Source organism: Klebsiella sp. BIGb0407 (assembly GCF_024807845.1).
In the GTDB taxonomy this organism is placed as follows: domain Bacteria; phylum Pseudomonadota; class Gammaproteobacteria; order Enterobacterales; family Enterobacteriaceae; genus JGM124.
This window is the reverse complement of the sequence record NZ_JANUEQ010000009.1, coordinates 115,344-172,787: the sequence shown is the minus strand read 5'-3', so window position 1 is coordinate 172,787 and position 57,444 is coordinate 115,344. Positions and strand designations below refer to the sequence as shown.

Here is a 57,444-nt window from a genome sequence, read left to right as displayed (position 1 = left end):
GTACACAAAGCGATGATAATGAACGCGCCTGGCGCCATATTGAATCCATTTGTGCCGGGTTTAAGCAGATTGATGGTTCGGTTGCACATAAAAGCCTTTCTTCGCTTAAAGATCCCGGCCGTCGTACCTTACTGAAGCTGGTGGCAACATTGTGTCTGACAGGAGGTGGGCTGGAATGGGGGCGTCAGAACGGTGGCTGGCAAACACTGGCTGCAGATTACCGGACGGGAACGGGTGAGCAGCGGCAGGTCACACTCAGTGAAGGTAGTCAGTTATTACTCGATACCCAGACCGCTTTAAATGTGCAGTACGATGAACACCAGCGACAAATTGAGTTATTAAGCGGTGATTTACTGATAACGACTGGTCAGCAAGAGCGTCATCAGGCGAATCCTCGCCCCTTTAGCATTATCACTCCCCATGGTCGAATTTTAGCATTGGGGACCCGTTTTCGGGTGCAGTTGCTGGAAGAGCAAACCCGTGTTGCAGTGTATCAGGGAGCGGTTTGTCTTAGCCCGCAAGATGGTCGCCAGATAAGCCCACGGATTGAACCAGGGCAGGGGGGCTGGCTGAATGAGGAACATTATGGGGAAATTCATCAGGGAGAGGTGGAGCCGGGTTGGGTGCAGGGGAAATTGCTGGCCGACGATATGTCACTGGGTGATTTTTTACGGGCTCTGAATCGTTATCGCTCCGGTGCTATTCGTTGCGATGAAGATATTGCATCACTACGTTTGTCCGGTGTTTTCCTGCTGGCTGATACCGATAAAATCCTTGATATACTTCCAACAATTCTTCCCGTGAAGATAAATCGTCTGTCTAAGTACTGGGTTAGCTTATCCGCTAAGTGAAATACCCCTGGTTTTTATATAATCACAATATAATGTCATGATTTTATTTTTTTTATGCCCGTTTCACCTTGATGGGTGACCTCCCTTATATTCCTACCGATAAACCACACAAACTGAATGTGACAGTACATTAGCCAGTGGAGCTATTTTGCAATGTCTTTTGCCTCATCAATAAAACCATCTGCCCTGTTCTGGCCAGAGCCCCGTAATCCCATTCCATGGGGAAGTGGGCTATTACTGGCTCTTTTGTTACATGGTGGATTACTTTTTTGGCTGACCTATCAGCCGGTTTTAATCCAGCCGGCGGCTTCATTCACGCCGATGGCGTTTATGTTACTGCCAAGTATTCAGCCAGAATCCACGGCTGTCGTTGAAGATAAGCCAGATGAAGTCCGACAGAAACAAGCCGTCGCTCCGCCCGTCACGGCAGTAAAAACCCAGGAAGATGTCCCGGTTAAACCCACGGTTGCACCCGATCCGGAAATTGTTGTCGCTAAAAAAGTTCAGCCAAAGCCTAAGCCGAAAGTACAATCGCAACCCGTGAAAGCCCCCGTCGAAACGAAGGCTGACAAACCGGCTGCGCCAGCATCCGTGACCAGTACCGCTATGGGTAATCCACAGCCCAACCAGATTGCACCCGGTGCAAATACGGTGAATATGCCGACGCATCAACAAAGTAACTGGACAAGCCTGCTATTACAGCGACTTGAGCGCTATAAGCGTTATCCCGCCCAGGCTCTTCGTCAGCAGGCAAGGGGGATAGTGCTGCTTAATCTGACGCTGGATCGTGCTGGACAGGTATTAAATGTCAGCCTGGCCAGAAGCAGTGGTGTGCCGTCTCTCGATAAAGAAGCTTTGGCACTGCCTGAGCGGGCATCTCCTTTACCCGCACTTCCAAACGACATGGCAGAGGGAAAATCTCAAATCACTATTACCTTGCCCATTCGTTTTGATTTACGTCAGTAACGGCGGCAGTGGCTAATTCCCCTGACTCTCTCTATGATGGATTTTTTCCCGTATTGTTACCGGGAGTCAGTCAATAAGTCGGGGAAAAACGTGCGATGGTAATCTTAAATGACCTGGATTTACGGCAGCTGGAGGCTTTTTCGGCGGTCATTTCTGCCGGCAGTGTGACGGCGGCAGCAAAAGCACTGAGTCGTTCACAACCTGTGGTTTCACGGCAAATTCAGGAATTAGAACAGTCACTAGGCTATCCACTATTTATCCGTAATGGCCCGCGAATTCACCCATCAGAAAAAGCGCTCCAGCTTTATCAATATGTTCAGAAAGCGTTGTTATCATTACAGCAAGTCCGTTTGCGCGCGACTGAAATTTCTCACCAGCAACACCCGCCGTTAAATATTGCCGCGACTCCTGCGCTGGCCGCAGGCTTACTTCCGCAGGCTTTAGCGGCGCTGAATTTACAGAATAAAGTACAAATCCTTAGTGATTCGGCGGAACAAACCGCTCATGCGGTGATTACGGGAAGTGCCGATCTGGGATTATGTAGCCTGCCTCTGGAGCACCATGCTCTGGAGTTGCACTGGATAGGGCAGTCGAGCTGTGTGGTGGCTTTGCCAGAGAGCGATCCTCTGGCCGTAGAACCTGAGATACAACTGAGCCAGCTGGCAGGGCGGCGTTTTATCGTGCCCTGGAGCCCACAGCGATTGCGTGGTCGCTATGAAAAGGCACTGAAAAAGGTCAAAGCGCCTTTATCTGAAACCATTGAAACTAACTCCTCAGCGAATATTCTCGGTTGTGTACGGGCGGGGCTGGGAGTGGCTATTCTTGAACCGGTGACGGGCTGGGGTGTCCCTATGCCGGGTGTTGTTATTCGTCCTTTAGTCGAAAAAATTCCGTACTTCTTTGGTGTGACTACGCCACAGGGACGACAAATTTCAGCACCAGTACAAGCACTTATTGAAGCGCTGGCGGCAGCGGCGACAAGGCTGCTACCTGAATTTGAATGCCTGCCTCCGGGCGAGCATCAGCGCATAATGCGCTTAATTAATCAGGATTAATTCCTTGAGCCTCCGGGTTTCTCCCACACCTTATATCTTTTAATGCATAAGATATAATAAATCGATTGGTTAAAATGTGAGCCTCCTTCTTGACTCTATTTCGGGTCAAGAGGAACATGCGAAGCCTTAGTTCTTATTATGTGTTTTTGAAATTATTAACGGTTTATTATGCGTTATGCATATAGTGAAAATGCATAGTCATTATTGTGATATAGCCGTTTTCACAAGCCTACGCTGCCGTTTACTCCAGGGAATATTTATATGACACATACTGCCGATGGTCTGGTCGCGCTGGAAGCTCAGCTAAGACAAGATCTGGAATATCTTGAACTACCCGCTAAGTCCTGGGTACCTGAACATCTGCACGACGGTAAGCCGGTGCGTGATGTGGTGGTGATTGGCGCAGGAATGTGCGGCTTGGCTGCGGTAGCAAAATTACAGCTGTCCGGCGTGAGCAATGTGGTGGCTTATGATGCGGCAGCCGCGGGTTTAGAAGGTCCGTGGGTGACTTTTGCACGTATGGAAACCTTGCGCTCACCAAAGAGTCTGCATGGCCCGGCTTTAGGTCTGGCTCAGCTCACCTTTCGGGCATGGTTTACTGCCCAGTGGGGCCGTGAATCCTGGCAGGCGCTGGATAAAATCGCTAAAGACCAGTGGATGGACTACCTGATCTGGTATCGCAACGTTTTGAATCTGCCTGTGCATAACAATGTACGTGTTACTCGCATAACGCCGGTTGACGATTTACTGGCGCTTGAACTGAGTGGTGAAGAGACCGGTCTGGTTTACACCCGCCGTCTGGTACTCGCGACCGGGCGTTCAGGGCTCGGCGGTTTTGCAGTACCTGAGTTCCTCGCAGGTATAGACCGTAAATTCTGGGCGCACTCTGCCGATGAAATAGACTTCAATGCCTTACAAGGTAAGCGTATTGCTGTTCTCGGAGCGGGCGCTTCGGCGATGGATAACGCAGCCACTGCGCTGGAAAATGGCGCTGCGGCTGTGGATTTAATTATCCGCCGTAAAGCCATGCCGCGTATTAACAAAATGACCGGTATCGGTAGTCAGGGCGTGGTGCATGGTATGCATTTGCTGGCCGACGACTGGAAATGGAAATTTGTTGATTACACTTCATCGACTCAGACTCCGCCGCCACGCTCTTCCACGCTGCGGGTGTCCAGGCATGAAAATGCACGATTCTTCCTTGATTGTGGCGTGAATAGCGTCAAACAGCAGGAAGATGGTTTGTTATTAGAAACCACCCAGGGCGCATTGCATTACGACTATCTGATAGCCGCAACGGGCTTTACCAATAACTTCCACGGTCGTCCGGAATTTGCGGCTATTGCACCTTATATCCGCAGCTGGGCTGATGGTCGTTATAACAGCGCCATGGGCAATGCCCGCCAAAGCATGCTGGAAGCCCCCGACCTGGGGCCCTCATTTGAATTCCGTGAGCGGACAGCGGGTGAGTGCCCAATTCTGGCACATATCTATTGTTTCAACGATGCCGCCATGCTGACTCACGGCAAAGTCTCAGGGGATATTCCGGCTGTCAGTGCCGGGGCCGATCGCCTGGCACGCGGCATTATCGCCTCGCTATTTGCTGAAGATATTGAACAGCATTATGCCAGTTTGCAGGCGTTTGATGTTCCTGAATTGCAGGGCGATGAATGGGTGGATTCAACCCCCTTACTCAAACAGGAGAATGCGTTGTGAGTGACGCTATTGATAGAGTCGTCGGGCTATTACCAGAGGATGCGTTAGCGCTTACTCGCCGCCAGCGCCCTGAGTTTGTTAACGGTGCAGAGCAATGCCTGGAATCCGTTCTGGCACCCCGGGATGACCAGGGGCTGGCGATTGATTTACGTTTAGCCCTGGCGCTTCGTATCGCAACGCTGAATAACGACAGTGCATTGCAGCAGGATTACCGGACTCAACTGGCGCAGTATCAGCCCGCAGAGCAGTTGCAAGTCCTGGCGCGTGGTGAGCATAACCTTGCAGAACCCTTGGCGACTCTGGCACGTCATTCTGACATGGTCACACAGTCTCCGGCCGAAGCGACAGAGGCGAATATTCGTTTACTGGAGCAGGCCGGTTTCAACAACGCGCAGATAGTTGCCCTTTCTGAGCTGATTGCATTTGTTAATTTCCAGACTCGTGTAATTGCGGGTTTACGTCTGCTGAGGTCATTATGATCCCATCCGTAACGCTGAAGCCCCTACACTGGCATCCGTATATTACGCCAGTCGAAGTCGCACAGGCGACACCTGCTCAGTTGGAGGCGATGGCGGTAACGCCATCCAATAAAAAGGTTTCCGAGTATGTGCGCACCTTGGTTCATGACCCGGAAAGCTATGTAGCACGCACCGTATTATTTAACGCCATCATGTATGTTGAGGGCGGGTTAGATCGCGCTGACAGAGAACTGGGGGCACTGGGTGCTTCTATTGTGAATGGCTGTAAATATTGTGCCGTGGTGCATGCCCGTCGCCATGCCCAGCTATCAGAAAATGACGCGGTAGTGAGTGCTATCTACTTTGAGCGTGATGACCTGCTTAATGCCCGGAACCTGGCTATCTATCGCTTCGCACAACGTCTGTCAGTGACGCCAGCCGAAGCGAGCCCGGAAGACATTGCCGCACTGCGTGCGGTGGGAATGGATGACGGTGAAATTATCGACCTGATCCACGCGATTGCTATTTTTGGCTGGGCCAACCGTCTGATGCATGTGCTTGGCCATGCTGATATGAATAAATAGAGGCAGAACAGAATGTTAGATCTCAAAAATATCACCTTGTCCTACGGTGAAACGCCCATTCTGCGTGGTGTGAACCTGTCGGTGAATAAAGGCGACGTGGTTTCGATAATTGGCCCGAGCGGCACCGGTAAAACAACCCTGCTGCGTTGTATCAATTATCTGGCTAAGCCGTCATCTGGCACTATCGTGCTCGATCAGCACCAGATGGACTACCAGTCACCCAATAAAGCGACTATTCAGGCGATTCGTTTGCGTACCGCGATGGTATTCCAGCAATTTAACGTATTTAAAAATATGACGGTACTGGAAAACGTGATGGATCCACTGGTGGTGATTCAGAAAAAAACCAAGCAGCAGGCGCGTGATATCGCAGTGCAAGAACTTGAGCGTGTAGGCCTTGGGGCAAAGTTTGATCACTATCCTTCCCAGCTTTCAGGTGGTCAGTTACAGCGTACCGGTATTGCCCGTGCTTTGGCAGTGAAACCTGATGTGATTTTATTTGATGAACCGACTTCCTCCCTTGATCCGGAATTAGTGGGTGAAGTGTTAAAAGTGATTAAAGATGTGACCTCGTCCGGTATTACTTCACTGTTAGTGACACATGAAATGCAATTCGCCAAAAGTGTCTCGAACCGTATCGTGTTTATGGATCAGGGCGTTGTAGCAGCAGAAGGTAGTCCGGCCGAGATTTTCGACAATCCGACTTCGCCACGTCTGGCGCAGTTTCTTAATACCGAACACTCATACTAATTATTCTAAAGGGAGTAAAACAAATGCCTGCAATCAAAAAAACGTTATCCCGCCTCGCCATGCCTGGAATCATCGCTCTGGCGCTGTTCAGCAATACTAGTTTTGCCGATGAAGTCCGCACGGTAAAAATCGCTACTGCAGCAGAATCTAAGCCTCTGTCATGGGGTGCTATCGGCTATGAGCCACAGGGTTATGAGCCTGATGTTCTGAAAGCTATCAACGCTAAACTGCCACAGTATAAATTTGTGATGGAAGGTGCTGCTGATATCGCTCAGGAAACGGGTCTGGTCACCGGTAAGTACGATATGGCGACCGGCGGCTACTATAAAGCAGCAAGTCGCAGTAAACAGTTCCTGATCCCTGATGCCCCAATGGGTGCCAGTCTGATGAAAATCTACAGTCGTAATGACAGTGATATCAAAGAAATGAAAGACCTGGTGGGCAAGAAAATTGTCCCGGTTACCGCTGGTGGTGGTGTCTATAAATTTGTCACTCAATGGCAGCAAGACCACCCGAATGAAAAAATTACTATCACGGCTTCCAGCGCAGGTATTCCTTATCCGGACCGTCTGAAAGAAGTTGAGAAAGGTAAATATGATGCGCTGATCCTGCCTTCAAACCTGGGTCAGCAAACGGTTATTGAGAACCAGAAACTGTCGATTAAAGCCAGTGAACCTGTAGTGGTTAATCAGACCTATATTCTGATTAACCGTTCTGCCAAAAACCAGGCACTGAATGACGATATCACTAAAGCCCTGAAAGAACTGAAATCAGACGGCACGCTAGACCAGATATCTCAGAAGTGGTTTGGTGAAGACGTTTCACAATATATGAAGTAATAGAATTACCTGAAGCCCTGTTAATACAGGGCTTTAGCAGTCATTGATAGCAGGAGTGTTTCACCATGGATCTCTCTACCATGCTCCCTGAGTTGTTAACGGCAATGCCATTAACACTGGGTATATTATTCGCAGCGATCGTTGTCGGATTCTTTCTGGCGCTGATCGTAACCTTTTTTCGGGTACGTCGTATCCCGGTTTTTAGTCAACTGGCTGATATCTATGTGTCTTACGCACGTAGTGTGCCGGTGGTACTGCAATTATTCGTCGCCTTTTATGGCATGCCATTACTTGCAGGGCTGGTGGGGGTTGAAGACTTTTTCTCGTCCAATATTGCGGCAATGATTGGTTTAAGTCTCTACCACGGAGGCTATCTGTCTGAAGTTATGCGTCCGGCATTTCTGGCGGTAGAGAGAGGCCAGCACGATGCGACTGACAGCCTCGGTTATAGCTTCTTCCAAAAAATGAAACGTGTTGTCGGCCCACAAGCAGTGCACTTTGCTCTGCCAGGTTACGGCAACTCTATTATTTATTTAATTCATAATGTGGCGCTGGTGATGTATATCGGGGCTGCTGACTTGATGGCGACTGCCCATGTGATTATGGAGCATGACTATAACCAGTATCAATTTGCGACCTATATGGTACTGGCTGTTATCTACTCGCTGATGTGTCTGGTGGCCTGGCTGATTATTCGCTTCTTTGAAAGGCGTCACGCGAAATATAGCTCGAAATCGGCTACTCGCGTCAAGCTTACCCCCAGCGTCTGAATGAAGGAGAAAACTTGATGTTTGATTTTGAGGTATTGGTTTTTGACTTCTGGAGCATCCTGAGTGTGGTTCCTGTCACGCTCCTGATGGCGGTCGTGATATTTTTACTGTCGACATTACTTGGCGGGCTGTTTGCGTTTATTGAGTTTCGCCGTATCCCGGTACTGCGTCAGTTAGTGTTCGCTTACAAAGTGGCTTTTAAAGGTATGCCGATGGTCGTGGTGATTTTTCTTGCCTACTACGGGCTGCCTTCTGCGCTGGACTTTATTGCCACTCAATTTTCTATAGAAGTGAATGCCCACTCACTTCCTAACTGGGTGATTGTTATTGTTGCATTAACGGCCTGTGTTTCAGCATTTCAGGCTGAAGTATGGAAAGGTGCGGTTAACTCCTTTGATAGCGGACAGTCAGATGCCGCAGCTTCGCTGGGTTACAGTAGCGGCCAGTTATTCCGTCGGGTGATGTTCCCGCAGATAATCGTCACCGCGATCCCTGACCTGGCAAACTCTTTTATGGTGGTCATGAAAGCCTTATCGCTGGCATTCGCTATCGGCGTGGTTGAGATCTTTGCTCAGGCTCAGCTTGCCGCAGCGCTTAACTTCTACTATCTGGAAGCCTTCCTGGTTGCGGTCGGGTTCTATATGTTTATTGCTTATGTGGTGACCAAGGTTGCCGATAAGGTAGAAGCGATGCTGCGCGTTCGTACCTGATTAACAAAATGATTATCGTTATCTGACGGCCCGCAAGTGCGGGCCGTTTTTTTTATGTGATAACTAAAAAGAAAAAAGTCGCTCAAGGTTTCCCATGAGCGACTTTTTTTATAACTATTGCTGAGTTTAGCCAGCAACCAGCGGGGTAGCGGTTACGTCAACCAGATCCAGCAGACGCTTAATATCTTCCAGTGTAACTACTGGATTTAATAAGGTCATTTTAAGGCAGGTTACACCGTTATGCTCAGTCACACCGAGGTTAGCACGGCCGGAAGCAAGCAAAGCATCACCAATTTTCTGGTTCAGCAGTGCAATGCTTGCGTCATCTGCCAGGGCCTGTGAGGCTGGACGATAGCGGAACAGGACACTCGCCAGCTGAGGCTGCATTACCAGCTCCAGTGACGGCTGCTCTTCGATGTACTGTGCTACCTGTTGAGCCAGAGTCACACCGCTGTCGATGATAGCGGCATACTGTTTCTGTCCCAGTGCTTCCAGTCCCATCCACAGTTTTAAGGCATCGAAACGACGCGTAGTCTGCAGAGATTTGGAAACCAGGTTCGGTACGCCTTGCTCTTCATCAAATTCGGAGTTCAGATAAGCGGCCTGATAACGCATCAGCTCATAGTGACGCTCATCTTTCAGCAGGAATGCACCGCAGCTGATGGTCTGGAAGAACTGCTTATGGAAATCGAGCGTGACAGAATCAACCAGCTCAAGACCATCAAGATAATGACGATATTTTTCAGACAGCAGCAGAGCGCCACCCCAGGCCGCATCAACATGCACCCAGATATTGTGTTGTGCACCCAGACGGGCAATATCAGCGAGCGGATCGATAGCACCGGCATCGGTGGTTCCTGCGGTCGCGACAATCGCCATGATCTGGTCGCCGTTAGCTTCAGCCTTGGCAATTTTCTCGACTAAATCATTGAGATCCATACGGGCAAAGCTATCGGTTTTGATAAGCGTCACACACTGATAACCGAAGCCCAGTAAAGCCATATTCTTTTGAACCGAGAAATGTGCATTCTCAGAACAGAAGACTTTAATTTTCTTCAGATTACCGGTCAAACCATCTTGTTGTACCGAATGACCCTGAGCTGCAAAAAAGGCATCACGCGCCAGCATCAGGCCCATCAGATTGCTCTGTGTGCCGCCGCTAGTGAAAACGCCTGCGTCGCCAGCGGTATAACCTACCTGAGCACGCAGCCATTCAATCAGCTTCATCTCGATGATGGTGGCTGACGGGCTTTGGTCCCAGGAGTCCATACTCTGGTTAGTTGCATTAATCAGTACTTCAGCCGCCTGGCTGATAACCAGACTTGGACAATGTAAATGCGCCACGCATTGTGGATGGTGCACTGACAGGCTGTCTTTCAGAAAGTACTCAATCGCACGTTCAATAGCAGCCTGGTTACCCAAGCCCTGAGGATTAAAATCCAGTGCAATACGTTCGCGCAACTCGGCAACGGTTTTACCCTGATACATTTCTGGCTGCTGTAACCATTGCATGACTGCCTGGGTACTTTGCGTAATCGCCTGCTGATAAGCTTCAATGCTTTGCGCTGACGAGGCCAGAATTGGATTTATTTGTGACATTCGGTACGACTCCACTCAGACCAGTCCACTCAGACCGGCTTAACGCCAGCAGCTAACAGAGCCTGTTCAAATTTGCTCAGGAAGATTTCCAGCTCATCATCGGTTATCAGCAGGGATGGCAGCAGGCGTAAAACACAACCACCGCGACCACCGCGCTCCAGAATCAAACCATGTTCAAAGCATTTCTTCTGAATCAGCGCAGAAATAGCACCATCCGCCGGGTAGCAACCCATATGATCTTGCGCTTCATCTGGCTTAACCATTTCCAGGCCGAGCATTAAACCCAGACCACGGACCTGGCCGATAGCAGGATAGCGTTTTTGCAGCTGTTTCAGCTTGCCTTTCAGCCACTCGCCTTGCTGCGCAACTTTATTGGCAACTTTTTTATCTTTCAGATATTTGAGAGTAGTCAGACCGGTTGCCATAGCTAACTGGTTGCCACGGAAGGTACCTGTGTGATGGCCGGGTTCCCAGGCATCAAACTCTCTTTTCAGGCCCAGTACAGCTAATGGCAAACCACCACCGACCGCTTTTGACATAACAATAATATCTGGCTCAATACCGGCGTGCTCGAAAGCAAACATTTTACCGGTACGAGAGAATCCAGCCTGAACTTCATCGATGATCAATAAAATGCCGTGTTCCTGGGTCACTTTACGGATACGTTGCAGCCATGCAGCGGGTGCCGGGTTAACACCACCTTCACCCTGAACGGCTTCAAGAATGACTGCAGCAGGTTTGCGCACGCCACTTTCAACGTCATTGATTAAGTTTTCAAAATAGTAGCTCAGAGCTGCAACACCCGCTTCACCGCCGACGCCTAACGGGCAACGGTACTCGTGAGGGTAAGGCAGGAAATGAACTTCAGGCATCAAACCATTAATGGCTTCTTTTGGTGACAGGTTGCCGGTAACCGACAGTGCACCGTGGGTCATGCCATGGTAACCACCAGAGAAGCTAATAATGCCGCTACGTCCGGTATGTTTTTTCGCGAGTTTAATTGCCGCTTCCACAGCATCAGCGCCCGATGGGCCGCAGAACTGGAGGCAATATTCTTTACCCTGACCTGGCAGTAAAGAGAGCAGATAAGCAGAAAACTCATCTTTTAATGGTGTAGTAAGATCAAGAGTATGCAACGGCAAGCCGCTGGTAAGGACATTTTGGATACTCTGCAGAACGTCAGGATGATTATGACCGAGTGCTAACGTTCCGGCTCCCGCCAGACAGTCAAGGTAACGATTATTTTCAACGTCGGTAATCCATGCGCCCTGAGCTTTAGCTATCGCGAAAGGTAATTTGCGTGGGTAGCTTCTGACATTAGATTCAAATTCAGCTTGTCTCGCTAAATAAGTTTCGTTAGTGGCTTTTGCAGATTGTGCATCTAAAGTGTCAATACGGACTTTATCCGTCATCATATCTCTCCTACAACCGGAGGCTCAAAGCTCACCGGTTGAATTAATTTAAAAGGTAACTACGGTAAATAAAACGACGACAATATATGGCTTTTTACCCCATTGCTCAATCATTAATTTTTCATATTAAAAACATACGCTTACGTTGGTTTTTTGCGATAACCATGCAAATAGTGTGTATATAATCGTGAATGAAGATTAAAAATGAGTGTCAGGTATCTAATAATAATCATTTTTAATATCTGGCCTGACCAGAAAGGGGCGGTCAGATAAGGTATCCCGTTATATTGATAAGCAAGTTGTAATAAGAGAATAGAACGGCAGTAAATCAGAGAATGTGATAAGAAATATGAACTCGTCTTGTGTAACACAGATGAAATATTAATTATTTATTGCTTAACCCGAGAGCTGGATAGATAGACTTAACTCTCTGTCAGTGGGTATTTAAATCAATGAAGTATCAATAAACAATAAATCCCGCCAGCAGGCAGGATTTCAGCAGAGCATGATAGCGTTAAGGTATTGGCCAGGCCGGCGGCGCATTGCTTATCACTTCAATCACCGAATCTTTCACTGCCAGCCAGCTGGTGGCTATTTCTGCGGCTGTCAGGCCAAGCAGACTGGTAGCGAACCAGCATGAAGCGGTGACACCCATCATAGTGCTGATAATAGCGAGAGCAGGGTAGTGCGACCGGCGTAGCTTAATATTTAGCGTACTTGCCATAAACATCAGAATCGCACTGACTAAAGGCCAGCGCATTAACACGACGCCAGCGGTGATTGTACCCATAAAACGGTTCCTCTAAAGCAGGCACATCAGTGCAGGCCAGATAAAGAGACCGACAGCCAATGAACAAGCGTTAAAATATAAAAGTGATTACCTGACTTGAATGTGTGAAGTTTATCACACTTTTTTATTGTGACAATCCGTTACGAGGTCGATTTTTGTGCATTTTAGCTTAGCGTAGCGAAGGCAACCTGCAGCTTGAAGAGAGGGAGGACTTATTGTCAGGAGCGGGAGCCAAGTGATTAAGCTATTGGGTCGTCACCCATAGCCGACCGCCGAAAAAATCTATTAAAGAAGGATCGGCGGCCCCGGTAAAACTAGCACTGATGGCGATAGTCGCTGGGAGTACGGTCAAATGCGCGGCGGAAGACGCGGGAGAAGGTTTGCTGCGATACATATCCGTAGTCCATCGCAATATCGAAAATAGGTCTTTTGGTGGCTCGTAGTTCCTCTGCGGCCATTTGCAGACGGCGCTGGCGAATGTAATCACCTAAGGTCTGACGCATCACGGTGCGGAACATACGTTGCAGATACCATTTTGAATATCCTGATTTTTTTGCCACAACGTCAATATTAAGTGGCTGGTCAATATGGGAATCAATCCACTCAGTTAAAGTATGAATAATATCCTGGTGCGCCATAAATTATCCTCGATTACAAATTAGCCGATTACTTTTTTGTGGAGTATAATTCCTCAAGTTAACTTGAGGTAAAGCGTATTTTGGAAAAGAAAAAAAATAGAATTAAAGCGCTGCTCACGCCGGGTGAAGTTGCGAAGCGTAGTGGCGTCGCTGTCTCAACCTTGCATTTCTACGAAACGAAGGGGCTTATCAATAGCACCAGAAATGCGGGTAATCAGCGGCGATACCGGCGTGACGTGCTGCGGACCGTCGGCATTATCAAGGTGGCGCAACGCATTGGCCTGCCACTAAGCACGGTGAGTGATGCTTTTAGCGCATTTTCAGATGACCACGTGATTAATAAAAATGACTGGAAGAATCTCTCTTCGGTATGGCGTGAGGAGCTGGATAGCCGTATTCGTATGCTGGTTGCTCTGCGGGATCAGTTAGATGGCTGTATTGGCTGCGGGTGCCTGTCGGGAGTGGATTGCCCGCTACGAAATCCGGGCGATAAATTGGGTGACGAAGGGACTGGAGCCAGACTCTTGCTGGACGAATAATTCCGTTCAGGCGTCATTTGTTACGCAAAAACGATAACGTTTGCGCATACGGTGGCGATAAAATGACCTTATCGTCGTTTTGTTGACGAAAATCATCAAACTCAGGTTGAAAATCGCAGTAATAAGGCTGGATAATCGTTTGCTTTCATTTTCTGCCCATCGTAGTTAAAGCTGTTTGGGTGTTGCTTTCAGTCATCGACCCGATGACCTCTGCGCTAACAAGCAACTCGAATTATTTAAGGCACATGCACTGATTTTTTGTTCGAAGGTAAACGTTTGCTTTTTTGATGCGTCTTTTATCAAAAGAGCAAAATAACGAATAACGTAAGTTTTCCCTCGTACAGATGAATCGAATCCTAAAAATCTCAGGGGATGTTTCGTATGTCTACTCCTTCTCCACGTGCCGGCGGTTCTCTCGACGCCTGGTTTAAAATTTCTGCGCGTGGTAGTACCGTTCGCCAGGAACTCATTGCTGGTCTGACGACATTTTTAGCCATGGTCTATTCGGTCATTGTGGTACCGAGTATGCTGGGTAAAGCGGGTTTTCCACCGACAGCTGTTTTTGTTGCCACCTGTCTGGTTGCCGGTTTAGGTTCCATCCTGATGGGGCTGTGGGCCAACCTGCCGTTAGCGATTGGTTGTGCTATTTCCCTGACTGCATTTACGGCATTTAGCCTGGTGCTGGGACAAAGCATCAGTGTACCCGTTGCACTGGGTGCGGTATTCCTGATGGGCGTATTGTTTACCATTATCTCTGTTACCGGGATCCGTAGCTGGATTTTGCGTAACTTGCCGATGGGTGTTGCGCACGGTGCGGGTATCGGTATCGGCCTGTTTCTGTTACTGATCGCTGCAAATGGCGTCGGCCTGGTGGTCAAAAATCCACTGGATGGCCTGCCTGTTGCCCTGGGTGATTTTGCCAGTTTCCCGGTCATCATGTCTCTGGCGGGTCTGGCGGCTATTATTGGTCTGGAGAAGTTACGTGTACCTGGCGGTATTCTGCTGACTATCGTCGTGATATCTATCCTGGGAATGATTTTTGACCCATCGGTACATTTCACCGGCATCTTTGCAATGCCTTCTCTGCAAGATGAATCCGGCCACTCGTTAGTGGGTAGCCTCGATATTCTCGGTGCGCTGGACCCGATTGTACTGCCGAGCGTTTTTGCTCTGGTTATGACAGCGGTCTTTGATGCTACCGGGACGATTCGTGCCGTTGCAGGACAGGCTAATCTGCTGGATAAAAATGGTCAGATCATCGATGGCGGTAAAGCGCTGACCACTGACTCGGTCAGTAGCGTGTTTTCAGGTCTGGTCGGAGCGGCTCCTGCGGCTGTATATATTGAGTCTGCGGCGGGTACTGCGGCGGGCGGCAAAACAGGTCTGACAGCTCTCACTGTGGGTGTATTGTTCCTCTGCATCCTGTTCTTATCACCACTGTCTTATCTGGTCCCTGCTTACGCGACGGCACCTGCTCTGATGTATGTCGGCTTGCTGATGTTAAGCAACGTCTCAAAACTTGATTTTGCTGACTTCGTCGATGCGATGGCCGGGTTAATTACCGCGGTCTTTATTGTACTGACCTGTAATATTGTCACCGGGATCATGATTGGTTTCGCCTCTCTGGTCATCGGTCGCATCGTTGCGGGTGAATGGCGTAAATTGAATATCGGTACAGTGGTCATTGCTGTTGCACTGGTTGTTTTCTACGCAGGTGGCTGGGCTATCTAACCCTCTTGCAGGCGAGTTACCTGAAGGTAACTCGCCCCTCTGGCTTTAACATTTCTTTCCCCGCTGATATCAGTACCCGTTTACCCTTAACGTCGATTCTTGAAGCTATGCCTGATAGTGACGATATCTCACGCGTGCCGTCTCTGTATTGTGGGTATTAAGGGTGTTTTTTAGAAGATATTCAAAACCATCCTGCAGAAAATGGTTTTAGTTTGTTTCAGACAGAAAAGCCCCCTTCGTGGGGGGCGGGGGCTTTAACCTGTATTACTGGGGGGTGGGTATTTCTTGTGGTGCCGGGGGTAATTCTTTCACTTCTAGTTTTATTTCGTAGCGCTTTCCTTTTTCCAGGACTGGAACATTTTTGACTACATTGTTCAGCGTTTCATTGGGGGAATCAGTTTGTTGCATGATTAAATAGAGTGGCGCTGGTGGTGGCCCCATCAAATCCGGGCGTTCATTGTTATGCGGCGCTGGTCGGGTTCTTTCAGTCGGTGCAGCAAAAGCACTGGCGGTGCAAGCAATCAGAGTGGCAGCAAGTAAAGTCTTCTTAAATATATTCATTGAACAATCTCCGTGTTATCACGATAAGTATTTTATTTTTAAAAGGTTATCGTGAAAATGAGAGGAAAATAAGAATGCAAATTGAATGTACGATGAAGTTAAAAACAGGCTTTGTGTCCGGCTCACGGAAACATAGTCAGAGTCAGGACTATTTGTAAAATGCATCAATAAAAATGCGAATGTAACCTACCCGCTATACTGTATTTCTCCTGGCAGGAGCATGGCGATGATTTGTTTTATTATCGAATTCAGTGACTGCAGATAAAGTCTCTTGTGAAAAAACAGTCATATGGAGTTGTGTGCAGGAGGCAGGGAGATGCAATATAGAATGATATATCCTGACTCTACTCTCACCTCTGTTACAGATAGGGAATAACGCTCTTCTAAACTCAGTTTTAGGATGATTTTTTTACCGATATCAGAACTAAGGAAAGCATGGAAATTTTCTTTACTATTCTCATTATGACTCTCGTGGTATCACTCTCCGGTGTGATAACAAAGGTATTACCTTTTCAGATCCCTCTCCCCCTGATGCAGATTGCCATAGGCGCGCTGCTTGCATGGCCACAATTTGGCCTGCATGTAGAGTTTGATCCTGAACTTTTCTTACTGTTGTTTATCCCGCCATTGCTGTTTGCTGATGGCTGGAAAACACCGGTAAATGAGTTTTTGAGTCAGGGCCGGGAAATTATCGGCCTGGCTTTAGTTCTGGTCATTGTTACTGTCGTCGGGATTGGATTCCTGATTTATTTCATGGTGCCAGGTATCCCGTTAATACCGGCATTTGCTCTGGCAGCTGTCTTGTCACCGACTGATGCCGTAGCCTTATCCGGTATTGTCGGGGAAGGACGGATACCGAAGCGGATTATGGGGATTCTACAGGGCGAAGCGTTAATGAACGACGCCTCAGGTCTGGTATCTCTGAAACTGGCAGTTGCTGTCGCGATAGGCAGTATGGCCTTCACCGTCGGTGGCGCTTCCTTCGAATTCTTTAAAGTTGCTATCGGCGGCTTATTAGCGGGTATTGCCATCAGCTGGCTGTATGGTAAATCGATGCGTCTGATGAGCCGTTACAGCGGTGATGAACCTGCCACGCAAATTCTGCTGCTGCTGCTGCTGCCATTCGCGTCTTATCTGATAGCTGAACATATTGGTGTTTCCGGTATCCTGGCAGCCGTTGCCGCAGGTATGACTATCACCCGCGCCGGTGTACTACGTAACGCTCCTCTGGCAATGCGTTTACGTGCTAACAGTGTCTGGGCGATGCTGGAGTTTGTGTTTAACGGCATGGTATTCCTGCTATTAGGCTTACAGCTTCCGGGCATTCTTGAAACGTCAATCAGTGCGGCGAATGCAGACCCGGATGTTGAGTTATGGATGCTCTTCCTTGATGTGGTCATTATCTATTTTGCCTTGATTATCTTGCGCTTCCTGTGGCTGTGGGCGATGAAACAAATAAGCCTCCACTTTATGAAAAAACGCCCGCTGGCTTTTGGTTCGTTTACTACCCGTGAATTATGTATTGCATCATTTGCGGGTGTACGTGGTGCGATAACGCTGGCAGGTGTGCTTTCTATCCCATTGTTCCTGTTAGACGGTACGCCATTCCCGGCACGTTATGAGCTTATCTTTATTGCCGCAGGTGTCATTCTGTTCTCGTTGTTTGCCGGGGTTGTTATGCTCCCTATCCTGCTCAGGCACGTTGATATGGGCGACCCACTTATATTGCGCAAAGAGGAACGCCTGGCTCGGGCAGCGACCGGCGAAGTGGCCATCGTAACGATTCAGAAAATGGAAGAACGCCTGCTTACGGATACCAAGGAAAATATCGATAACCAGTTACTGAAAGAAGTCAGTTCACGGGTTATTGGTAATTTACGTCGCCGTATTGATGGCAGTAAGAATGCGGATAACAGCGAGTTGGAAGAGAATCTCGAACGACGCTTCCGCCTGGCTGCATTACGTTCCGAACGGGGTGAGCTATATCATTTACGTGCCACCAAACAAATCAGTAACGAGACGCTGAAGAAACTACTTCATGATCTTGATTTACTTGAGACGTTATTAATAGAACAAGAGTAATTAACGGTGACGTACTGGGGGCTTTGCCCCCAGTACGACTGAATCGTTAGTGAGAGCGCCCTTCCTCAATACCAATCCCGGTTTGTGAACGAATAAACTGAGCACGGAACTTTTCGCGCTCCAGTTTTCCCTGCTCGGTATTATCGGTCGCTGAGAAGACCCAAATACCCACAAAGGCTATCAGAATAGAGAACAGCGCCGGATACTCATAAGGGAATACCGCTTTCTCGTGACCAAGGATCTGTACCCAGACAGTAGGGCCGAGGATCATCAGTCCCACCGCAGTTATCAGTCCAAGCCAGCCACCGATCATCGCACCGCGGGTGGTCAGTTTCGACCAGTACATCGACAGCAGGATAATAGGGAAATTACAGCTGGCAGCGATGGAGAAGGCCAGACCCACCATAAAGGCGATATTCTGGTTTTCAAATAAAATACCTAACAGAATGGCCACTACGCCGAGTACCAGAACAGTAATTTTCGATACTTTGAGTTCATCACGCTCACTGGCACCTTTACGGAACACGTTAGCGTACAAATCGTGAGAAACCGCTGAGGCTCCGGCAAGTGTCAGTCCGGCAACGACTGCAAGAATGGTGGCAAAGGCTACCGCCGAGATAAAGCCAAGGAACAGACTTCCGCCTACGGCATCAGACAGGTGAACCGCGGCCATATTGTTACCGCCGATCAGACCGCCTGCGGCATCTTTAAAGTCTGGATTCGCACTGACCAGGACAATCGCGCCAAAACCGATAATAAAGGTCAGAATATAGAAGTAACCCATAAAGCCAGTGGCATAAAACACGCTTTTACGTGCTTCACGTGCATCTTTAACCGTGAAGAAGCGCATCAGAATATGCGGTAGTCCGGCGGTACCAAACATCAGTCCGAGACCGAGCGAGAGCGCTGATATAGGGTCTTTGACAAGTCCTCCCGGACTCATAATAGCGGCCCCTTTCGGGTGTACGGCAATCGCTTCGCTGAACAGGTTATTGAAGCTAAAACCAACATGCTTCATCACCATAAAGGCCATAAAACTTGCGCCGAATAACAGCAGAATGGCTTTAATTATCTGTACCCATGTGGTTGCCAGCATGCCGCCAAACAGAACATAGAGCACCATCAGTATCCCGACCAGAACCACGGCAATATGGTAGTTCAGACCAAATAACAGCTGGATAAGCTTCCCTGCACCGACCATCTGGGCTATCAAATACAATGCCACAACCACCAGTGAGCCACAGGCGGACAATATACGAATCGGTTTTTGCTTCAGACGGTAAGATGCCACATCGGCAAAGGTATAACGCCCCAGATTGCGCAAGCGTTCGGCAATCAGGAAGAGAATAATGGGCCAGCCCACCAGAAAGCCGAGAGAATAGATTAAACCATCAAAGCCGGAGGTATAGACCAGCGCCGAAATACCCAGAAATGAGGCGGCCGACATAAAGTCACCGGCAATGGCCAGTCCATTCTGAAAGCCAGTGATATTACCGCCGGCGGTATAATAGTCATTACGCGAACGAGTACGTCGGGACGCCCAGTAGGTAATATAGAGTGTCAGCAGCACGAAGATAAGAAACATCACAATCGCCTGCCAGTTAGTCGGCTGACGTTCGACATCGCCAGTCAGCGCATCGGCTGCGAAAGCACTGACAGGTAAGCTAAGAAGCAGGGTGGTGAATATCGTCAAAAAATATTTCATGAAACTTTTACCTCATCCAGAATCTCACGATTTAAACGATCAAATTCACCGTTGGCTCGCCAGACATAAATTCCGGTGAGAATAAAAGAGAAAACAATGATGCCAATTCCGATAGGGATACCGCGTGTCACAGTGGTTCCGGAATATAATGGTGTGCCAAGCCAGGCGGGAGCAAAGGCAATAAGCAGGATGAAGCCAACATAAACAATTAACATCAGTAATGAGAGCGTAAAAGCGAAACGTTGTCTTTTAGTGACGAGTTCTTTGAAATGCGCATTACTTTCTATCCGTTGATAAATATCGTCATTCATCGCAGAACCTCCAGGGTTCTTATATGGGGAATGATACCCTCTTCCGAAAAGAAGAGGGTGGCACAGGTGTTATGGCGTTATGGCATTATCAGGAAGTGGTTAAGGTCTGCTTTTCTTCCAGCAGTTTCTCGACAACGCCCGGATCGGCGAGAGTGGAAGTATCACCGAGGTTGCTGGTATCTCCGCTCGCAATCTTACGGAGAATACGGCGCATGATTTTCCCGGAACGGGTTTTTGGCAAAGAATCAGTCCAGTGCAGAATATCCGGAGTTGCCAGTGGGCCTATTTCTTTACGCACCCAATTACGGACTTCGGTATACAGCTCAGGTGAAGGTTCTTCCCCATGATTTAAGGTGACGTAGGCATAAATTGCCTGACCTTTAATATTATGAGGAATACCCACTACCGCTGCTTCAGCTATTTTCGGGTGAGAAACTAAAGCCGACTCTATTTCAGCCGTACCCAGACGGTGACCAGAAACGTTCAGAACATCGTCCACTCGTCCGGTTATCCAGTAATAACCGTCTTCATCACGACGTGCACCATCACCACTGAAATACATATTCTTAAACGTGGAGAAATAGGTTTGTTCAAAGCGTTCATGGTCGCCAAATAGCGTACGTGCTTGCCCAGGCCAAGAGTCGATAATTGCCAGATTACCTTCTGTGGCACCAGAAAGTGGATTACCTTCGTTATCCACTATCGCAGGCTGTACGCCAAAGAATGGGTTTGTGGCTGAACCGGGTTTCAGTTCGGTTGCACCAGGCAGAGGCGCAATCATAAAGCCGCCGGTTTCGGTCTGCCACCAGGTATCAACAATAGGGCAGTTGCTATTCCCGATATGCTTTGAATACCACTCCCAGGCTTCCGGGTTAATAGGTTCACCGACCGATCCTAACAGGCGCAATGACGTACGGCTGGTGCCTTCGGTCGCTTTATCACCTTCTGCCATTAAGGCCCGAATTGCGGTTGGTGCGGTATAAAGAATATTGACCTGATGCTTATCCACGACCTGAGCCATACGATTAGGTTTAGGCCAGTTAGGAACACCTTCAAACATCAACGTGGTAGCGCCACATGCCAGCGGACCATAGAGCAGATAACTATGGCCGGTAACCCAGCCTACATCTGCGGTACACCAGTAAATATCACCCGGATGATAGTCAAAAACATATTTAAAACTTGTTGCAGCATAGACCAGGTATCCACCGGTGGTATGCAGCACGCCTTTCGGTTTTCCGGTTGAGCCCGAGGTATAGAGAATAAACAGTGGGTCTTCGGCATTCATTGCAACCGGCGTATGCTGGTCACTGACCTGTTCAATAGCCTCATGCCACCAGATATCACGACCCTGGTGCCATTCGGTATTGCCACCCGTGCGTTTAAGAACTATCACGCTATCAACACTGGTAACCTGCGGGTTTTTCAGGGCTTCATCGACATTTTTTTTCAGGGGAATTGCGCGTCCGGCACGGACACCTTCATCCGCCGTGATAACCAGACGGGTACGTGAGTCAATAATACGTCCGGCAACGGCTTCCGGCGAAAAACCGCCAAAAATAACCGAGTGAATCGCACCGATACGGGCACAAGCCAGCATCGCAACGGCGGCTTCCGGCACCATCGGCATATAGATAGCAACGACATCACCTTTTTTTATGCCCTGAGCAAGTAACACATTAGCAAAGCGGCACACATCGCGATGTAATTCCCGATAAGAGATATGTTTACTCTGAGTGGCATCATCACCTTCCCAGATGATGGCGGTGGTATCGCCCTGAGTTTCTAAATGCCTGTCAAGACAGTTAGCAGCAAGATTGAGCGTGCCATCTTCATACCATTTAATGGAGATATTTCCTGGCGCGAAAGAAGTGTTTTTTACTTTCTGATAAGGGGTTATCCAGTCAAGGATCTTTCCTTGTTCACCCCAGAAGGTATCCGGATCCTGAACTGACTGTTGATACATGGCTTGATACTGTTCCGGATTGATCAGGCAACGTTCGGCAATCGCAGCAGGGATAGCATGTTTTTTCAATTGGCTCATGGCTTTTGGCTCTCCTTTAGTATGTTAATAATATGTCAAATAAACGTTAATAACAGAGGGGGTGACAGCTTTGTTTATTTTTTGAGGGAGAGATCACGCATTAAAAATATGCCTTAAAATGCTTGATTAATAATCGTAGGGAAAAACACAAAACATTGAAAATAACGTTAAAAAATAATGATTAAAACCATTCCATAACAATAGGTTATGATTTATTTTTTGATGAAAATCCTGTTTTATATAGAAAACTAAGTGAATATGGCTGCTTTTTCATGGCTTGAGGGGATAGCATCGAGGTGGAGGGACCTGGCAAGTAGATAAACATCTTAGTAATTTATTACCGTTATTATTTCATTATCAATTTCTACAGCTTTCAATGAAAACATACTGGAAATAGGGATAGAGGAGGAGAAAGTTTGTGAAGCCGTAGCCAGCGCGCATTTGTAAGCTACTTGTTAAATCAAATAGCCAGTCAGGGACTTGCGTACTATCATTAATTTGATGAGCAGATGACGAATATTCCTGTTAATTTTTTCCCAGTAAGGAAGCAAAATGAAAAAAGTAAAACCACAAGACTTACCGGCTTACCGGTTAATCACCGGCCCGGATGACGCAACTTTCTGCCATCGGGTCTCTGAAGCTCTGGAACTGGGTTATGAGCTCTATGGCAGCCCTTCGGTAGCCTATAATTCGGATAAAAATGAAGTCATTGCAGCCCAGGCTGTCATCTGGAGTAACGAGCAGGACTTATATTAATTCATCTCGTTACGGGTGATTGTTTTGTGCGGTAAAGCAAGGTGGCAGGGTCTGCCACCTTAAACAGGCTATTTAAAATTAAAGCTGTCCGGATGATTATCCAGGCTACCTGTCAGCGCTGCAAAGAGGACTGTTTTGCCATCAATTGATAACTCATCACTGATATTTAACCAGGTCAGTTTTTGATGGACTGCTTGTTCGTCGAGTTGTGAAAATACGCCAGCCAGAGTTTTTGATTCCGGAGAATACAGCACAGCTATATTCTCAGCCGCGCAGTCATGAGGCTTGCAGCTGTTCAGCACGATATATTTTTTCCCACCAATCGTAACATCCTGATTTTGGCTGCTAGTACCACCCTGGGTGACCCATTGCGGCAATTTTTGGCTACCCACCATCGTTTTGAATGCTGCTGCTGTCGCTTTATCTGTCGCCAGGCTACTGACGGTGAGTGGTTCAGCGGCGTAAGCAGAAAGGGCAGAACAAGAAAGGGCCAGTGCGATGAGTATTCTTTTCATCAATAAAACTCCTTTGAATGCGAATAATTTCGCTATAGGGAACCAGATGTTGTTGGCTTCAGTGTTCTATTCTAGTCTATAAGCGTGGGGAAGTTCTTTGCTTACAGATAGTGTTGGTTTACAGAGTTAAGCTTTAGCGATTTATTTTAGGAATATTTTCAATAACGCCACTATTGGTAAAGTGTTACTAATTGAAAAATCTATACTTGTTTTGATTTCGATCTAAACAAACAAAACACCTATTTCTTAATCTAACCCGTATATATACGAAAACCAGGAGCTAATATGTCAGGTACTTTTGCCTCTCTTGCTGAAAAGCGCAGAACGTCTTATACCCTTGGAAAAACACTTCCGGTGAGCGACGATGCCATCGTTGAAATCATCACAGAGGCTATTCGCCAGGCTCCTTCAGCCTTTAACTCTCAGAGCTCACGTGCCCTTATTCTGCTGGGCAAAGAGCATGAAAAATTCTGGGAGCTGACTCGCGAGCAGTTAAGAAAACTGGTTCCGGCGGATAAATTCCAGCCAACTTCAGACAAAATTGATGGCTTTGCAGCTGCTGCAGGTTCAGTACTGTTTTTTGAAGATCAGGACGTGGTGAAAGGACTGCAGGAGTCATTCCCTGCTTATGCGGATAACTTCCCGGTATGGTCAGAGCACAGTACCGGTATTGCTCAGTATGCAGTATGGCTGGCACTGGCCGAGAAAGGTCTGGGCGTTAACTTACAGCACTATAACCCACTGGTTGATGCGGATGTTCAGGCCCAGTGGAATATCCCTGCTAGCTGGAAACTGCGCGCACAGCTGAACTTCGGTTCAATTACTGGTGCTGCACCTGCTACTAAAACCTTTATTGAAAACGAAGCGCGTTTCATTATCGCTAAGTAAATATTGTTTTGTGAGTAATCAGACAGTGTGTTGATGGTTGGGAAACTGAATTTACTATATGTTTCAGTTTCCCAATCTTATTCTAAAAACCAATAACTCTTTCTATATATTGTCATCAATAAATACACTGACATATTCCAGGAAATAGTTATTACTTTCCGGGTTCGCTTCAGCCAGATTAATTCTCAGGTTGTAATCAACATTACTACTTGATGCAAAATCAGAGAGCATAGAAACATAGATATCAGAAGGTACTTTTTCCTCGGTTGAATAATAGACTGCTGAAACATGTTTTATTTCTGTTTCACCAAGGAAAACAACGTCTAGTCTGAGTATGATCGGAACTGTATATCCCCAGTTATAGACGGTCATAAAATTTATTTTTTGTATGTCAGCAGTGACGACTTTAGTTTCTCTGTTTTGAGCGAAATAAATATCTTTTAGTTCATCAGCTAATGTAATTATGTGAGTCATAAAAGCACCTTTTCTATGATGGTGTTATTAACGTGGTTAATGTGATATGCCGCCATTTATGCGAAGATAAATTTATAATGTTTACGAGAGTGAAAGTAATTATTAATATGATGTAAAAATACTGTCAAGAAAATCACTCTGGGTTATTGGTGCATTTTTTAGTTGTTATACTGTCATTTTTTAGCATTAATATGTTTTATATATATATACCCAAAGCTGATGTGTTAAAGGGAGTAAAGCAGGTATACGCGGGACTGGCGATAAGAAGTGTGCCAGACAGGCACACGGGTTAAATAAGTCTTTCAGGCTACGGCATTCATCTCTATTTGCTTAAGGGCATTTATAATGCATCACCGGTGAGCGCTATCACAGTACCGACATTCAGTAGCGAGGGTAGAACGGCTTCATTTTTTAAGCTTCACATTTGAATGTCAGACGGGCAACACCATGCAGGCCAGCGCCTTCAGTGGTTAAGTCGACGATCTGCATTTTTTTACCCTGAGTAACGCAGTAATTTGTCGCATCAGTTTTTACTATCTCTTCCGCACCCGATATTCTGCCCCGGGCCAGTGAGGCTTCAGCTTCTGTATAGTATTGATTATCGAGTTTACGCTGGATATTACTTTTATAAGCCAGACCAAATTTGCCCACACTGGTCTCATCAGTGTGGACTGCACAACCGGAAACCAAAAAAGCACCAAGCATTGTTACGACAGCTATCTTTTTCATCACATACTCATCTCTATTCAAACTCAAGCGCATATTGTAGCCTGGCAATCTGGTCTTCACATCATCACTGGCGGCATTATTCGTAGGTAAGAGGTTTAGTAAAGCGCAGATGTGTTGCCTGATAACCTTCCCGGATATAAAAGCGGTGAGCATCAACTCTTTTAGTACTGGTTGAGAGCTCCAGTAGCTCTGCATGGTGATGACGGGCTTGCTGTTCAGCCCAGGCGAGTAGCGCTTTACCGACACCAAGACTACGTGCCTGTGGCATTACAACCAGCTCCTGAATTTCAGCTATCCAGCGTGCATGATGCAGATGAAACTGCAGTTGCAGACTAATAAAACCTACCACTTCAGTACCCAGCCATGCGAGCTGATACTTAATATGCGGATTATTAAGATTGGCTATCAGGCCCTCCTTGATAAGCGAGCTATCAAGTATCTGATCCTGGCGTAATTCACAAATCAGGGCATAGACAATGTCGCTCTGTTCATGGGTGATACCAGTGAAAGTTATAGAGTCAGACATGGTGGGTTCCTGTAATAAAAATGTATTATTGAGGTGGCTACGGATACCACCGATATAGCTCTGATTTATATTTAAGAATAACTCAGGACTTGGGTTGCACCGATATCAGCGCCAGTATAGTGCCGGATTATTAATAGCGTCTATCCTTATCAGAGATACTATTTACTCTCAACAGGAGTCCCTAATGATAGACATTGACCCGCAACGTATTCAGCAAGCTGTGGATTCAGCCTTTAGTGCATATTCAGCATTACCGGGTGGTAAAAATGCAGACTATATTCCCTATCTGGCCCGGGTTCCATCAGAGCTGGCGGCAGTTGTTGTAGTTACCCATGACGGAAAGATTTACCATGCCGGAGATAGCCAGTATCGCTTTGCCCTCGAGTCTATCTCTAAAGTAAGTACCCTGGCATTGGCTCTTGAGGATGTGGGGCCTGATGCAGTACAGGCCAAGATTGGTGCCAGCCCGACAGGTTTACCTTTTAACTCTGTTATGGCTTTGGAACTGCATAATGATAAACCATTTTCCCCCTTGGTGAATGCTGGAGCGATGTCTGCTGCGAGCCTGATAACAGCGACAGACAGAGAGCAGCGCTGGCAACGTATACTGAATATGCAACAGCAACTAGCGGGCGCTGCCGTGGCTTTGTCAGATGAGGTTAATCATTCAGAGCAAACGACTAACTTCCATAATAGGGCGATTGCATGGTTATTATATTCAGCAGGCACATTATATTGCGATGCTATGGAGGCTTGTGATGTTTATACTCGTCAGTGTTCGGTCCTATTTAATACCGTTGAACTGGCAACATTAGGTGCGACACTGGCTGCCGGAGGTATTAACCCGGTCACTCAGCAGCAGGTGCTTAATAGCAGTAATGTGCGTTATATTCTAGCCGAAATGATGATGGAAGGAATGTACGGTGCCTCTGGTGACTGGGCCTATCGCGTTGGCTTACCCGCTAAAAGTGGGGTCGGCGGTGGAGTAGTTACTGTCGTACCTGGTGTTATGGGAATTGCTGCTTTTTCCCCACCATTGGATGAAGAAGGTAATAGCGTTCGCGGGCAAAAAATGGTGGCAGAGATAGCCACACAGCTTGGATATAACCTTTTTGTTGCTTAACCTCTGGTTATCTATCGGCAGCATATTATTACTGTCGATAGTAAAGTGATGGCTTCAGTAATACTTTATTTATTCTATAAATCAGAGCGTAATCTGATATTGCGAACAATTATAGAACTGTGATTTTATAATTATAATGGATATATAATCAGGGGTGAGTTGTATATCATGATTGTACGGTGAAATTATACTTCCACCGTACAAACAATGGATTAGTTCTTTTTCACAAATTCAGATTTTAGCTTCATCGGGCCAAAGCCATCAATCTTACAGTCAATGTTGTGATCGCCTTCTACCAGACGAATACCCTTAACTTTTGTACCTATTTTGAGCATAGAAGAACTGCCCTTAACTTTAAGGTCTTTAATAACGGTGATGTTATCGCCGTCAGCCAGCAGGTTACCATTGGCATCCTTGACGATTAGCTGGTCATCAGACTCGCCGCTTGCAGCATCATTCCATTCGAAAGCACACTCAGGGCAAATGTAGACACCGTTATCTTCATAGGTGTACTCAGAATTGCATTTTGGGCAATGAGGTAATGGCATTATCAGGTCCTCAATGTAGGATAATGATATGAAAAGAGCAGCCAGTGACTGCAAAAATAATGCGGCATTATACACTAAAACACTACATTTATAGTGGTTATGGCACAGAACATGCGTTATCAGATATAAATTGAAAGATTCTGTCGGAAAGATTGGTTAAAATCTCAGTTTAACTTAAGGTATAGTGACTCTTCCTGCTACTCATCGCAGGTATGCTCAGGTTTATAGATATTGATGCCAAGGTAGAGCCTTGCTACCCGAATCGCTTACCTGCGTAAGCTCATCGGGGTTCTTTCACTTGCCGCATTATGATACTCACCAATGGGTCTTGTCCTGACGGGACAACGTTTTGTCTTACAGCTTGAATTATTTTGGGTATATCAACGGATAATTAAAGAATTTGATAATGCTGATTTGCGATTAAGCAGTTATATTGATTTTTCTGAACCGTTTTTCCTGAACGTGCAGTATTGGATCTCTATCTTACCTTTATATCGCCATTAATTTGGCAGAGTAACTTAAAAGAAAGGATCGCTGCCCGGCGTAACATTAACTAAACATTTAACAAGTTATTTAATCACAGCAAACGATTTTTAATTATAAAAATAAAACCCCGCATTAAAAAACTCGATTAATTTGAGTTAAGGGAAGATTTTATGCACACGCAAACAATTTTCGAATTAAGTCAAGAAGTAGAGCGGTTATTACAACTCTCGTTGCAGAACCTGAATACGCTAAAAATAGCACCACTGGTATTGCAGAATGATAAGAATATCTCGCAAACATCTGATAACCCTTCAGCTCTGCCATTGAAGTTTAGCTCTGCTGGCATAGATATGCAGGTAGATATACTTAAAAATGAACTGCGTAAAGTTACTCATCATGAAATGGTGCTGGCAATCGTCGGGACGATGAAAGCGGGTAAATCAACGACGATTAATGCAATTATTGGTACTGAAGTACTGCCTAACCGTAATCGTCCGATGACTGCGCTACCCACGCTGATTCGCCATACTCCCGGGCAACATGAGCCGATCCTCCATTTTCCCCATGTATTGCCAATTAAAGCTCTGATGGGTGAGCTACAGAAGAAACTCTCAGAGACAGAGAGACAAAGCCTGGGGCAAAAGTTGGAAGTTGATCGGGATATGGACGCATTACTCGATAGAATTATTGAGGGTACGCGTTTTGAGAGCCAGTATCTCGGGGCTAAGCCTATCTTTCATTGCCTGAAAAGTTTGAATGATTTAGTCCGGCTGGCGGCTGCTCTGGATGTGCCATTCCCTTTCAGGTCTTATGCCGTGATAGAACATATTCCCTTTATCGAAGTGGAATTTGTGCATCTTGCCGGACTGAATAACGGTCAGGGGCAGTTAACATTACTTGATACCCCGGGACCCAATGAAGCAGGGCAACCACATTTACAAGAAATGCTGAATGAGCAACTTGCTCAGGCTTCGGCAATTCTGGCGATTATGGATTATACCCAGTTAAAGTCAGTATCTGATGAAGAGGTCAGGCTGGCTATTCAGAGTGTTTCAAAGTCGATCCCACTTTATATTTTAGTGAATAAATTCGATCAAAAAGATCGTAATAGTGACGATGAGTCCCAGGTTAAAGCGATGGTAGCCGGAACACTGATGAAAGGCATGATTAGTGGCGACAGGATATTTCCTGTATCCAGTATGTGGGGATATCTTGCTAATCGTGCTCGCTACGAGCTGGATAAACGGGGACATCTACCGCCAGCGGACACGCACAGTTGGGTACAAGATTTTGCCGAAGAGGCGCTGGGAAGACGCTGGCGTAATGAGGATTTGGCTGACGCGGAGATTATTCGCCATGCTGCCAGTCTGTTGTGGGAAGACTCTATGCTTGGGCCACCTATTGAAAAAATATTACATGCTGCCCATGCCAATGCTGCGCAATATGCTCTACTTTCTGCCTGCAATAAATTGATTGATTATGCCCGGGATGCAGAGCGGTATTTACAGTTTCGTTCTCAGGGTTTGCAGGTCACTAACGATGGCCTGCAACAGAAAATTACTTGCCTGGAACAAGATATTCTGTTGCTTCAAAATATGCGTCAGGAACTGGATTTAACTATCCAGCAAAAAACCACTGCGACATTAGCGGTGATTAATAACAGTATTAATCATATTGAATCTCAGCTTCATGATGCGATGAATGATTATTTTCGCGAAGGGTTGATAGTGGGTGAGAAGCAAGATATTTCCTCAGCTCAACAAAGAGATTTTGCACCCGGAAGTGAAAAAATCACCGTTGAAAGTGAAGCACTGGCGCGTACTTTACTGCTTAAGATTCGTGCATCCGGAGAGATGTTACTGTTCACGGCGCTGGAAACCATCACAGCAGATCTGAATGCTTCATTGAGCTCCCTGGAAGTCACGCTGACAGACAGCTTGCATAAGATATTAAAACCGATTGAAACACGTGTCAGTGATGAACTGGCAGAAGTCGGGCTCCACGCCCAGGTCAAGCTGCCCGCTCTTCAGACCAATCAGCTGCACTCCAATACACACCATATTTTTACCAATGTTATTGAATACCAGCAAGTCCTACCTCCTCAGGGGGGGATACGTGATATGTTGGCTCGCTGGTTAAGCAACAGTGAATGGTATACTGGAAGCGAAGAGCCCACGAATACTATTTATAGTATTGATTTAATATTACTTAATCAGAAGTTACATCAGCATATTACTGATTATCTTAGCCATATTCGTCATATTATTAGCTCGCAACTGAATAGGTCAGTGGCCGAGAGTATGTCACTATTTATTACTGATTTTTCCCACTCTCTGGATGCTATTCGTAGCAATCTGGCACAAAGTCTGGTTATCCGGCAACAAAATGAGACCGTACAGTTATCATTAAAAAATCAGCTTAAACAGTTCATCAGAACAGTACATTATATTCATGAAGATACCCGCTTACTGCGCAAGGATCTGCGGATGTTTTCTTCAGCGGAGAAACCATGAAGCATTTTGTATCTACCGGTTCCGACCTAACGCTAACCTGTATTAACGAAAAGTTTATTGTTGATTTTGCTCTGGGTATTGGTGCGGTGCGTCAGCCACGACATACACAGCAAAGTAAGTCGTTTTATGAAAACTTGCGCAGTCAGCTGGTTACGCAATATCAGGATGCTCAGCGTGGTCTGGAAAGCGTGTTTACTCCTCATTCCACGACAGCAATATCCTGGCTGACCGAGTTTACTAGCAGCCTGCAGCCAGGTTATCTGGCAACCCGACTGGTCAGAGAAAAACTACTCCAGCTGGAACAAACGGCGATATTTACCAGCTCCGGAGATTTCGGCGAATACTCACTGCCAGACAAGCTACGCACACAGCTGACTTTTAAACTAAAGCAGATTGAAAATCAGTTACAAAACATCAATTTGATGGATCGGGGACGCAAGCATTATGAACAGGTCCTGACTCGCTGGGATCATGGAAGCTATTTTCCATTCTCCCCTGCCGGACGCTGTTATGTTGCGTTGCAGGAGCTTTACTGGGGAGCCTTTGGAGAAGCCGTTCTGCTGGTCGATGATGTACAGAGAAATCATCTGATTGAAGAGGTCAGAGAACGCGTAATTGATAAGCTAGCCAGCGAGGCCTGCGCTTCATCTCATACGCGTCATTATTACCATGAATGGCTGACAACACCGAGCTCTGCCGGGGTACTGGAATACAAAGAAGCCCTGGCATGGCTGGGAGATAGCTGTCATATCGAGCAGCAACCGGTAAGCTACTCAATAACCCAGACTTGGCGCAGTATATCTCTGGGTATGCCGCGTATTTGTTCTGCGATGCGTCTGGGCGGTGCTCTGGTGGATGAACTGCTAGTTCAACGGTTTGACTGACGAGGATGCTTGCGAGGATATTTCATGGATATGCGCATTCATCCAGCCAGCCAGGGAGTCCAGAGTCGGCCGTAGTGATTTGCCGAGTTCGGTTATCTGGTATTCCACTTTAGGCGGAACCTCGGCAAATACCTGTCTGGTCACCAAGCCCCGCATTTCAAACTGACGTAACTGGCGAGTCAGCTCTTTCTGGGTGATGGGGTGCACTGCTCGCTGTAATACGCTAAAACGCACCGGCTCATCTATCACTATCAGGCGATAAATAATTGGAATTGCCCATTTTCCGGCAACTAAATTGACAAAATTCACCATCGGACAGGATTCTACCGCCTCAGGAAGGTCTGAAAATTTTTTTACCACGTTAACTCCCGTAAAACCTTAAAGCAGACTTTTATGTGCTTTAGTATCCAATTGGTGCCTACTATCCAAAGGATATCATAACAGAAATAATACCCCTCAACAGTTAACGAGAGGGGGAATTTATGGGCAGATTAGCAGGCAAGTATGCATTAATTACCGGAGCAACCAGCGGTATTGGATTGGAAACGGCACGGCAATTTATTGCTGAAGGCGCAACGGTTGCTATTACCGGTCGTAGTGAGCAGGGGCTAATTGAGGCAAAAAAAAGCCTTGGAGAGGTGCATATAATCCGAAGTGATGCGGGCGATATTGCCAGCCAGCGCCTTGTCGGCGAAGAGCTCGCAGCCCTGTGGCCCCGACTGGATGTGGTCTATATCAACGCCGGAGATGTCACCCATCATTCGCTGGAAGAGTGGGATGAAGACGCCTATGACAGGTTAATGAATACCAATCTTAAAGGCCCTTTTTTTCTGATTCAGGCACTGCTACCACAGTTAGCTAACCCCTCATCAGTGATTGTTTGTGGTTCAGTGAGCGCACGTATTGGCCTGCCACTAAGTAGTGCCTATGCTGCCAGTAAAGCCGGGATTCTGTCACTGGCGCGAACTCTTTCCGGGGAACTGCATCCTCGCGGGATCCGGGTTAATGGGCTTAGCCCGGGGCCCACGGAAACACCCGCTCTGGGTAAATTAGGCAGCGGTCCGGCTGACGATGCATTACGTGAGAGTATTCGTGAACTGGTACCGGTTGGTCGTCTCGGTACGGCGCTGGAACTGGCAAAAGCAGCGGTATTTCTTGCTTCCGATGAGTCTGCTTTTATTGTCGGCACAGACTTACTTGTCGATGGTGGTGTCGGCAATTTATAGCGGGTAGTGGGGTATTCTTACCGGCAAGAGAAGAGCTCCCTTGCCGGTGTCTATCAGGATGGACGAGCGCTATTTTCCAGCCGACGCTGTTGGACTGAAGACCAGATAAAGGCAAAAATAAAGACTACAGACAGACATACCACGATGGTTGGTGCAGGCGCACTGTCGATAAAAAAGGATAAGTAAACGCCGATAAACGAAAACGAAATAGCGATTAACAGTGCCACTACCATCATTGAGAAAAAGGTTCGTGTTAATAATGACGCTATTGCTCCAGGAGCAATCAGGAGGGAAATAGAAAGAATAATCCCGACGGCTTTTAAGGCAGCGACGATGGTCAGCGAGACCAGGCACAGTAAACCATAATTAAGGAGTTTTACGTTTAAACCTGAAACTTGGGCCTGAATAGGATCAAAAGCATGCAGTAACAAATCACGCCATTTCACCAGTACAATCACTGCGGTAATCACAACGATAGCGGCAGTTTGCCAGATATCGCTCCAGCTAACGCCAAGCATATCACCGAACAGAATATGATCGAGATGAACCTCTGGTTTGAGATAAACGTACAATACCAGCCCTGCTCCAAACATCCCTGAAAATACAATTCCCATCACGGTATCGCGCTTAATTCGGCTATTTTCTTGTAAATAACCGGTGGCCAGAGCACAAAAGAGCCCGGCAACAAAGGCACCGACGCCAAGCGGCAAACCGACCATCCAGGCCAGAACAATTCCCGGGAATACCGCATGACTCATGGCATCACCCATCAGCGCCCAGCCTTTTAGTACCAGGAAACAAGATAGCAGAGCGCAAGGAATAGCCACCAGAGTGGTCATCACCAGGGCGTTAATCATAAAATCAAACTGGAAGGGGGAGAGCAATGTCTCTACTAAGTTCATCGAGCAGACTCCATATTCAGACGTGCCCGACGACGACTAGCTATCAAGCCATGTTTGGGTGCAAATAAGAAGGCGATAAGAAATATCAGCGTCTGCAGAATGACAATAATGCCCCCGGTAGCCCCATCAAGAAAATAGCTAATCCAGGTACCCACTGCGCTGGTAAGCGTTCCGAGAGTGACGGATATTATCAGCAGTTTTGGGAATCTGTCAGTGAGCAAGTAAGCCGTTGCTCCCGGGGTCACAACCATACAAATCACCAGAAACGCCCCCACGGTTTGCAAGGCAGCAACGGTGGTGACAGAGAGCAGGGTAAAAAAGAGTCCCTTCAACCAGACCGGATTCAGTCCGATAGAACGGGCATGGTTTTCATCAAAAAAGGTGACCATCAGGTCTTTCCACTTCAGCAGCAAAATAGCCAGTGAAACGAAACCAATAATCGCGAGCTGGATAATATCTGAATGGTCTATCGCCAGAATATTACCTAGTACAATCGTTTGAATATTCACCGAGGTTGGATTGAGCGAGACCATAAATAGCCCAAGTCCAAAGAAGGATGAAAAGATCAGGCCAATTATCGTATCTTCCCGCAGCTTAGTGCGCTGATTTAAGAACAGCATGGTCGCGGCAGCCAGCCCGCCAGAAAAAAATGCGCCAATAGAAAAAGGTAGCCCTAGCATATAAGCGCCAGCGACACCTGGCACGATAGAGTGGGAGAGGGCATCACCGATCAGTGACCAGCCTTTTAGCATTAAGTAACAGGAGAGAAACGCACAGACTCCACCCACCAGGGCAGAAACCCAGATGGCATTGAACATGTAATTGTAGCTAAAAGGTTCAAGCAGCAAGGATATCAACTTACTCCTCCTTCGACGGAACGCGGATAAACGGACGCTCATCATCGGTGAGTACGCTGGTTTCCGAACCGGTTAATTTGACGTGGCGAAGTACACCACTAAATGCTTTTTCAAGATTTTCCTGGGTAAAGGTTTCCTGGGTCGGGCCGTAGGCCAGGATGGTGCCTTTCACCAGCACGGTGTAATCGCAGTAGTCGGTAACGGCACCCAGATTATGGGTGGAAACCAGCATAGTACGGCCTTCATTGCGCAGCTCACGCAGCAGCTGAATGATTTGCTCTTCGGTTTTGACATCAACTCCGGTAAACGGCTCATCCAGTAAAATAACCTGTCCATCCTGAGCGATAGAGCGGGCAAGAAAGACGCGTTTTTTTTGCCCGCCGGAGAGTTCACCAATTTGTCGGTGACGATACTCAATCATGCCAACACGTTCCAGGGCGTAATCCACTGCCTGTTTGTCCGCTTTACTGGCAATACGTAGCATGCCCATATGCCCGAAACGGCCCATCATGACTACATCTTCAACCAGCACAGGGAAGGTCCAGTCGACATCTTCAGACTGAGGAACATAAGAAACCTGATTACGGCGCAGAGCCTGGCGGGTTGGCTGGCCGAGGATAGAAATACTCCCCTGGGCGAGACGAACAAAACCCATAATTGCTTTAAACAGGGTCGATTTACCGGAGCCATTCACGCCAACCAGTGCGGCAATGGTGCCCGTAGGGATCTCAAAACTCGCATCCCTCAGCGCGGTATGGCCGTTACGATAAGTGACACTTGCGTTCTTCACCACAATGCCTGGCGTGCGACTCATTTTTTCATCCCTTTATTAATCCCGTTGGTGATAGTGCTGGTAGTGACATGCAACAGATCAAGATAGGTCGGTACCGGACCATCAGCAGCGCTTAAGGAATCAACATACAGTACGCCGCCATAATGCGCACCTGACTCACGGGCTGCCTGACGAGCAGGTTTATCCGAAATCGTACTTTCACTAAATATAGTCGGGATATTGTGCTGACGAACAGTATCAATCACTTTACGAACCTGCTGCGGCGTGCCCTGCTGGTCAGCATTAATCGGCCACAGATACAGCTCTTTCATATCAAGGTCACGCGCCAGATAGGAAAAGGCACCTTCACTACTCACTAACCAGCGTTTATCCGCAGGAATTTTTGCCAGTTCAGCGCGTAGGGGCTCGATAGTCTGGCTAATCTTCTGCTTATAGGCTTCAGCATTTTTCTTGTAGGTTTCTGCATTGTCGGGATCATATTTCACGAATGCGTCACGAATATTATCCACATAAATCAGCGCATTTTTAGGTGACATCCAGGCGTGGGGATTCGGCTTACCGTTATAAGGCCCTTCGGTTATTCCCGTTGGCTCAATACCGGTGGTGACGATAACTTCCGGTACGCCATTAAGGTGCTGATAAAATTTCTCAAACCAGATCTCAAGGTTCATACCGTTGGCGAGGATCAGATTGGCACCCTGTGCCCGGCGGATATCGCCTGGTGTCGGCTGATACTCATGAATTTCTGCCCCTGGTTTGGTTATCGACTCAACGTCCGCCGCGTCCCCTGCCACGTTTTTAGCCATATCAGCGATAATGGTAAAAGTAGTGACTGCTTTGAATTTTTCTTGTGCATGAGCTGGGAATTGCAACAGAGCCAGAACGAGACCGGCGAGAGTGATTATCTGTCTTATCCTGTTTTTTCTGGGCATCGTATTCTCTCTGAGGGGTGATTTATTCATCATTTATAGCATCTGCTATAAAACATAGCTTGTGCTATTTTTAAATGCAAATAATTATCACTTGGAAGTAAATAAGATGAGAGGTAGTGCGCAGAAATTCTGTGTGGCAGATAACAGAACACGGCTATCTGCCAGGGAGATGTTTACAGCCCGAGCTCGTCAAAATCAGAGGCAGAGTGGCGTTCAGCTAACTGCACGTCTCCCCATGATCGGTTAACTATACGGCCTCGTTTTACCGCCGGGCGACCGGCAATTTCCTCTGCCCAGCGCTGAACATGACTATAAGAAGCAATATCAAGGAAGTTAGCCGCTTCATAGAGTTCACCGCGAACCAGGTTACCGTACCATGGCCAGATTGCGATATCGGCAATGGTATACTCCTCACCCGCAATGAAACGGTTTTTGGCTAACTGTTTATCCAGGACATCCAGCTGACGCTTGGCTTCCATGGTGAAGCGGTTGATGGCGTACTCAATTTTTTCCGGTGCATAGTGATAAAAATGCCCAAAACCGCCGCCCAGATAAGGGGCTGAGCCTTGCAGCCAGAATAACCAGTTCAGTGTTTCTGTGCGGGCATGAATATCTTTTGGCAGGAAGTGACCGTATTTTTCTGCCAGATAGAGCAGAATAGCGCCGGACTCAAAGACGCGAATCGGTGGATTAGCGGAATTATCCAGCAATGCCGGTATTTTTGAATTAGGGTTCACGCCGACAAAACCACTGGAGAACTGATCGCCTGCACCAATGCTGATTAACCAGGCATCGTATTCGGCAGAGCTAACGCCCGCAGCCAGGAGTTCTTCGAGCAGAATCGTTACCTTCTGTCCGTTAGGCGTTCCCATCGAATAGAGCTGCAACGGGTGCTGACCAACAGGTAAGGTTTTTTCATGTGTCGGGCCAGAAATCGGACGATTAATATTAGAAAACTTTCCTGCTTCGGTGGTATTCCAGACCCAGGTTTTCGGAGGATGGTAGTGATGTTCAGACATAAGATGATTCGCCTTCTTCGCTAAGGGGGACTATTAATCATTACCCTGATATTGGCTATCAGGGAAGTAAATACCGACCATATCGCCAGAAATGCTAAATTTTATCGTTGCTTATGCGGGTTTCAGGTTTGGCTCCACAATACTGTAGATTTGCCCATTCAGCGCCGGGCTACTGGCCAGTTTAACCACTTCAGCAGCTACATCGGCACGCATCACCAGACCATGTACATCATCTGCCTGGGAGCGTTGTGCCTTACCTGTAGGCTCGCCATGCAACAGACCGCCGGGACGGAGAATAGCAAAATCCAGAGTACTGGTTTGCAGCCAGCTTTCAGCAAGCGATTTTTCCCGTACAGCCTGACCAAATCCTGCTTTATAGCGAGGGGAAAGATAAGCCCAGCTATCGCCGCAGCCCAGAGAGGTGACCAGCACCATACGTGAAATCCCGGCTTGTTCAGCCGCGTTGATAACGGTGCGGTGCGCCAGATAGTCTTGCGCTCCACCCATTGTTGAGATAACCGTTGCTCCGGCTCCTGCCTGCTGACATACCTCGGCAACCAGATTCTCATCACAGGCGTCACCCACCAGAACCGTTGCGCCTTGCTCACGCAGGTATTGGGCTGCCTCTTCTTTTCTGACGACCGCGATAACCGGTTGCGATGCTTTAAGTGCCTGTAAAGCGGTTAGCAGGCCTACACCCTTACCACCGGCACCAAAAATTAACCAAGGCGTCATGCACTTTTCCTCTGAATTACGTATTCGTTATTACTGCTCTTAGTAACAGCATCGCGTAACTGAAGAAGTGGTGCAATATATAATATTTTCTCTGGTCCGGGAGCTTATAACGCCTGGAACAAGAGCCGGATCAATGGATACTTGTACTCAATCGCCCTCTATTTCTGCTACGCGCTTCAGCCTTCGTACTTTTGTCTCCTGAAAATAAAAGCCGTTTTGATGCTGCCTTGAATGATTGTTAGTGATTCACTTCACATTTTTATTAATGCAATACTTGTATGGTAGTATCTCTGTTGCGTAAATTAGCAACAATGAGTTGATGCCACTTATGTTGTAGGAAGAAAAAATGAAAATTGTCAGTGCTGAAGTCTTTGTGACATGCCCTGGTCGTAATTTTGTCACGCTGAAAATTACTACCGATTGCGGATTAACCGGGTTAGGCGATGCGACTCTGAATGGACGTGAATTGTCTGTTGCATCATATTTAAAAGATCATTTATGTCCGCAGTTGGTTGGGCGTGATGCCAGGCGTATTGAAGATATCTGGCAGTTTTTTTATAAAGGAGCCTACTGGCGTCGTGGTCCGGTGACGATGTCAGCGATTTCAGCGATTGACGTTGCGCTATGGGATATCAAGGCCAAAGCTGCAAATATGCCGTTATATCAACTTTTGGGTGGTGCATCCCGAGAAGGCGTCATGGTCTATTGCCACACCACCGGACACAGTATTGATGAAGTACTGGATGACTATGCGCGCCATAAAGAAGAAGGTTTTAAGGCGATTCGTGTTCAGTGCGGTATACCGGGCATGAAAACAACATACGGTATGTCAAAAGGCAAAGGCCTGGCCTATGAACCGGCAACAAAAGGTGAGTGGCCTGATGAACAGCTATGGTCAACAGAGAAGTACCTCGATTTTACGCCAAAATTATTTGAGGCCGTTCGTGATCGATTCGGTTTTGACGAACACCTTTTGCATGACATGCACCATCGCCTCACGCCTATTGAAGCTGCTCGATTTGGTAAAAGCGTGGAAGATTATCGTCTGTTTTGGATGGAAGACCCGACCCCGGCCGAAAACCAAGCCTGCTTCCGCCTTATTCGCCAGCATACCGTCACGCCTGTTGCCGTAGGTGAGGTCTTTAATAGTATCTGGGATTGCAAGCAACTCATTGAAGAGCAGCTGATTGACTATATTCGTACCACGATAACGCATGCTGGTGGAATAACAGGTATGCGTCGTATTGCTGATTTTGCTTCTCTCTATCAAGTTCGTACTGGCTCACATGGACCCTCTGATTTATCGCCAGTATGTATGGCCGCAGCCTTGCACTTTGATCTCTGGGTTCCAAACTTTGGTGTTCAGGAATATATGGGCTATTCCGAGCAGATGCTGGATGTTTTTCCGCATAGCTGGACGTTTGATAAGGGTTATATGCATCCCGGAGACAAACCTGGTCTGGGAATCGATTTTGACGAAAAACTGGCAGCAAAATATCCCTACGAACCCGCATATTTGCCTGTCGCCCGTCTTGAAGACGGTACCTTATGGAACTGGTAAAAAAAATATAACAGGAAAGTTTATTATCCTACATCTTACCTTAGGAATATTATTATGGTTAGCTCAGTTGATATCAATAATAAGGCTGATAATACTCAAGAGATTAAACGTGTTGCGACCGCCTCTGCAATAGGGACGGCAGCTGAATACTATGATTTCTTTGCCTATGGAACTGCGGCAGTTTTATTTTTTGGACATTTATTTTTCCCTAGCGATGACCCATTAGTGAGTACTCTTGCTGCATTTGCAACCTATGCTGTTGGCTTTTTAGCGCGACCATTAGGGGGTATTGTCTTTGGCCATATGGGCGACAAAATAGGCAGGAAGAAAGCATTAGTTGTCACTATATTGATAGTCGGTTTGGGTACTTTCTGTATTGGTTTATTACCGACTTACCAGGAAATTGGTATCTGGGCACCTATCGCATTAATCTTTATCCGTGTTCTGCAAGGTTTTGGTGTCGGCGGCGAGCAGGCGGGTGCTGTATTAATGACAGCGGAATATTCAACACCTGAGCGAAGAGGATTTTTTGCCAGTTGGGTACAGATTGGCGCGCCAGCAGGATTTTTATTACCAATGGCGCTGTTTGCCTTATTAAATAGCTTATTAACTCCTGAAGAGATGATGGATTACGGCTGGCGTATTCCATTCCTGCTAAGTTTGTTGTTAGTTCTTATCGGTTTGTTTATTCGTTTGCGAATTGATGAGTCACCGGTTTTCACCAAAATTCGTGAAACAAAAGCCGTAACATCACGTCCTGTTGTAGAGGTTGTACGTAAGTATCCAGGCATTGTTGTAAAAGGCGTCTGTGCTAAATTGATTGAAGCCTGTGCATTTGCGATGTTTACCGTCATCGTTCTGGCATATGCGAAAGCGAATAATCTCAATACCACGATATTAATGGATGCCATGATTGTCGCTGTCTTACTGGAAATCGTTGCGATACCCATGATGGGGGCATTATGTGACAAAATAGGCCGTAAACCTGTCTTTATTGCTGGTGCTGTTCTGCAAGTATTATTTATTATTCCGTTCTTCCTGATGATTAATCAGGATAGTTACTGGCTTACTCAAATTGCGATGATTTTAGCTCTGACATTTGGTCATAGTATGTGTTATGCCCCACAAGCATCCTTCTTCCCTGAACTCTTCCCTACTCGCATTCGCTGTAGTGGAATAGCATTAATCTGGCAAGTAGGATCGTTGATTGGTAGCGGTATTTTAGGGCTGGTAGCAATAAAAATCTTGCAAGTGACCGGCGGCCATTATTATGGGCTGGCAGGATATGTCATTGTTCTTGGCATTATATCCGTGATAGGTCTTGCACTGATGCCGGAAACAGCACCACTAAAACTTAAGCGTGAACTTCACGATTGGGGTACAGATAAAGAATAACCTGAACCAATCACCCGGTATTAAATATACCGGGTGATGATATTTGCCTTAATGTTTTAATACATGCCCCAGGAGTCATATGTTAACGCTACCCTATCAACGTAATCATCTTAAAACAAAAATTGTTCATATTGGATTTGGCGCTTTTTATCGTGCCCATCAAGGGGTTTATACCGATATTCTGGCTCATGGCTATCAAAGTGACTGGGGGTGCTGCGTTGTAAGTTTAAACAGTGGTATAAAAACTATCGCTGACCTTAATCATCAGAATAAATTATATACTGTGGCTGAAATGTCTCCTGCGGGCTGGGCAATACGTACTGTTGGGGTTGTTACCCAGGCATTACAAGCTCACACGGATGGCTTAGAGAGCATACTGGCAGTGCTTTCTTCACCTGATGTTGCCATTATATCGTTAACGATTACTGAGAAAGGATATTATTACTCCTCGACTACGGGTGAGTTAATCTTTGAACATCCTATTATCGCTGCGGATTTACTGAATCCTGAACATCCGGTCTCTGCAATAGGCGTTATCGTCGCTGGACTTGCCCGACGTAAAGCTCTTGGTCTGGCGGGGGTCAGCGTCATGTCATGCGATAATATGCCGTCAAATGGAGATATTACACGAAGGGTTGTACTGGCCTATGCTCATTCTATCGATATCACACTGGCTGGGTGGATTGAGAATAATGTCAGTTTCCCCTCAACAATGGTCGACAGAATTGTGCCAGCCATGAATCAACAAACGCTTGATAATGTCGCTAATTTAACGGGTTATTACGATCCGGTTGCTGTGGTTTGTGAGCCATTCAGGCAATGGGTGATCGAAGATAATTTTATTTCTGGCAGACCTGCATGGGAAAAAGCAGGGGCTGAATTAGTCGAAGATGTTATACCCTTTGAAGAAATGAAACTGCGAATGCTCAATGGCAGTCACTCTTTTCTTGCCTATCTGGGATATCTGGCTGGTTATTCTCAGATTAATCTTTGTATGGATGACGTTAATTTTCGTCAGGCAGCACGGCAATTTATGCTTAAAGAGCAATCCGTGACTTTAAAAGTTACTGGAGTTGATTTTAATTTATATGCAGAAAATTTACTTTCCCGATATGAAAACCCGGCACTGGCACACCGGACGCAGCAAATAGCAATGGACGGTAGCCAGAAACTACCCCAGCGTATGCTGGATTCTATTCGCTGGCATTTACAGCATAACTCGCCGTGGCCGCTTTTGGCGCTAGGTGTGGCAGGCTGGATGCGTTTTGTCGGTGGAGTTGATGAGTCCGGAAATTCAATCGAAGTAAGCGATCCTTTATACACTGAGATTGCGGAAAAGGTTAAAAAAAGTGAGCAAGGAAGTTCTCGTGTGCAGGCATTGCTCGAATTAACAGCTATTTTTGGTGAGGATTTACCGAAGAACCAAGAGTTTATTTCAAAAATAAATGATGCATATAGCATGCTGCTTGAAAAGGGATCCAAAAAGACAGTTCTATATTATATGACAGGATCCTGAAGATTCACTTGGTTTAAGTGAATTATAGCGGCTCATCTGAGATAACCGACAGGCGTAAATAGACAGACTCTATTGTTCGGTTATCTTTATAAAAAGACTAAATAACTTAAAAATTAATAACTACTTGTCACTAAACCAATCACTGTTTTCTTGTTGAATAAGCTGCACGGATTGACTTATTTCATCTAAATGACGGGTCATCGCTATTTCTACTTGGTCGGGGCTGCGCTTTTCTAATCCGGTAAAAATATCGGTATGCTGTTGCAGCAACATTTCTAACGGAGAAATATGATCGAGGCTTAAATAGCGTACACGATCGATAGTCGCTTTAATATTTTCAACGGTATCCCAGGCTAGCTGGCATTCGGCTATCTGCGCCAGTTGCTGATGAAAATCATCATCTAACAGAAAAAAATCATTAATCTTGTTGTGTTCAATCGCCGTATGTTGCTGCTTAAGATTATGTTCTAACTGATAGAGTTGCTCGGTTGTGACCCGGGTTGCTGCACGGCGAACAACAGCGCATTCAATAGCCTGACGTACAAAACATCCATTCAGAACGTGGGATAATGAAATTTTATTAACATAACTCCCCCGCTGAGGACGGATCTGAATCAAACCATTCTCGGCAAGCTTAATGAAAGCTTCCCTGACAGGCTGGCGTGAAACATTGAATCGAACGGAAACTTCCTTTTCTGATAAAGGTGTTCCAGGAGCAATCAGACAGTGCACAATATCTCTGCGTAAAATACGATAGATTTGCTGATTAACAGCCTGGGTCGGATTAAGGAGTGTTTCTTCAGCCATCAGCGTTTGCTTCATTTGCGATTAATTTTCTAAATCTACCATGATTCTTGCATACAGCCCATATTATCGGCCTGCATCTTTCAGACTTCAAGTTGCCTGACGCGAACTCAGTTCTACCAACCGAACCACATGTCCCATCTATGCTTATCGTGCACTTCACTCAGTATCAGCAGGCAACTTGAATTATTTTGGGTGCAGACTTACCGGTTATCTGAACTTTCTATTTTGTCATCAATACGTTGCAGCATATAGCTATAAAATGGATTCGATGAAATACGCATCAAAGAGTCCATGCCCACGCTTAAGACCGACCGTTCACCGCGGGCGGTAATGGTCCCCAGGCTGGCACCGTATTGATCCGGGTTTTCAGGATAACGGCCATAGAGTGAATCACTCATTGGGAAAGGTAACGCCACATGAGATAACGAGAAAATATCGGGTGGATAGGCTAACCCGGTCGGCGCAACGGTTTCGTTGACCTGACCCGCCAGGGTCGTTAACGCCATAGTTTCATCACTTTTTGGCGAAACGTTGGTGATAATCGTTACGCTGTAATTCCGCGGTGGTGGCGGTAATAAACGAGTTAACGCGGTATAAGAAGAGGTTCTCAGTAAAAGGCCGATATTTGCTGCATGATTTAAATCGAATAATACAACTTCACTGCCATTCTTGGGTAAGTGGTTATATAAAGCGGTTACCACTGCTCGAGTACTGACGGTTGAGTCCATTAATGACTGGAAGGTTAAAATAGGGGGAAGCTGATCGAGTCGGTTATTTCTCGCATCGCGTGCAATTTGTTGCTGTAAGGCAGTGGTCAGTAAATAGGACTGCCGCCCGCCATTAACCGGGAATGAATTATATTTAAAGGGGTTAAACTCTGGCACGATCCCGAGCCAGGCGGATTTGGCGAAAGCGGGAAAGATAGCGGGCCAGCCAGCGACGCCCGCAAAACGGGCAAAGCTGGTAACGCCTATCATCGGAGATATCAGAATCACCCGATCGGGTTTTGCCAGTCTCGGGTTCTCCAGCGAGTCCAGCGTATATTTCATCGCCAGTGCACCGCCATTTGAGAAACCCACGATATGCAGGGGTACGCCCGGACCACTCAGAACCCTGGCTTTACGAACCGCAAGGCGTGTCGCGGCTAACCAATCCTGCCATTTCACATCCGTCAATGCGCCAGGGACTGTGCCATGCGCCGGTAGGCGGATACCAATCGCAACATAGCCATGCTGGCTATAGTTCTCAGCGATATGGCGCAAGCTATAAGGGGTGTCAGTTAGTCCATGCAGTAAGACAACCGCACCTTTTGGCGCGCCCTTGGGGTGAAGAATATAAGAACGATTCCAGTCGCTACTAAAATGAGGTGGATAAATGGTACTGCCAGAATGATAACGGTTTGAGGGTGTCCGGGCTTCGGGCTCTAACTTATCGGTGACATTGGTTTTCACTTCCTCAAAAAGCTGATTTTCAGCTTTCACATAATCACCCCAATCGGATTTATCAATTTCAGCTGCGTCCATCTCATCCGGAACAAAGGTATGCCAGAGCTCGAGTTTCGGTCCTCGTTGCGTATCGTAAATTCTTATTGACAGCAGAGTCAGTAAAATCACAATTACCAGCAATACAATCCGTATAGCCCAACGTCTGATCACACGATTAGACATATAATACCTCCATGTATATATGATTATATCTAGCGTACGTCAATTTCCTCAGGATGTTTTTCGAGGATGTTTTCTATAATAAAATAAAATCCTTTTACAACGGATAGTGATGAAAATCAGATTGCTATTAGTTTTACCATGAGGTGTATTACAAAAGTAAGTGGAAATATAAAAATAAATTATCAAGGGATTAAGTTATGTATCTTAATGGCTCTTATAATATCCTATTATCGCGCGTTATATTTTTAACAGGGCCACATGGCTGCTCCCATAATCGCTAAATCACCGCTATTTTTACGAAGGGCGGGCAGGCGGGCTGGCGTTATTTTTCCATCAAAAGCAATAGGTAAGTCGGCAGGGATCTGGGCTATTTTGTCCAGTACCGTGATATCAAATTCTCCGCCACCGGCAGGAGCACTTAAGATTAGCACCCCATCGATACTGTCAAATAAATGAATATAATCAGTTGGTTGGTTATTTATCCCAAAAGCCAGATAGGCTTTCGAACCACAGTTTTGTATCGTCTGAATCAGCGCTTCAGGATGAAGACAGGACTCAGGATGAAAGGCGACCCAGCGCGCCCCTAATGTAGCGAATTTTTCCGCCCAAATTTCAGGATTATTCACCATCAGATGGACATCAATAGGCTTGCTGGTAAATGTTTTTAAACGAGAAAACAATGAAATATTAAGCCCGTAGGCCTGAGTAAAGTGGCCATCCATAACATCAAAATGCAGCGATTCAATGGCTGAGATAACTGTTTGAATATCGCGTTCAATATTCAGAGGATCTGCAGCATAAACACTGGCTGAAATATTCATGCTGCCGTTTCCTCATTTTCCCAGGCCGCTTTACGTAAATCAGCCGGAGTAAGATCACGTGCAGCAATAATACTTCCATCGCATTCACCGTTGCGGAAGACAGTAATATTATCAGCGACATCTAATAATTCCTCTTCTTCGCTGGAAACCATCACCACGCAACAGCCACTTTCAGCCAGCTGATAAATAATTTTATAAATATCCGCTTTGGCGCCGATATCGACGCCTTTAGTCGGTTCATCGAGTAACACTAAAGTCGCATCCTGGGCAATAACTCTGGCCAGTAATACTTTTTGTTGATTACCTCCCGAAAGTGAGCGAATGGGGCCGTGTAAGTTTCCTAAAGTATTCATTTTTGCCAGCAAAGTCGAAGCAGACTTTTCGGCTGCATCATGATTCACCCATCCGAGGTGACGAAAACGCTTTAAAATAGGTAAGGTTGCATTGGCAAAACTGGACATTAACGGAATAAAACCGTCTTTTTTACGCTCTTCGGTCAGATAGGCGATACCTGACTGTATTGCTTTAGCGGGGGTACTGGGATGATAGTTCTTATGAGAAAGTTGAATACTGCCACTGACTACGGTTTCAAGACCAAACAGAGTACGGCATAAACGTGTTCTGCCTGCACCCGCTAACCCATAGACACCTAAAATTTCGCCACGAAATGCCTGTAAGTTAATATTTTTTAGCCTGTCTGTTTTGAGATTTTCAACAGAGAGCCAGGGACGAGTCTGCGCACCACGAATAATATCGCGCCGATTGGCTGATTGCTCATAAACAGCGGCGTTACCAACAATAGCTTCAACAATAGCCGCTTTACTGAGGCTCTGTTTATCGGCGCTATAAATGACTTTTCCGCCACACATGACGGTGGCTTTATCACAGACGCGTAATACTTCATCCAGTTTATGAGAGACTAAAACAATGCCAATATTTTTTGCTTTCGCAATGCGTTGAACGGCATTTAATAATTCTTCAGCCTGTGCGCCTTCCAGAGCGGTGGTGGGTTCATCTAAGAATAAAAATCGGGCATCACGGTCCAGGTTGGTCACCACTTCCAGCATTTGTTTCTCTGGATGTGAAAGCTCTTTCACCAATGCCGTTGGCTGGAAATCAAGCTGATATTCTGCCAGAACGGTTTCTGTATGCGCTATCATCCCTTTTTCATCTAAAAAGCCACCGGCTTTTCTTAGTTCCCGCCCAAGAAAGAGATTTTGCCAGACACTCATACCTGGAATAAGTCTGAGTTCTTGATAAACACAGGCAATACGCTGATTTAATGCATCTCTTGGAGAGGAAAGATGAACAGGGACATCACCAATTAAAAGCTCACCGCTATCGGGCGTGTTAACGCCAGCGAGAATTTTTAATAACGTCGATTTTCCCGCACCATTATGGCCAAACAAACCATGGATCGTGCCGGGTTCTACACAGAAATCAACGCCGTGTAATACCTGTACACCAGAAAATCCGATTTTTATTTGTTGAGCAATATAATTCATCTTTCAATCTTCTCTGGCGAATAGCTACGGATACCCCTGATAATTCGCGTAGCCTTGTCGCTACGCGAATTATTCAAGGGCCGAGATTAATAAGCAGAACCAATAACAGTGGCGGCGTTATCCTTATTAACCAATAACGGCGGGTTATTGATCATGTCAGGGACTGTTTCACCGTTCAGGCTCTTCTTAACGCTTTCCACGAGGATTTCTGCCAGTTTGACAGGCTCTTGAATTGCACCAGCTTTCAGCACGCTATTATCCTGAATCGCTTTAACGCCTTCTTTATCGACAAAGCTGTAGAGTTTGACGCGGTCTTTCGCACCCAGTTGATTAATTGCGGCTAATGCTCCGATTGCTGCGGGCTCGGTATCAGAGAATACGACGGTAATATCGGGATTGCCCTGTAGCATTTCTGTTGTGACTTTTAGCGAAGTAGTCTCTTCAACTTTACCGTTTACCAGGGCAACAAATTTAACGTTTTTATTCACAGCCAGGGCATCTTTAAAACCATCATCACGAGCATTAGCTGAAACCGAGGTAGGCTCACCGACAATACCGATAATGGCCGAGCCATCCGGGCCGATTTCTTTCAGTAATGCTTCACCGATTAAACGCCCACCTTCACGTTGATCTGTCTGTACGCCTTGTACCACAGTCACATTCTGTAGTTTCATACTTTCACTATCGGGCAGTAAGTTGATAGTAAAAGCCGGGATATTGGCTTTATTCAACTGATTAATGCCTGCCACACAAGGGCCGGAAGACACACAGTTTACGGCCACAGCATCTACTTTCTGCTGAATAAAACTTTCCACCTGAGAGAGTTGTTTGGCATCGTCATTATCGGCAATGGAGATTTTTATATTCATGCCCTGGGCTGCCGCACTATCCTCAAAACTCTTTTTCATTGCCACATAATACGGATTAGTTAAGTTAGGTAATGTGACTCCCAGAGTTTTCCTGGCGGGTTCATTGGTGGTCTGTTTATCATCCTCGCGGTTACAGCCGGACAGCGCTGTGACAGCCGCAAGAATTAAAATACCGACGGATAACTTCTTACTATTTTGCATGTGTATCCCCTTCTTGTAAGGTACTTTGGTTTTCGTTTTTTATGGGTGCAGCGTGAAGTGTTTTCCTGGATTTCAGCCAGGGCAGTGTTAATTTTCTTGAAGAGCGAAGCGTGTCGAAAGTGACACCGAACAGGATGATGAGGCCGATAACCAAGGGTTGCCAGTAAGCACTGACGTTCATCACATTCATTAAGTTTGAAATTGCGGCGATAAGCATCGCACCGATCATTGCGCCGATAATGCTACCGGTTCCGCCAAACAGACTGACTCCACCGACTACTGCACCGGCAATAGAGAAGAACAGTTCATCGCCACGGCCTGCGGTCGGGTAGCCTGTCATCAGTCTTGAACCATAAATTAAGCCACCACAAGCAGCGCACAGGCCTGAAATGGAATACACCAGCAGGGTAATGCGTGGGATACTGATCCCGGAAAGTCTTGCTGCATCCGCATTACCACCTACGGCATAGATATGCGTGCCCGTGACGGTGCGGCGTAAGAAAATAACCGCAATCACCACTGCAATCAGCAAGGCAATAACCGGGAAGGGAATACCTAATGGTTTTGACTGACCAATTAAGCTGTAGCCAATTTGTGTTACACGAATAGACTCAGCGCCGGTAATAATTTGCGGAATAGACGCAGCGACTCCCATCATGGCAAAGGTCACGATAAACGGCGGTACTCCGGTACGCTCAATGATTAAACCATTAACAAAACCGGTCAGTGCCCCGACCGCGAGCACTATCGGTATAGTTAATTGCCAGGATATACCAAACTTTTCCATTAATAGTGCGGCGACCACACAGGTCATCGCTACAATCGAACCGCAGGAAAGATCGATACCTCCAGTCAGCAATACAAATGATTGCCCCAGGCAGAGAAACGCAATGACCGCGCCATTGAGCAGGAGGATCATAATATTAGAGACGGTTAAAAAGTTGGGTGAGGCAATAAATCCACCTATCATCACCAGGATGAATACCACTGCTATTCCTGTTTCAGCAGGAACTCTAAAGGGTTTTGTCCGAGGTTTGGTGTTGTCTTGAGTGCTCATTAATCTTCTCCCAGACTGCTGTTAACGCGTAACTGATAATTTTCAAGAACTTGTCGGCTGTCATATTGTGGCTCTGCGGCTATTTCCAGAGGGCAGCTCCAGCGCTCAGCCATCTCTGCATTACTCAATTTTAATACCGCGGCAGCCGCCTGCACCGCGGCACCTGCGGCGGCAGTTTCGCCAACCGGGGAGATATAGACCGTTTTCCCGGTAAGGTCGGCAAGTATCTGACAGTAGGCTTTTGATTTTGCACCGCCCCCCGTAATGACCAGGCGACCGTCGCTGATAAAGTTATGTTCTGCGAGTTTTTTACCGCCTGAAAGCAGTCCACAGAGCACGCCTTCAATGGCTGCCCGGGCAATATCATTTGCGGTGGTAGTGGTCAGGATGCCGTGTAATTGCCCCGTCTGGTGCGGTAAATTCGGCGTACGTTCGCCATCCAGCCAGGGCAGGAGCGTCAGACCGTGGGCACCGGGCGTGGCTGTCAGAGCCAGTTCATCAAATTCAGCGGTGGTAGCACGTAAGATACGGCGAAAGGTATCTGTGACTTTGGCGGCATTGAGCGTGGTTATCATCGGCATAAACTGACCGGTTGCGTCAGCGTAGCCATTAATTGTGCCGCTGGTATCGATAATTCCTTCGGGGCTAATACCATACAGTGTGCCGCTGGTACCAATAGAGATAGCCATATCACCCGGTAACAGATTCATGCCCAGCGCGGCAGACATATTATCCCCGGTACCGACACCGACAATCGCCCCGGTGAGTTGCTCAAATCCCGCCTCTGCAATCACTTTCCCGGCGGGCTGGCTGGAGGGAATAATGGCTGGCCAGCGTGCCAGCCAGTCAATATCCGGATTAACCAGCTCAGCTAATTGTGGCTGCCAGGTATTGTCAAAAGGATTGAAATAACCGGTTCCTGACGCACCGCCTCGTTCGGTAACAAAGCTGCCACTGAGTTTGTACACCAAATAATCAAACGGCAGCATAATTCGGTGGCTGGCTGCAAGTAGTCCCGGGCAGTGCGCTTCTGTCCATGCCAGTTTAGAAATGGTCATCGCCGGGCCCGGAACCGATCCGGTTAATGCCGCCCATTGCCATGCAGGGAATTTGTCAGATAGTTCCTGAGCTTCGGGAGCGGACTCAGTATCATTCCAGAGTTTTGCGGGACGTAGTGGATTGTCGTGTTTATCGAGGATAACCAGCCCGTGCCCCTGACCACCGACGGCAAGACCGGCAATTCTCGGCCACCAGTCACGGAGTTCATGCAAGGCAATTTTCAGCGCTTCCCACCAGACAGTCGGATCTTGCTCACTGCAAGGCGGCGTCGACGGTGGGTGGGGAGCCTTTGCCTCTGCGACTACTGCGCCTGTTTTCAGGTCACGCAGCATCACAGTGCATGATTGAGTCGATGAGTCTATACCCGCAACAATATCCCGCATCATGGTCATTACCCCTGCGCTGAGTTATGCAGCTGTTTTAAACTGTCTTGTGCATGCTTACCGACTGCACCTGCTGGATGAGTATAGAAGAATGATTCCCATTCATAGCCTCGCATCTGACGGGTGATTTCCACCAATACATCAGTCAGCGCAGAGAATGAAAGAGTACAGCCCGTCGCGACTACACCGCCTAAATCGCAATTTTTCGCCAGTGGAATGGTCAGGACATAGTCTGCCAGCTGTGCGAATTCAGATTGAGGATTAGCCGTTACCACGATCAGTGATTTGCATAATTTTTTTCCAAGGCGACAGAAATCATTCAGCTCTTGTGAGCTGCCGCCCTTTGAGAACGCCAGAATAAGGTCATCTGCGGTTAAGGCTCCCATACCGCCGTGTAGCCCATCACTAGGAGGAAGATGGAATGCGGGAGTGCCGCAGACAGAAAAAAGGTGGGCGGAACGATGAGCGACGGCGCCACTGGTACCGCTACCGGTGACCAGTATTTTGCCTTTGCAGTCGGCAATCGCCCGGGCTGCATCATGGAAAACAGGTTGTTCGAACAGGGATCGGATAGCATTTACGGCCTGGAGGTCATTCTCTATGACGCCTTGCGCTATTTTTGCGATATCAAGTTGTTTACTCATTTGATTGCACTCTTTGCTCATTTGATTGACTCTAACATACCCTGGAGGTATCAGGCGTCAAGTGTGCGCGTATACTTATCAAATGAGCACATCATTATTCATGCAACAACAGGCTGTCATTGCATGAATACAGTGATTAAGTTATCAAATATGGGTTAAGGGAGGGGGACGAAGACGTCTCTGGCGACTAGACGGTTAACAGATAACGAGCGACACCGGCATCCGTCACCAGGGTGCTGACCCAGTGACCTTTTAGCGTTGCGGCAATGGCTTCACGTTTCTCTAAACCACCGGCAATCGCCACTACCTGGCGGACTTTACGGACTTGTTCCGCCACCATAGACAGACCAACCTTATCTAAAGGAGAAGGAATAGCGTTTCCATCGCGGTCGATGATAGTGGTACAGATATCTGCGCAGACGCCAGCCTGCAAGACCTCTTTTTTCCATTCCTCAGGGAAGGTATGGAACATACAGGACTCTGCGGGTGACCAGGAGCCTATTCCGGTGAGCAGGACATCCAGCGAGTCATACATTTTATGGACCGCGGCGATACTCGGCTCCAGCAATAAATTCTGTGCCGTTTCGGGGTTATCGACCCACATAGGGACATAGATAGGATAGGCTTTCCCGCCGCCAATAGCGGCAATACGGTGGACGAGTTCAATAGAGTTATGTGTGAACTCCATTCCGGGTTGTGCGCCCGCGGCTTGCACTACTTTTAGCATAGGCAGTACGGTCAGGGCGTCTGCTACCGCAGAAAGTACCCGGCCAGAGGCAATGCCAACATGCATGCCTGGTTTAAGGATCTCTTCAACAACCGATGCTCCGAGCTTACCTAACTGTTCAGTCAGTGCGCCTGAGGGTAGGTCCGGACCTGCCAGTACCACGGCCTCATCGAGATTGAATTTTTTCTTAATTTGCTGTGACAGCTCAACATCGATAACTTGCTGGTCTTGAATGACGAATTTAACCAGACCCCGTTCGATGGCATCATCTATCAAACGAGCAACGCGAAAGCGCGAGATAGCCATCTCTTCAGCAATCTGACTTTTCGTCTTACGTTCAATAAAGTAGGCTTTTGCTACAGTGATAGCCTGAATGGTGGAAAGAGGCAGGTTAGTCACAATGTTTTACTCCCGGCTATCATGCAATATGAGTGCGATGCTCTATCAAATGAGCAAATTTTACAAGTAATCTCAGAGTATGGAAACGACTTATATTGATCTAAGGCCGCTGTAGCAGCATTAAAGCCGTACTCTCATCGGTGATCAATACCGTCGCATTTCCACCGGATAACAGGGCATGAAGAGCGGGGACTTTATCTTTACCGCCGGCGATGCAAATACGCTCCGGGATCTGCTGTAATTTTTCGAGCGTGATCCCTATCATTTTATTATCCAGTTCACCGAGAACCGCGTGACCTGATTTATCAAAAAACCGTCCCGCCATCATACCGACAGCGCCTGCTTGCTGGTAAGGTAGGGCTTCATCTTGCTCTAAATAACCGCTGATAAAAGCCATGCTCTGTGGCCCTAAGTCAGCCATTCCGAAAACGATTTTGGAGCAGGAGTGCAGCAGGGAAAATTTCTCTTTAATACTTTTCTCTGCCATTAACGCCTCTTTTAGCGCGTAGCTTGAGACGATACCGGGAGCGTGAAGATTGACGCAGCGAGCGTGTAACCGGGTGGCCATATTTGCAGTACAGCGCTCCGTGGAGGATTCATAGGCGCCCATCGCGCTACCCGCCGCCTGGACGATGGTCAGGTTGGGAAGTGTCATTTCAGGCACCGTTTCTGACATCGCCAGTACCGTTTTTCCCCAGCAGACGCCGAGAATATCTTCCGGCTTGATGACCGAGGTGAGATAGCGGCCTGCGGCTCGCCCGATACGTTCATAATCCTGGCCAATGCCGCCATCATCGGGAACGACAATCACCGTTTCTAACGGGTAGCGCGCTTTGAGTTCGCGAGCCCCGCGTACGGCTGAAAGATGTTGCGGAGCGACGCTTATCGAGACTATGCCTTCATCCCGGGCGGCCTGGAGCATTTTCACCACCGTCGTGCGTGAAACATGTAATAAGTCTGCAATAGCTTGCTGGGTCATACTTTCTTCATAGTAGAGCCAGGCAGCCCAAATTAATGGATTACCATGAAATTCAACGGGAACATCTGCAACTTTATCGTTAACCAGCTGATGACCAGGGTATTCCATGATTTTTATCCGTTAATTTTCCAGAGAGTGGCTTGATTGTGCCTGCTTGATGGTATCCGCGTCATCTTAAACTGTGCGGATAGTGACAAATGTCACGCTATGTTAATCATATGTTGCCCTGTAATTGACAAAAGTTTTTATAAAATGCCATATGTCACCACGCGAACGATCCAGTAAGTATTCTTATCACCGGAGCAAACAGCATGACGACAAACTCAATTAAAAATCTTGATGTGCGTGAATCTATGGTTCGTACCTGCTTAAAAATGAATGAAGTCGGTATCAACCAGGGGACATCAGGAAATTTATCGGTACGTATTGAGGGTGGTTTTCTGATAACGCCGAGTTCAATGCCTTATGAACAAATGCAGCCAGAGGATATTGTCGAGATGGGGTTTGATGGTAGCTGGGAAGGGCTGCATATTCCCTCATCAGAATGGCGTTTTCACTTGGATATTCTGGCGGCGCGTCCGGAACGCAATGTGGTGCTGCATACCCACTCAATGTATGCCACAACGCTCGCGATTCATCATAAAGAGATCCCGGCTTTTCACTATATGATTGCCGTTGCCGGGGGGAGCACTATCCGTTGCTCACCTTATGCCACTTTTGGCTCACAGGAGCTCTCTGACGTTGCGGTTAAAGCCTTAGAAGGTCGTGATGCCTGTCTGTTAGGGCAGCATGGACAGATAGCCATTGGAACGACTCAGGACAAAGCATTATGGCTGGCGATTGAAGTAGAAACGATTTCTCGCATGTATGTCCAGGCGCTGTCTCTGGGTGAGCCACCGATTCTTGCTGATGAAGAGATCCAGCGCGTAATTGAAAAGATTAAAACTAGCGGCTATGGGTTAGCTGAAAAGCGCAGTGCGATCAGGACAGTTTAATTTTGCAGGTAAAGCGAGCGTTATGGCACAAAATTAAAGCTTTTCTGCACAACCTCCTTCGGACATCTTCGGTAGGCTAAAGATCTTGTTTACCCCGTGGGATCGAAGATGAAAAAGATAATGACAATATCGGCTGTTGCTCTGTTGAGTTTCAGCGCCAACAGCTTTGCGGCGAACAATTTTACCGTCACCAGTACCGATATGAGCGGCGATAAACCCTTATCACAGCAGCAAGTATTTAACGATTTTGGTTGTTCAGGGCAGAATATATCTCCGCAACTGGCATGGGCTAACGCACCTGAAGGCACCAAAAGTTTTGCCATCACCGCCTACGATCCCGATGCGCCAACCGGTAGCGGCTGGTGGCACTGGACAGTGGTTAATCTTCCAGCAACCACCACCAGTCTGCCAGCAGGTGCCGGGGATAAGCTAAAACCGCAGTTACCGGCGTCAGCAGTACAGGGACGTAATGATTATGGTTATGCCGGGTTTGGCGGCGCTTGCCCACCACCTGGTGCGAAACCGCATCGTTATCAGTTTACCGTCTGGGCATTAAATACCGATAAGTTACCGTTAGATAACCAGTCGAGCGGTGCTATGGTAGGCTATATGCTCAATAATGCGGCCCTGGCGAAGGCCGAAATGACGGTTAAATTTGGACGATAAAATGCAAGCTAACGCGGTGTCAAAGGTGCAGGTACGCTTTAATCGGCTGACGTCTACCGAAGTCCATTCCAGCCGTCTGCATCATTTGCACCGTGTTAAACTGTTCTCCGCCGCGCTTTGCCATATCACGCAAGGAAGCAAAGTGATTGTGCAGGATGAGAAGCGTTTAGTGGCGACATCCCGTTCACTGATTATTCTCCCGGCCAACACCGCGCTGGAGATTATTAACCAGCCCGAAAACGGTTTTTTTAATTCCGATTTGCTGTTTTTGTCACCCGAAGTCCTGAGCCGTTTTAAGCAGCAATATCTGCACAGCGTAACGCCCGGTCAACTGACATCGCTCTGCGCACCTTTAAGCGCCGATCTCTCTTTTCTTTGGTCTGCGGTGCTAAATGCGGTTCGTACTGATTTGTCCGCCAGCGTGCAGGAACACCTGGTGATGGGCTTATTACGGGTACTGCATCAGGAGGGGCTGGCGGGTCCGCTATTAATTGAACCGCGCTTTAATCTGACCGAGCAAGTCCGACAGCTGATTTTGTTTGCACCCGCCAGCCAGTGGAGCGTGGAGGATGTGGCAGGTCAGCTATCTCTCGGCGCTTCAACCCTGAGACGTCGTCTACAGAATGAAGGCCAGAATTTTCGGCAGATTGTCGAAGAAGTCCGCATGGCATGTGCTTTATCACTACTTCAGTCGACTCGCTTACCGGTGGCCGATGTTGCGCTGAAATGTGGTTATCTTTCCGGTTCACGTTTTACCGCACGCTTCCAAAATCATTATGGGTGCTTACCCAAAAATATCCGCTGATATACCCGTCATACTTCAAGCCACAACTTGAATTATTTAGGGTATAGGTCAGTGTGCTCAGCGCGATTAATCTTTAAATGACTTTACCGCACGAATAAACCGGTCCAGGCCATCGGCTAATTTTATACATGAACAGCCGACATTAAAGCGGATATAACCCCGACCTTGTTCACCATAGGTTTCGCCCGGCATAATGGCGACTTTCTCCTGATGAATTAACCGCTGCTGGAGTTCTTTATCATCAATATTCAGTGGGGAGATATCTATCCAGGCCAGATAAGTGGATTCCGGAACCTGCCAGTTTAATTCCGGTAGTTCGGCGTTTAGCCTTTCCTGGAGATAGTTTAAATTGGCGAAAAGATACTCGCGTAATGATGTAAACCAGTCATCCGTTTCTCTGTAAGCCACAATATGTGCGATAACCGCAAAAATAGCCGGGGAAGATAAACCATCACACACTTTTAACTTATTGAAATACCCTTCACGCGAGGCTTTATCATTAATAATCCCGTAAGCGCCGGTTAATGCAGGAACATTAAAGGACTTCGAGGCGGAGGTGAAAAGGGCGTAAGGTTCTGTGCTCACCGCGGACCAGGGAATGTGTTTTGCGTCACCCCAGCAGAGATCCATATGAATTTCATCGCTAATCACCCGCACATTATGACGTTTGCATAACGTCGCCATCATCGACAGCTCTTCTGCTGACCAGACTTTGCCGGTTGGATTATGCGGGCTACAAAGTAATAAGACACGGGTGGTGGGTTCAGCGAGTAGTGCTTCCAGTTGTGCCATATCGCAAACCCATTTGTTATCCTGACGGGTTAACGGACAAGGGCGAACTTTGCGGTGATTGCCTTCGATAGTCTTAAAGAATGCGTCGTAAGCGGGCGTATGAATTATCACACCGTCACCAGTATTGCTCCACTGGCAAATTAACTGACTCACCATATAGATAACTGACGGACCATACACGACCTGCTCGGTGTGGATATCATGGTTAAAGGATTTCTTAAACCAGCACTGAATAGCCGAAAGAAAATCACTGTGCTGCCAGCGACTATAACCAAACACCCCATGCTGAGTGCGTTTGAGCATCGCTTCAATAATCTGCGGTGCCGTTGCGAAATCCATATCTGAGATAGTAAACGGCAGTAAATCAGCCTCGCCAAATCTGTCCTGAACAAAATCCCATTGAGTACAGTAGGTATTATGGCGATCGACAGGTTGTGAGAAGTTGTTATCTCTATTCATTGACGTTATCCATCATCCTGAACAATACGGCACCGATAAATATCAGTGCCGTAAGGGGTTAACTTTCTGTTGTCTGTATCAGCCGCTCTAATTCATCTTTGACTGACTGAACCTGCGGGC

57 protein-coding genes (2 of these 57 running past the window's edge) are annotated in these 57,444 nt (G+C 47.0%); 25 read left to right on the top strand and 32 right to left on the bottom strand.

Annotated elements, in window-relative coordinates; all coding sequences use genetic code 11:
* The 10 genes from M2387_RS22140 to M2387_RS22095 all read left to right on the top strand — a co-directional run.
* A protein-coding gene (locus tag M2387_RS22140; RefSeq protein ID WP_259052713.1) for a FecR domain-containing protein crosses the window boundary here: on the top strand, positions 1 to 851 show its 3' portion. Its footprint begins 136 nt before the window's first position; the window shows 851 of its 987 coding nt (coding positions 137-987); the start codon falls outside the window, past its left edge; it ends in the stop codon at positions 849 to 851.
* A 153-nt stretch (positions 852 to 1,004) separates the two neighbouring features.
* Positions 1,005 to 1,817 carry an energy transducer TonB family protein gene (locus M2387_RS22135; protein ID WP_259052712.1) on the top strand — a complete coding sequence of 271 codons (813 nt, stop codon included), beginning with the start codon at positions 1,005 to 1,007 and terminating at the stop codon, positions 1,815 to 1,817.
* 95 nt (positions 1,818 to 1,912) lie between these two features.
* Positions 1,913 to 2,872 (top strand): LysR family transcriptional regulator, encoded by a 960-nt coding sequence (locus M2387_RS22130; RefSeq protein ID WP_259052711.1) that lies wholly within the window; start codon positions 1,913 to 1,915, stop codon positions 2,870 to 2,872.
* A 261-nt stretch (positions 2,873 to 3,133) separates the two neighbouring features.
* On the top strand, positions 3,134 to 4,588 hold the full coding sequence (locus M2387_RS22125) for an NAD(P)-binding domain-containing protein (RefSeq protein WP_259052710.1): 1,455 nt from the start codon (positions 3,134 to 3,136) through the stop codon (positions 4,586 to 4,588).
* Positions 4,585 to 5,067 (top strand): CMD domain-containing protein, encoded by a 483-nt coding sequence (locus M2387_RS22120; protein WP_259052709.1) that lies wholly within the window; start codon positions 4,585 to 4,587, stop codon positions 5,065 to 5,067. Before M2387_RS22125 ends, M2387_RS22120 begins: the two co-directional genes overlap by 4 nt.
* Positions 5,064 to 5,630 (top strand): peroxidase-related enzyme, encoded by a 567-nt coding sequence (locus M2387_RS22115; protein ID WP_259052708.1) that lies wholly within the window; start codon positions 5,064 to 5,066, stop codon positions 5,628 to 5,630. The genes M2387_RS22120 and M2387_RS22115 overlap by 4 nt, the downstream gene beginning before the upstream one ends.
* 12 nt (positions 5,631 to 5,642) lie before the next feature.
* Complete coding sequence (locus tag M2387_RS22110) at positions 5,643 to 6,380, top strand: amino acid ABC transporter ATP-binding protein (RefSeq protein WP_259052707.1); 738 nt, start codon at positions 5,643 to 5,645, stop codon at positions 6,378 to 6,380.
* Between the two features lie 23 nt (positions 6,381 to 6,403).
* Positions 6,404 to 7,219 (top strand): transporter substrate-binding domain-containing protein, encoded by an 816-nt coding sequence (locus M2387_RS22105; protein ID WP_259052706.1) that lies wholly within the window; start codon positions 6,404 to 6,406, stop codon positions 7,217 to 7,219.
* A 65-nt stretch (positions 7,220 to 7,284) separates the two neighbouring features.
* Entirely contained in the window at positions 7,285 to 7,989 is a 705-nt protein-coding gene (locus M2387_RS22100; RefSeq protein WP_259052705.1) for an amino acid ABC transporter permease, read from the top strand.
* A gap of 17 nt (positions 7,990 to 8,006) precedes the next feature.
* Complete coding sequence (locus M2387_RS22095; RefSeq protein ID WP_259052704.1) at positions 8,007 to 8,699, top strand: amino acid ABC transporter permease; 693 nt, start codon at positions 8,007 to 8,009, stop codon at positions 8,697 to 8,699.
* 126 nt (positions 8,700 to 8,825) lie between these two features.
* Here the strand turns inward: M2387_RS22095 and M2387_RS22090 are convergent, their stop codons facing one another.
* From M2387_RS22090 to soxS, 4 genes are all read right to left on the bottom strand, one after another.
* Positions 8,826 to 10,298, bottom strand: coding sequence for a pyridoxal phosphate-dependent decarboxylase family protein (locus M2387_RS22090; protein ID WP_259052701.1), 1,473 nt, complete (start codon positions 10,296 to 10,298; stop codon positions 8,826 to 8,828).
* Positions 10,299 to 10,327: 29 nt separating this feature from the next.
* Positions 10,328 to 11,713 carry a diaminobutyrate--2-oxoglutarate transaminase gene (locus M2387_RS22085; protein WP_259052699.1) on the bottom strand — a complete coding sequence of 462 codons (1,386 nt, stop codon included), beginning with the start codon at positions 11,711 to 11,713 and terminating at the stop codon, positions 10,328 to 10,330.
* 511 nt (positions 11,714 to 12,224) lie between these two features.
* A complete protein-coding gene (locus M2387_RS22080; protein WP_259052697.1) occupies positions 12,225 to 12,500 on the bottom strand; it encodes a YjcB family protein in 276 nt (91 codons plus the stop codon).
* 314 nt (positions 12,501 to 12,814) lie between these two features.
* Positions 12,815 to 13,138: a superoxide response transcriptional regulator SoxS gene (gene soxS / locus M2387_RS22075; protein WP_259052694.1), complete on the bottom strand. Its 324-nt coding sequence runs from the start codon at positions 13,136 to 13,138 to the stop codon at positions 12,815 to 12,817.
* A gap of 80 nt (positions 13,139 to 13,218) precedes the next feature.
* Here soxS and soxR point away from each other — a divergent pair, with 80 nt between their 5' ends.
* Both soxR and M2387_RS22065 read left to right on the top strand, forming a co-directional pair.
* A complete protein-coding gene (soxR, locus tag M2387_RS22070) occupies positions 13,219 to 13,677 on the top strand; it encodes a redox-sensitive transcriptional activator SoxR (RefSeq protein ID WP_259052692.1) in 459 nt (152 codons plus the stop codon).
* Between the two features lie 381 nt (positions 13,678 to 14,058).
* Positions 14,059 to 15,408: an NCS2 family permease gene (locus M2387_RS22065; RefSeq protein ID WP_259052690.1), complete on the top strand. Its 1,350-nt coding sequence runs from the start codon at positions 14,059 to 14,061 to the stop codon at positions 15,406 to 15,408.
* 264 nt (positions 15,409 to 15,672) lie between these two features.
* Here the strand turns inward: M2387_RS22065 and M2387_RS22060 are convergent, their stop codons facing one another.
* The gene (locus M2387_RS22060) at positions 15,673 to 15,969 is read right to left on the bottom strand and encodes a hypothetical protein (RefSeq protein ID WP_259052688.1); all 297 of its coding nucleotides are present in this window, start codon (positions 15,967 to 15,969) and stop codon (positions 15,673 to 15,675) included.
* Between the two features lie 435 nt (positions 15,970 to 16,404).
* On the opposite strand from M2387_RS22060, the gene M2387_RS22055 reads away from it, so the two are divergent.
* A complete protein-coding gene (locus M2387_RS22055; RefSeq protein WP_259052687.1) occupies positions 16,405 to 18,051 on the top strand; it encodes a Na+/H+ antiporter in 1,647 nt (548 codons plus the stop codon).
* 46 nt (positions 18,052 to 18,097) lie between these two features.
* On the opposite strand, the gene actP is transcribed toward M2387_RS22055, so the two are convergent.
* The 3 genes from actP to acs all read right to left on the bottom strand — a co-directional run bounded on the left by actP (position 18,098) and on the right by acs (position 22,111).
* A complete protein-coding gene (gene actP / locus M2387_RS22050; RefSeq protein WP_259052686.1) occupies positions 18,098 to 19,756 on the bottom strand; it encodes a cation/acetate symporter ActP in 1,659 nt (552 codons plus the stop codon).
* Complete coding sequence (locus tag M2387_RS22045; protein WP_259052685.1) at positions 19,753 to 20,067, bottom strand: DUF485 domain-containing protein; 315 nt, start codon at positions 20,065 to 20,067, stop codon at positions 19,753 to 19,755. The genes actP and M2387_RS22045 overlap by 4 nt, the downstream gene beginning before the upstream one ends.
* Positions 20,068 to 20,155: 88 nt before the next feature.
* Positions 20,156 to 22,111, bottom strand: a complete 1,956-nt coding sequence (gene acs / locus M2387_RS22040; RefSeq protein ID WP_259052683.1) for an acetate--CoA ligase — start codon at positions 22,109 to 22,111, stop codon at positions 20,156 to 20,158.
* Between the two features lie 552 nt (positions 22,112 to 22,663).
* Here acs and M2387_RS22035 point away from each other — a divergent pair.
* On the top strand, positions 22,664 to 22,867 hold the full coding sequence (locus tag M2387_RS22035; protein WP_259052682.1) for a DUF1737 domain-containing protein: 204 nt from the start codon (positions 22,664 to 22,666) through the stop codon (positions 22,865 to 22,867).
* A 68-nt stretch (positions 22,868 to 22,935) separates the two neighbouring features.
* Here the strand turns inward: M2387_RS22035 and ivy are convergent, their stop codons facing one another.
* Positions 22,936 to 23,382 (bottom strand): Ivy family C-type lysozyme inhibitor, encoded by a 447-nt coding sequence (ivy, locus tag M2387_RS22030; RefSeq protein WP_259052681.1) that lies wholly within the window; start codon positions 23,380 to 23,382, stop codon positions 22,936 to 22,938.
* A 285-nt stretch (positions 23,383 to 23,667) separates the two neighbouring features.
* On the opposite strand from ivy, the gene M2387_RS22025 reads away from it, so the two are divergent.
* The gene (locus M2387_RS22025; RefSeq protein ID WP_259052680.1) at positions 23,668 to 24,270 is read left to right on the top strand and encodes a nitroreductase family protein; all 603 of its coding nucleotides are present in this window, start codon (positions 23,668 to 23,670) and stop codon (positions 24,268 to 24,270) included.
* Between the two features lie 102 nt (positions 24,271 to 24,372).
* Here the strand turns inward: M2387_RS22025 and M2387_RS22020 are convergent, their stop codons facing one another.
* The 3 genes from M2387_RS22020 to phnO all read right to left on the bottom strand — a co-directional run bounded on the left by M2387_RS22020 (position 24,373) and on the right by phnO (position 25,999).
* Positions 24,373 to 24,744, bottom strand: a complete 372-nt coding sequence (locus M2387_RS22020) for a hypothetical protein (protein ID WP_259052679.1) — start codon at positions 24,742 to 24,744, stop codon at positions 24,373 to 24,375.
* Between the two features lie 411 nt (positions 24,745 to 25,155).
* The gene (locus tag M2387_RS22015; RefSeq protein ID WP_259052678.1) at positions 25,156 to 25,473 is read right to left on the bottom strand and encodes a hypothetical protein; all 318 of its coding nucleotides are present in this window, start codon (positions 25,471 to 25,473) and stop codon (positions 25,156 to 25,158) included.
* 76 nt (positions 25,474 to 25,549) lie between these two features.
* Complete coding sequence (gene phnO, locus M2387_RS22010) at positions 25,550 to 25,999, bottom strand: aminoalkylphosphonate N-acetyltransferase (RefSeq protein WP_259052676.1); 450 nt, start codon at positions 25,997 to 25,999, stop codon at positions 25,550 to 25,552.
* A 184-nt stretch (positions 26,000 to 26,183) separates the two neighbouring features.
* Between phnO and glsA the strand changes: the two genes are divergently transcribed.
* On the top strand, positions 26,184 to 27,122 hold the full coding sequence (gene glsA, locus M2387_RS22005; protein WP_259052674.1) for a glutaminase A: 939 nt from the start codon (positions 26,184 to 26,186) through the stop codon (positions 27,120 to 27,122).
* Between the two features lie 212 nt (positions 27,123 to 27,334).
* On the opposite strand, the gene M2387_RS22000 is transcribed toward glsA, so the two are convergent.
* Positions 27,335 to 27,670, bottom strand: coding sequence for a zinc ribbon domain-containing protein YjdM (locus tag M2387_RS22000; RefSeq protein WP_259052671.1), 336 nt, complete (start codon positions 27,668 to 27,670; stop codon positions 27,335 to 27,337).
* A gap of 656 nt (positions 27,671 to 28,326) precedes the next feature.
* Between M2387_RS22000 and M2387_RS21995 the strand changes: the two genes are divergently transcribed.
* On the top strand, positions 28,327 to 30,669 hold the full coding sequence (locus M2387_RS21995; RefSeq protein ID WP_259052670.1) for a dynamin family protein: 2,343 nt from the start codon (positions 28,327 to 28,329) through the stop codon (positions 30,667 to 30,669).
* Positions 30,666 to 31,553 carry a YjcZ-like family protein gene (locus M2387_RS21990; RefSeq protein WP_259052669.1) on the top strand — a complete coding sequence of 296 codons (888 nt, stop codon included), beginning with the start codon at positions 30,666 to 30,668 and terminating at the stop codon, positions 31,551 to 31,553. The genes M2387_RS21995 and M2387_RS21990 overlap by 4 nt, the downstream gene beginning before the upstream one ends.
* Here M2387_RS21990 and M2387_RS21985 read toward each other — a convergent pair.
* Positions 31,533 to 31,865: a winged helix-turn-helix transcriptional regulator gene (locus tag M2387_RS21985; RefSeq protein ID WP_259052759.1), complete on the bottom strand. Its 333-nt coding sequence runs from the start codon at positions 31,863 to 31,865 to the stop codon at positions 31,533 to 31,535. The genes M2387_RS21990 and M2387_RS21985 overlap by 21 nt on opposite strands.
* 170 nt (positions 31,866 to 32,035) lie before the next feature.
* Between M2387_RS21985 and M2387_RS21980 the strand changes: the two genes are divergently transcribed.
* Positions 32,036 to 32,779 (top strand): SDR family oxidoreductase, encoded by a 744-nt coding sequence (locus tag M2387_RS21980; RefSeq protein ID WP_259052668.1) that lies wholly within the window; start codon positions 32,036 to 32,038, stop codon positions 32,777 to 32,779.
* A 53-nt stretch (positions 32,780 to 32,832) separates the two neighbouring features.
* Here the strand turns inward: M2387_RS21980 and M2387_RS21975 are convergent, their stop codons facing one another.
* The 6 genes from M2387_RS21975 to M2387_RS21950 form a co-directional block, all read right to left on the bottom strand.
* Complete coding sequence (locus M2387_RS21975; RefSeq protein WP_259052667.1) at positions 32,833 to 33,681, bottom strand: metal ABC transporter permease; 849 nt, start codon at positions 33,679 to 33,681, stop codon at positions 32,833 to 32,835.
* Positions 33,678 to 34,535, bottom strand: a complete 858-nt coding sequence (locus tag M2387_RS21970) for a metal ABC transporter permease (protein ID WP_259052758.1) — start codon at positions 34,533 to 34,535, stop codon at positions 33,678 to 33,680. The genes M2387_RS21975 and M2387_RS21970 overlap by 4 nt, the downstream gene beginning before the upstream one ends.
* 4 nt (positions 34,536 to 34,539) lie before the next feature.
* On the bottom strand, positions 34,540 to 35,352 hold the full coding sequence (locus M2387_RS21965; RefSeq protein WP_259052666.1) for a manganese/iron ABC transporter ATP-binding protein: 813 nt from the start codon (positions 35,350 to 35,352) through the stop codon (positions 34,540 to 34,542).
* Positions 35,349 to 36,263 carry a metal ABC transporter substrate-binding protein gene (locus M2387_RS21960; RefSeq protein WP_259052665.1) on the bottom strand — a complete coding sequence of 305 codons (915 nt, stop codon included), beginning with the start codon at positions 36,261 to 36,263 and terminating at the stop codon, positions 35,349 to 35,351. The genes M2387_RS21965 and M2387_RS21960 overlap by 4 nt, the downstream gene beginning before the upstream one ends.
* 173 nt (positions 36,264 to 36,436) lie before the next feature.
* Entirely contained in the window at positions 36,437 to 37,282 is an 846-nt protein-coding gene (gene yghU / locus M2387_RS21955; RefSeq protein ID WP_259052664.1) for a glutathione-dependent disulfide-bond oxidoreductase, read from the bottom strand.
* 111 nt (positions 37,283 to 37,393) lie between these two features.
* Complete coding sequence (locus tag M2387_RS21950; RefSeq protein ID WP_259052663.1) at positions 37,394 to 38,017, bottom strand: SDR family oxidoreductase; 624 nt, start codon at positions 38,015 to 38,017, stop codon at positions 37,394 to 37,396.
* A gap of 346 nt (positions 38,018 to 38,363) precedes the next feature.
* On the opposite strand from M2387_RS21950, the gene manD reads away from it, so the two are divergent.
* The 3 genes from manD (at position 38,364) to M2387_RS21935 (ending at position 42,489) form a co-directional block, all read left to right on the top strand.
* Positions 38,364 to 39,578, top strand: a complete 1,215-nt coding sequence (manD, locus tag M2387_RS21945) for a D-mannonate dehydratase ManD (protein WP_259052661.1) — start codon at positions 38,364 to 38,366, stop codon at positions 39,576 to 39,578.
* 54 nt (positions 39,579 to 39,632) lie between these two features.
* Positions 39,633 to 40,973, top strand: a complete 1,341-nt coding sequence (locus M2387_RS21940) for an MFS transporter (protein ID WP_259052658.1) — start codon at positions 39,633 to 39,635, stop codon at positions 40,971 to 40,973.
* Between the two features lie 79 nt (positions 40,974 to 41,052).
* On the top strand, positions 41,053 to 42,489 hold the full coding sequence (locus M2387_RS21935) for a mannitol dehydrogenase family protein (RefSeq protein WP_259052656.1): 1,437 nt from the start codon (positions 41,053 to 41,055) through the stop codon (positions 42,487 to 42,489).
* A gap of 120 nt (positions 42,490 to 42,609) precedes the next feature.
* On the opposite strand, the gene M2387_RS21930 is transcribed toward M2387_RS21935, so the two are convergent.
* The 10 genes from M2387_RS21930 to M2387_RS21885 form a co-directional block, all read right to left on the bottom strand.
* On the bottom strand, positions 42,610 to 43,296 hold the full coding sequence (locus tag M2387_RS21930) for a GntR family transcriptional regulator (protein ID WP_259052757.1): 687 nt from the start codon (positions 43,294 to 43,296) through the stop codon (positions 42,610 to 42,612).
* A 200-nt stretch (positions 43,297 to 43,496) separates the two neighbouring features.
* Positions 43,497 to 44,963, bottom strand: coding sequence for an alpha/beta hydrolase (locus M2387_RS21925; protein ID WP_259052654.1), 1,467 nt, complete (start codon positions 44,961 to 44,963; stop codon positions 43,497 to 43,499).
* Positions 44,964 to 45,208: 245 nt separating this feature from the next.
* The gene (locus M2387_RS21920; protein ID WP_259052652.1) at positions 45,209 to 45,784 is read right to left on the bottom strand and encodes a beta/alpha barrel domain-containing protein; all 576 of its coding nucleotides are present in this window, start codon (positions 45,782 to 45,784) and stop codon (positions 45,209 to 45,211) included.
* Complete coding sequence (locus M2387_RS21915) at positions 45,781 to 47,289, bottom strand: sugar ABC transporter ATP-binding protein (protein WP_259052650.1); 1,509 nt, start codon at positions 47,287 to 47,289, stop codon at positions 45,781 to 45,783. The genes M2387_RS21920 and M2387_RS21915 overlap by 4 nt, the downstream gene beginning before the upstream one ends.
* Positions 47,290 to 47,375: 86 nt before the next feature.
* Positions 47,376 to 48,359 carry a substrate-binding domain-containing protein gene (locus M2387_RS21910; protein WP_259052648.1) on the bottom strand — a complete coding sequence of 328 codons (984 nt, stop codon included), beginning with the start codon at positions 48,357 to 48,359 and terminating at the stop codon, positions 47,376 to 47,378.
* Positions 48,349 to 49,416, bottom strand: a complete 1,068-nt coding sequence (locus M2387_RS21905) for an ABC transporter permease (protein ID WP_259052647.1) — start codon at positions 49,414 to 49,416, stop codon at positions 48,349 to 48,351. Before M2387_RS21905 ends, M2387_RS21910 begins: the two co-directional genes overlap by 11 nt.
* The gene (xylB, locus tag M2387_RS21900) at positions 49,416 to 50,861 is read right to left on the bottom strand and encodes a xylulokinase (RefSeq protein WP_259052646.1); all 1,446 of its coding nucleotides are present in this window, start codon (positions 50,859 to 50,861) and stop codon (positions 49,416 to 49,418) included. The genes M2387_RS21905 and xylB overlap by 1 nt, the downstream gene beginning before the upstream one ends.
* Before the next feature lie 5 nt (positions 50,862 to 50,866).
* Positions 50,867 to 51,502: an SIS domain-containing protein gene (locus M2387_RS21895; RefSeq protein ID WP_259052645.1), complete on the bottom strand. Its 636-nt coding sequence runs from the start codon at positions 51,500 to 51,502 to the stop codon at positions 50,867 to 50,869.
* A gap of 187 nt (positions 51,503 to 51,689) precedes the next feature.
* Positions 51,690 to 52,628: a sugar-binding transcriptional regulator gene (locus tag M2387_RS21890; protein WP_259052644.1), complete on the bottom strand. Its 939-nt coding sequence runs from the start codon at positions 52,626 to 52,628 to the stop codon at positions 51,690 to 51,692.
* Positions 52,629 to 52,728: 100 nt separating this feature from the next.
* Positions 52,729 to 53,715 carry a sugar-binding transcriptional regulator gene (locus tag M2387_RS21885; RefSeq protein ID WP_259052643.1) on the bottom strand — a complete coding sequence of 329 codons (987 nt, stop codon included), beginning with the start codon at positions 53,713 to 53,715 and terminating at the stop codon, positions 52,729 to 52,731.
* 203 nt (positions 53,716 to 53,918) lie between these two features.
* Between M2387_RS21885 and M2387_RS21880 the strand changes: the two genes are divergently transcribed.
* The 3 genes from M2387_RS21880 to M2387_RS21870 all read left to right on the top strand — a co-directional run bounded on the left by M2387_RS21880 (position 53,919) and on the right by M2387_RS21870 (position 56,073).
* Entirely contained in the window at positions 53,919 to 54,602 is a 684-nt protein-coding gene (locus tag M2387_RS21880; protein WP_259052641.1) for a class II aldolase/adducin family protein, read from the top strand.
* A gap of 108 nt (positions 54,603 to 54,710) precedes the next feature.
* The gene (locus M2387_RS21875) at positions 54,711 to 55,268 is read left to right on the top strand and encodes a kinase inhibitor (protein WP_259052639.1); all 558 of its coding nucleotides are present in this window, start codon (positions 54,711 to 54,713) and stop codon (positions 55,266 to 55,268) included.
* A gap of 16 nt (positions 55,269 to 55,284) precedes the next feature.
* Positions 55,285 to 56,073 (top strand): AraC family transcriptional regulator, encoded by a 789-nt coding sequence (locus M2387_RS21870; protein ID WP_409040248.1) that lies wholly within the window; start codon positions 55,285 to 55,287, stop codon positions 56,071 to 56,073.
* Between the two features lie 66 nt (positions 56,074 to 56,139).
* Here the strand turns inward: M2387_RS21870 and M2387_RS21865 are convergent, their stop codons facing one another.
* Positions 56,140 to 57,324, bottom strand: a complete 1,185-nt coding sequence (locus M2387_RS21865) for a MalY/PatB family protein (RefSeq protein WP_259052635.1) — start codon at positions 57,322 to 57,324, stop codon at positions 56,140 to 56,142.
* A 58-nt stretch (positions 57,325 to 57,382) separates the two neighbouring features.
* On the bottom strand, positions 57,383 to 57,444 hold the end of the coding sequence (gene malX, locus M2387_RS21860) for a maltose/glucose-specific PTS transporter subunit IIBC (RefSeq protein WP_259052632.1). 1,534 nt of this gene lie beyond the right edge of the window; 62 of the gene's 1,596 nt are visible here — the last part of the coding sequence; the start codon falls outside the window, past its right edge; the stop codon is at positions 57,383 to 57,385.

Excerpts from the sequence above, each read along its gene's own strand:
- M2387_RS21880 (WP_259052641.1), top strand. The coding sequence starts at position 53,919 with ATGACGACAAACTCAATTAAAAATCTTGATGTGCGTGAATCTATGGTT.
- ivy (WP_259052681.1), bottom strand. The coding sequence starts at position 23,382 with ATGAAAAGAATACTCATCGCACTGGCCCTTTCTTGTTCTGCCCTTTCT.
- M2387_RS21935 (WP_259052656.1), top strand. The coding sequence starts at position 41,053 with ATGTTAACGCTACCCTATCAACGTAATCATCTTAAAACAAAAATTGTT.
- M2387_RS22035 (WP_259052682.1), top strand. The coding sequence starts at position 22,664 with ATGAAAAAAGTAAAACCACAAGACTTACCGGCTTACCGGTTAATCACC.
- M2387_RS22045 (WP_259052685.1), bottom strand. The coding sequence starts at position 20,067 with ATGAATGACGATATTTATCAACGGATAGAAAGTAATGCGCATTTCAAA.
- M2387_RS21920 (WP_259052652.1), bottom strand. The coding sequence starts at position 45,784 with ATGAATATTTCAGCCAGTGTTTATGCTGCAGATCCTCTGAATATTGAA.
- acs (WP_259052683.1), bottom strand. The coding sequence starts at position 22,111 with ATGAGCCAATTGAAAAAACATGCTATCCCTGCTGCGATTGCCGAACGT.
- M2387_RS21910 (WP_259052648.1), bottom strand. The coding sequence starts at position 48,359 with ATGCAAAATAGTAAGAAGTTATCCGTCGGTATTTTAATTCTTGCGGCT.
- M2387_RS21990 (WP_259052669.1), top strand. The coding sequence starts at position 30,666 with ATGAAGCATTTTGTATCTACCGGTTCCGACCTAACGCTAACCTGTATT.
- manD (WP_259052661.1), top strand. The coding sequence starts at position 38,364 with ATGAAAATTGTCAGTGCTGAAGTCTTTGTGACATGCCCTGGTCGTAAT.
- M2387_RS21925 (WP_259052654.1), bottom strand. The coding sequence starts at position 44,963 with ATGTCTAATCGTGTGATCAGACGTTGGGCTATACGGATTGTATTGCTG.
- glsA (WP_259052674.1), top strand. The coding sequence starts at position 26,184 with ATGATAGACATTGACCCGCAACGTATTCAGCAAGCTGTGGATTCAGCC.
- M2387_RS22085 (WP_259052699.1), bottom strand. The coding sequence starts at position 11,713 with ATGATGACGGATAAAGTCCGTATTGACACTTTAGATGCACAATCTGCA.
- M2387_RS22000 (WP_259052671.1), bottom strand. The coding sequence starts at position 27,670 with ATGCCATTACCTCATTGCCCAAAATGCAATTCTGAGTACACCTATGAA.
- M2387_RS21950 (WP_259052663.1), bottom strand. The coding sequence starts at position 38,017 with ATGACGCCTTGGTTAATTTTTGGTGCCGGTGGTAAGGGTGTAGGCCTG.
- M2387_RS21975 (WP_259052667.1), bottom strand. The coding sequence starts at position 33,681 with ATGAACTTAGTAGAGACATTGCTCTCCCCCTTCCAGTTTGATTTTATG.
- soxS (WP_259052694.1), bottom strand. The coding sequence starts at position 13,138 with ATGGCGCACCAGGATATTATTCATACTTTAACTGAGTGGATTGATTCC.
- M2387_RS21865 (WP_259052635.1), bottom strand. The coding sequence starts at position 57,324 with ATGAATAGAGATAACAACTTCTCACAACCTGTCGATCGCCATAATACC.
- actP (WP_259052686.1), bottom strand. The coding sequence starts at position 19,756 with ATGAAATATTTTTTGACGATATTCACCACCCTGCTTCTTAGCTTACCT.
- M2387_RS22095 (WP_259052704.1), top strand. The coding sequence starts at position 8,007 with ATGTTTGATTTTGAGGTATTGGTTTTTGACTTCTGGAGCATCCTGAGT.
- M2387_RS21965 (WP_259052666.1), bottom strand. The coding sequence starts at position 35,352 with ATGAGTCGCACGCCAGGCATTGTGGTGAAGAACGCAAGTGTCACTTAT.
- xylB (WP_259052646.1), bottom strand. The coding sequence starts at position 50,861 with ATGATGCGGGATATTGTTGCGGGTATAGACTCATCGACTCAATCATGC.
- M2387_RS22100 (WP_259052705.1), top strand. The coding sequence starts at position 7,285 with ATGGATCTCTCTACCATGCTCCCTGAGTTGTTAACGGCAATGCCATTA.
- M2387_RS22080 (WP_259052697.1), bottom strand. The coding sequence starts at position 12,500 with ATGGGTACAATCACCGCTGGCGTCGTGTTAATGCGCTGGCCTTTAGTC.
- M2387_RS22060 (WP_259052688.1), bottom strand. The coding sequence starts at position 15,969 with ATGAATATATTTAAGAAGACTTTACTTGCTGCCACTCTGATTGCTTGC.
- M2387_RS22135 (WP_259052712.1), top strand. The coding sequence starts at position 1,005 with ATGTCTTTTGCCTCATCAATAAAACCATCTGCCCTGTTCTGGCCAGAG.
- M2387_RS22105 (WP_259052706.1), top strand. The coding sequence starts at position 6,404 with ATGCCTGCAATCAAAAAAACGTTATCCCGCCTCGCCATGCCTGGAATC.
- M2387_RS22015 (WP_259052678.1), bottom strand. The coding sequence starts at position 25,473 with ATGAAAAAGATAGCTGTCGTAACAATGCTTGGTGCTTTTTTGGTTTCC.
- M2387_RS22125 (WP_259052710.1), top strand. The coding sequence starts at position 3,134 with ATGACACATACTGCCGATGGTCTGGTCGCGCTGGAAGCTCAGCTAAGA.
- M2387_RS21930 (WP_259052757.1), bottom strand. The coding sequence starts at position 43,296 with ATGGCTGAAGAAACACTCCTTAATCCGACCCAGGCTGTTAATCAGCAA.
- M2387_RS21960 (WP_259052665.1), bottom strand. The coding sequence starts at position 36,263 with ATGCCCAGAAAAAACAGGATAAGACAGATAATCACTCTCGCCGGTCTC.
- phnO (WP_259052676.1), bottom strand. The coding sequence starts at position 25,999 with ATGTCTGACTCTATAACTTTCACTGGTATCACCCATGAACAGAGCGAC.
- M2387_RS21995 (WP_259052670.1), top strand. The coding sequence starts at position 28,327 with ATGCACACGCAAACAATTTTCGAATTAAGTCAAGAAGTAGAGCGGTTA.
- M2387_RS22020 (WP_259052679.1), bottom strand. The coding sequence starts at position 24,744 with ATGACTCACATAATTACATTAGCTGATGAACTAAAAGATATTTATTTC.
- M2387_RS22115 (WP_259052708.1), top strand. The coding sequence starts at position 5,064 with ATGATCCCATCCGTAACGCTGAAGCCCCTACACTGGCATCCGTATATT.
- M2387_RS21985 (WP_259052759.1), bottom strand. The coding sequence starts at position 31,865 with ATGGTGAATTTTGTCAATTTAGTTGCCGGAAAATGGGCAATTCCAATT.
- M2387_RS21905 (WP_259052647.1), bottom strand. The coding sequence starts at position 49,416 with ATGAGCACTCAAGACAACACCAAACCTCGGACAAAACCCTTTAGAGTT.
- M2387_RS22055 (WP_259052687.1), top strand. The coding sequence starts at position 16,405 with ATGGAAATTTTCTTTACTATTCTCATTATGACTCTCGTGGTATCACTC.
- M2387_RS21895 (WP_259052645.1), bottom strand. The coding sequence starts at position 51,502 with ATGAGTAAACAACTTGATATCGCAAAAATAGCGCAAGGCGTCATAGAG.
- yghU (WP_259052664.1), bottom strand. The coding sequence starts at position 37,282 with ATGTCTGAACATCACTACCATCCTCCGAAAACCTGGGTCTGGAATACC.
- M2387_RS21980 (WP_259052668.1), top strand. The coding sequence starts at position 32,036 with ATGGGCAGATTAGCAGGCAAGTATGCATTAATTACCGGAGCAACCAGC.
- M2387_RS21885 (WP_259052643.1), bottom strand. The coding sequence starts at position 53,715 with ATGGAATACCCTGGTCATCAGCTGGTTAACGATAAAGTTGCAGATGTT.
- M2387_RS22090 (WP_259052701.1), bottom strand. The coding sequence starts at position 10,298 with ATGTCACAAATAAATCCAATTCTGGCCTCGTCAGCGCAAAGCATTGAA.
- M2387_RS21875 (WP_259052639.1), top strand. The coding sequence starts at position 54,711 with ATGAAAAAGATAATGACAATATCGGCTGTTGCTCTGTTGAGTTTCAGC.
- M2387_RS22025 (WP_259052680.1), top strand. The coding sequence starts at position 23,668 with ATGTCAGGTACTTTTGCCTCTCTTGCTGAAAAGCGCAGAACGTCTTAT.
- M2387_RS22110 (WP_259052707.1), top strand. The coding sequence starts at position 5,643 with ATGTTAGATCTCAAAAATATCACCTTGTCCTACGGTGAAACGCCCATT.
- M2387_RS21915 (WP_259052650.1), bottom strand. The coding sequence starts at position 47,289 with ATGAATTATATTGCTCAACAAATAAAAATCGGATTTTCTGGTGTACAG.
- M2387_RS22130 (WP_259052711.1), top strand. The coding sequence starts at position 1,913 with ATGGTAATCTTAAATGACCTGGATTTACGGCAGCTGGAGGCTTTTTCG.
- M2387_RS21940 (WP_259052658.1), top strand. The coding sequence starts at position 39,633 with ATGGTTAGCTCAGTTGATATCAATAATAAGGCTGATAATACTCAAGAG.
- M2387_RS22065 (WP_259052690.1), top strand. The coding sequence starts at position 14,059 with ATGTCTACTCCTTCTCCACGTGCCGGCGGTTCTCTCGACGCCTGGTTT.